At 61.7% G+C, this 56,266-nt stretch carries 53 protein-coding genes and 1 pseudogene (1 of these 54 running past the window's edge); 25 read left to right on the plus strand and 29 right to left on the minus strand.

Annotation, left to right across the window (positions count from 1 at the left end):
- Positions 1 to 478, plus strand: partial view of a beta-galactosidase BglA gene (gene bglA, locus GA0061105_RS04845; protein ID WP_092748468.1) — the 3' end only. 1,268 nt of this gene lie to the left of the window's left edge; 478 of the gene's 1,746 nt are visible here — the last part of the coding sequence; its start codon lies beyond the left edge, outside the window; its stop codon occupies positions 476 to 478.
- Positions 479 to 520: 42 nt separating this feature from the next.
- On the opposite strand, the gene ade is transcribed toward bglA, so the two are convergent.
- The gene (gene ade, locus GA0061105_RS04850) at positions 521 to 2,218 is read right to left on the minus strand and encodes an adenine deaminase (protein ID WP_092748470.1); all 1,698 of its coding nucleotides are present in this window, start codon (positions 2,216 to 2,218) and stop codon (positions 521 to 523) included.
- Positions 2,219 to 2,362: 144 nt separating this feature from the next.
- Here ade and GA0061105_RS04855 point away from each other — a divergent pair, with 144 nt between their 5' ends.
- Positions 2,363 to 2,668, plus strand: a complete 306-nt coding sequence (locus GA0061105_RS04855) for a TonB C-terminal domain-containing protein (RefSeq protein WP_064695806.1) — start codon at positions 2,363 to 2,365, stop codon at positions 2,666 to 2,668.
- Positions 2,669 to 2,728: 60 nt separating this feature from the next.
- Here the strand turns inward: GA0061105_RS04855 and GA0061105_RS04860 are convergent, their stop codons facing one another.
- The gene (locus tag GA0061105_RS04860; protein ID WP_088681869.1) at positions 2,729 to 3,832 is read right to left on the minus strand and encodes a branched-chain amino acid ABC transporter substrate-binding protein; all 1,104 of its coding nucleotides are present in this window, start codon (positions 3,830 to 3,832) and stop codon (positions 2,729 to 2,731) included.
- 456 nt (positions 3,833 to 4,288) lie between these two features.
- Between GA0061105_RS04860 and GA0061105_RS04865 the strand changes: the two genes are divergently transcribed.
- Positions 4,289 to 5,203, plus strand: a complete 915-nt coding sequence (locus tag GA0061105_RS04865; RefSeq protein ID WP_092748472.1) for a cyclic di-GMP phosphodiesterase — start codon at positions 4,289 to 4,291, stop codon at positions 5,201 to 5,203.
- Positions 5,204 to 5,277: 74 nt separating this feature from the next.
- Here GA0061105_RS04865 and aptA read toward each other — a convergent pair whose 3' ends face one another.
- From aptA to GA0061105_RS04895, 6 genes are all read right to left on the minus strand, one after another.
- A complete protein-coding gene (aptA, locus tag GA0061105_RS04870) occupies positions 5,278 to 6,603 on the minus strand; it encodes an omega-aminotransferase AptA (protein ID WP_064695810.1) in 1,326 nt (441 codons plus the stop codon).
- 331 nt (positions 6,604 to 6,934) lie between these two features.
- Entirely contained in the window at positions 6,935 to 7,252 is a 318-nt protein-coding gene (locus GA0061105_RS04875; RefSeq protein ID WP_064695811.1) for an ArsR/SmtB family transcription factor, read from the minus strand.
- Between the two features lie 108 nt (positions 7,253 to 7,360).
- Positions 7,361 to 8,110 (minus strand): HugZ family pyridoxamine 5'-phosphate oxidase, encoded by a 750-nt coding sequence (locus GA0061105_RS04880; protein WP_092749025.1) that lies wholly within the window; start codon positions 8,108 to 8,110, stop codon positions 7,361 to 7,363.
- Between the two features lie 31 nt (positions 8,111 to 8,141).
- Positions 8,142 to 9,194: a choline ABC transporter ATP-binding protein gene (gene choV, locus GA0061105_RS04885; RefSeq protein WP_064695812.1), complete on the minus strand. Its 1,053-nt coding sequence runs from the start codon at positions 9,192 to 9,194 to the stop codon at positions 8,142 to 8,144.
- Positions 9,191 to 10,036, minus strand: coding sequence for a choline ABC transporter permease subunit (gene choW, locus GA0061105_RS04890; RefSeq protein WP_064695813.1), 846 nt, complete (start codon positions 10,034 to 10,036; stop codon positions 9,191 to 9,193). Before choW ends, choV begins: the two co-directional genes overlap by 4 nt.
- Before the next feature lie 72 nt (positions 10,037 to 10,108).
- The gene (locus GA0061105_RS04895; protein WP_064695814.1) at positions 10,109 to 11,065 is read right to left on the minus strand and encodes a choline ABC transporter substrate-binding protein; all 957 of its coding nucleotides are present in this window, start codon (positions 11,063 to 11,065) and stop codon (positions 10,109 to 10,111) included.
- Between the two features lie 236 nt (positions 11,066 to 11,301).
- Here GA0061105_RS04895 and GA0061105_RS04900 point away from each other — a divergent pair, with 236 nt between their 5' ends.
- The 3 genes from GA0061105_RS04900 to GA0061105_RS04910 all read left to right on the plus strand — a co-directional run bounded on the left by GA0061105_RS04900 (position 11,302) and on the right by GA0061105_RS04910 (position 14,318).
- Positions 11,302 to 11,904, plus strand: coding sequence for a thymidine kinase (locus GA0061105_RS04900; protein WP_064695815.1), 603 nt, complete (start codon positions 11,302 to 11,304; stop codon positions 11,902 to 11,904).
- Positions 11,905 to 11,978: 74 nt separating this feature from the next.
- Positions 11,979 to 13,052: a hypothetical protein gene (locus GA0061105_RS04905; RefSeq protein ID WP_092748474.1), complete on the plus strand. Its 1,074-nt coding sequence runs from the start codon at positions 11,979 to 11,981 to the stop codon at positions 13,050 to 13,052.
- A 135-nt stretch (positions 13,053 to 13,187) separates the two neighbouring features.
- Positions 13,188 to 14,318 carry a DUF2333 family protein gene (locus tag GA0061105_RS04910; protein WP_092748475.1) on the plus strand — a complete coding sequence of 377 codons (1,131 nt, stop codon included), beginning with the start codon at positions 13,188 to 13,190 and terminating at the stop codon, positions 14,316 to 14,318.
- A 131-nt stretch (positions 14,319 to 14,449) separates the two neighbouring features.
- Here GA0061105_RS04910 and GA0061105_RS04915 read toward each other — a convergent pair whose 3' ends face one another.
- Positions 14,450 to 15,175 carry a helix-turn-helix transcriptional regulator gene (locus tag GA0061105_RS04915; protein WP_092748477.1) on the minus strand — a complete coding sequence of 242 codons (726 nt, stop codon included), beginning with the start codon at positions 15,173 to 15,175 and terminating at the stop codon, positions 14,450 to 14,452.
- A 329-nt stretch (positions 15,176 to 15,504) separates the two neighbouring features.
- On the opposite strand from GA0061105_RS04915, the gene GA0061105_RS04920 reads away from it, so the two are divergent.
- On the plus strand, positions 15,505 to 17,181 hold the full coding sequence (locus GA0061105_RS04920; protein WP_245304225.1) for a COG3904 family protein: 1,677 nt from the start codon (positions 15,505 to 15,507) through the stop codon (positions 17,179 to 17,181).
- 42 nt (positions 17,182 to 17,223) lie between these two features.
- Here the strand turns inward: GA0061105_RS04920 and GA0061105_RS04925 are convergent, their stop codons facing one another.
- On the minus strand, positions 17,224 to 17,754 hold the full coding sequence (locus tag GA0061105_RS04925; protein WP_082929036.1) for a TIGR00645 family protein: 531 nt from the start codon (positions 17,752 to 17,754) through the stop codon (positions 17,224 to 17,226).
- A gap of 156 nt (positions 17,755 to 17,910) precedes the next feature.
- Between GA0061105_RS04925 and GA0061105_RS04930 the strand changes: the two genes are divergently transcribed.
- A complete protein-coding gene (locus tag GA0061105_RS04930) occupies positions 17,911 to 19,590 on the plus strand; it encodes a formate--tetrahydrofolate ligase (protein ID WP_064695820.1) in 1,680 nt (559 codons plus the stop codon).
- On the opposite strand, the gene GA0061105_RS04935 is transcribed toward GA0061105_RS04930, so the two are convergent.
- Together GA0061105_RS04935 and GA0061105_RS04940 are read right to left on the minus strand one after the other, a co-directional pair.
- A complete protein-coding gene (locus tag GA0061105_RS04935) occupies positions 19,569 to 19,781 on the minus strand; it encodes a hypothetical protein (RefSeq protein WP_425348754.1) in 213 nt (70 codons plus the stop codon). The genes GA0061105_RS04930 and GA0061105_RS04935 overlap by 22 nt on opposite strands.
- Positions 19,782 to 19,870: 89 nt before the next feature.
- On the minus strand, positions 19,871 to 20,881 hold the full coding sequence (locus tag GA0061105_RS04940; protein WP_208601624.1) for an extensin-like domain-containing protein: 1,011 nt from the start codon (positions 20,879 to 20,881) through the stop codon (positions 19,871 to 19,873).
- Positions 20,882 to 21,090: 209 nt separating this feature from the next.
- On the opposite strand from GA0061105_RS04940, the gene GA0061105_RS04945 reads away from it, so the two are divergent.
- The 6 genes from GA0061105_RS04945 (at position 21,091) to queF (ending at position 28,406) form a co-directional block, all read left to right on the plus strand.
- On the plus strand, positions 21,091 to 23,340 hold the full coding sequence (locus GA0061105_RS04945) for a TonB-dependent hemoglobin/transferrin/lactoferrin family receptor (RefSeq protein ID WP_092748483.1): 2,250 nt from the start codon (positions 21,091 to 21,093) through the stop codon (positions 23,338 to 23,340).
- A 267-nt stretch (positions 23,341 to 23,607) separates the two neighbouring features.
- A complete protein-coding gene (locus GA0061105_RS04950; protein ID WP_092748485.1) occupies positions 23,608 to 25,797 on the plus strand; it encodes an anthranilate synthase in 2,190 nt (729 codons plus the stop codon).
- A gap of 99 nt (positions 25,798 to 25,896) precedes the next feature.
- Entirely contained in the window at positions 25,897 to 26,136 is a 240-nt protein-coding gene (locus GA0061105_RS04955; RefSeq protein ID WP_064695947.1) for a hypothetical protein, read from the plus strand.
- Positions 26,137 to 26,147: 11 nt separating this feature from the next.
- On the plus strand, positions 26,148 to 26,828 hold the full coding sequence (locus tag GA0061105_RS04960) for a DUF2161 domain-containing phosphodiesterase (RefSeq protein WP_092748487.1): 681 nt from the start codon (positions 26,148 to 26,150) through the stop codon (positions 26,826 to 26,828).
- A gap of 199 nt (positions 26,829 to 27,027) precedes the next feature.
- Positions 27,028 to 27,942: a CDF family cation efflux transporter EmfA gene (gene emfA, locus GA0061105_RS04965; RefSeq protein WP_064695824.1), complete on the plus strand. Its 915-nt coding sequence runs from the start codon at positions 27,028 to 27,030 to the stop codon at positions 27,940 to 27,942.
- Positions 27,942 to 28,406 (plus strand): preQ(1) synthase, encoded by a 465-nt coding sequence (gene queF / locus GA0061105_RS04970; RefSeq protein ID WP_064695825.1) that lies wholly within the window; start codon positions 27,942 to 27,944, stop codon positions 28,404 to 28,406. The genes emfA and queF overlap by 1 nt, the downstream gene beginning before the upstream one ends.
- Before the next feature lie 126 nt (positions 28,407 to 28,532).
- On the opposite strand, the gene GA0061105_RS04975 is transcribed toward queF, so the two are convergent.
- Positions 28,533 to 29,291, minus strand: coding sequence for a DUF2076 domain-containing protein (locus GA0061105_RS04975; protein WP_092748489.1), 759 nt, complete (start codon positions 29,289 to 29,291; stop codon positions 28,533 to 28,535).
- Between the two features lie 232 nt (positions 29,292 to 29,523).
- On the opposite strand from GA0061105_RS04975, the gene GA0061105_RS04980 reads away from it, so the two are divergent.
- From GA0061105_RS04980 to leuA, 4 genes are all read left to right on the plus strand, one after another.
- Positions 29,524 to 30,108, plus strand: coding sequence for an ATP-dependent Clp protease proteolytic subunit (locus tag GA0061105_RS04980; protein ID WP_012484690.1), 585 nt, complete (start codon positions 29,524 to 29,526; stop codon positions 30,106 to 30,108).
- A 177-nt stretch (positions 30,109 to 30,285) separates the two neighbouring features.
- The gene (locus tag GA0061105_RS04985) at positions 30,286 to 31,485 is read left to right on the plus strand and encodes a benzoate/H(+) symporter BenE family transporter (protein WP_092749029.1); all 1,200 of its coding nucleotides are present in this window, start codon (positions 30,286 to 30,288) and stop codon (positions 31,483 to 31,485) included.
- 61 nt (positions 31,486 to 31,546) lie between these two features.
- Positions 31,547 to 31,672 (plus strand): hypothetical protein, encoded by a 126-nt coding sequence (locus tag GA0061105_RS33735; RefSeq protein WP_280949905.1) that lies wholly within the window; start codon positions 31,547 to 31,549, stop codon positions 31,670 to 31,672.
- 155 nt (positions 31,673 to 31,827) lie between these two features.
- On the plus strand, positions 31,828 to 33,546 hold the full coding sequence (gene leuA / locus GA0061105_RS04995; RefSeq protein ID WP_092748491.1) for a 2-isopropylmalate synthase: 1,719 nt from the start codon (positions 31,828 to 31,830) through the stop codon (positions 33,544 to 33,546).
- A 284-nt stretch (positions 33,547 to 33,830) separates the two neighbouring features.
- On the opposite strand, the gene GA0061105_RS05000 is transcribed toward leuA, so the two are convergent.
- From GA0061105_RS05000 to GA0061105_RS05015, 4 genes are all read right to left on the minus strand, one after another.
- Positions 33,831 to 34,673: an anti-sigma factor family protein gene (locus GA0061105_RS05000; protein ID WP_092748493.1), complete on the minus strand. Its 843-nt coding sequence runs from the start codon at positions 34,671 to 34,673 to the stop codon at positions 33,831 to 33,833.
- Between the two features lies 1 nt (position 34,674).
- The gene (locus tag GA0061105_RS05005; protein ID WP_092748495.1) at positions 34,675 to 35,184 is read right to left on the minus strand and encodes an RNA polymerase sigma factor; all 510 of its coding nucleotides are present in this window, start codon (positions 35,182 to 35,184) and stop codon (positions 34,675 to 34,677) included.
- Positions 35,185 to 35,369: 185 nt separating this feature from the next.
- Entirely contained in the window at positions 35,370 to 35,930 is a 561-nt protein-coding gene (locus GA0061105_RS05010) for a tetratricopeptide repeat protein (protein WP_092748497.1), read from the minus strand.
- Between the two features lie 158 nt (positions 35,931 to 36,088).
- Positions 36,089 to 36,997 carry a metallophosphoesterase family protein gene (locus GA0061105_RS05015; RefSeq protein ID WP_064695831.1) on the minus strand — a complete coding sequence of 303 codons (909 nt, stop codon included), beginning with the start codon at positions 36,995 to 36,997 and terminating at the stop codon, positions 36,089 to 36,091.
- A gap of 70 nt (positions 36,998 to 37,067) precedes the next feature.
- On the opposite strand from GA0061105_RS05015, the gene GA0061105_RS05020 reads away from it, so the two are divergent.
- Complete coding sequence (locus GA0061105_RS05020) at positions 37,068 to 37,547, plus strand: NUDIX domain-containing protein (RefSeq protein ID WP_064695949.1); 480 nt, start codon at positions 37,068 to 37,070, stop codon at positions 37,545 to 37,547.
- A gap of 6 nt (positions 37,548 to 37,553) precedes the next feature.
- Here the strand turns inward: GA0061105_RS05020 and GA0061105_RS05025 are convergent, their stop codons facing one another.
- Positions 37,554 to 38,537 (minus strand): glutathione S-transferase family protein, encoded by a 984-nt coding sequence (locus GA0061105_RS05025; RefSeq protein WP_092748499.1) that lies wholly within the window; start codon positions 38,535 to 38,537, stop codon positions 37,554 to 37,556.
- A 225-nt stretch (positions 38,538 to 38,762) separates the two neighbouring features.
- On the opposite strand from GA0061105_RS05025, the gene GA0061105_RS05030 reads away from it, so the two are divergent.
- Positions 38,763 to 39,335, plus strand: a complete 573-nt coding sequence (locus tag GA0061105_RS05030; protein ID WP_082929042.1) for a GNAT family N-acetyltransferase — start codon at positions 38,763 to 38,765, stop codon at positions 39,333 to 39,335.
- Here the strand turns inward: GA0061105_RS05030 and GA0061105_RS05035 are convergent.
- From GA0061105_RS05035 to GA0061105_RS05055, 5 genes and pseudogenes are all read right to left on the minus strand, one after another.
- Positions 39,332 to 39,748 (minus strand): annotated as a pseudogene (locus GA0061105_RS05035) (GNAT family N-acetyltransferase). The gene GA0061105_RS05030 and the pseudogene GA0061105_RS05035 overlap by 4 nt on opposite strands.
- A gap of 2 nt (positions 39,749 to 39,750) precedes the next feature.
- Positions 39,751 to 41,820 carry a hypothetical protein gene (locus GA0061105_RS05040; RefSeq protein ID WP_092748501.1) on the minus strand — a complete coding sequence of 690 codons (2,070 nt, stop codon included), beginning with the start codon at positions 41,818 to 41,820 and terminating at the stop codon, positions 39,751 to 39,753.
- Position 41,821: 1 nt separating this feature from the next.
- Positions 41,822 to 44,635 (minus strand): DUF4159 domain-containing protein, encoded by a 2,814-nt coding sequence (locus GA0061105_RS05045; RefSeq protein ID WP_092748503.1) that lies wholly within the window; start codon positions 44,633 to 44,635, stop codon positions 41,822 to 41,824.
- On the minus strand, positions 44,632 to 45,552 hold the full coding sequence (locus GA0061105_RS05050) for a DUF58 domain-containing protein (RefSeq protein WP_064695835.1): 921 nt from the start codon (positions 45,550 to 45,552) through the stop codon (positions 44,632 to 44,634). Before GA0061105_RS05050 ends, GA0061105_RS05045 begins: the two co-directional genes overlap by 4 nt.
- 13 nt (positions 45,553 to 45,565) lie before the next feature.
- Positions 45,566 to 46,576: an AAA family ATPase gene (locus tag GA0061105_RS05055; protein ID WP_064695836.1), complete on the minus strand. Its 1,011-nt coding sequence runs from the start codon at positions 46,574 to 46,576 to the stop codon at positions 45,566 to 45,568.
- Between the two features lie 158 nt (positions 46,577 to 46,734).
- Here GA0061105_RS05055 and GA0061105_RS05060 point away from each other — a divergent pair, with 158 nt between their 5' ends.
- The 3 genes from GA0061105_RS05060 to GA0061105_RS05070 are packed head-to-tail and all read left to right on the plus strand — an operon-like array spanning position 46,735 to position 49,255.
- Positions 46,735 to 47,358, plus strand: a complete 624-nt coding sequence (locus GA0061105_RS05060; protein WP_092748505.1) for a DUF1285 domain-containing protein — start codon at positions 46,735 to 46,737, stop codon at positions 47,356 to 47,358.
- On the plus strand, positions 47,355 to 48,005 hold the full coding sequence (locus GA0061105_RS05065) for a CoA pyrophosphatase (protein ID WP_092748507.1): 651 nt from the start codon (positions 47,355 to 47,357) through the stop codon (positions 48,003 to 48,005). The genes GA0061105_RS05060 and GA0061105_RS05065 overlap by 4 nt, the downstream gene beginning before the upstream one ends.
- Entirely contained in the window at positions 48,002 to 49,255 is a 1,254-nt protein-coding gene (locus GA0061105_RS05070) for a CCA tRNA nucleotidyltransferase (RefSeq protein WP_092748509.1), read from the plus strand. The genes GA0061105_RS05065 and GA0061105_RS05070 overlap by 4 nt, the downstream gene beginning before the upstream one ends.
- A gap of 67 nt (positions 49,256 to 49,322) precedes the next feature.
- Here GA0061105_RS05070 and GA0061105_RS05075 read toward each other — a convergent pair whose 3' ends face one another.
- The 3 genes from GA0061105_RS05075 to hemF all read right to left on the minus strand — a co-directional run bounded on the left by GA0061105_RS05075 (position 49,323) and on the right by hemF (position 50,898).
- Entirely contained in the window at positions 49,323 to 49,508 is a 186-nt protein-coding gene (locus GA0061105_RS05075; protein WP_010029983.1) for a DUF1059 domain-containing protein, read from the minus strand.
- A 113-nt stretch (positions 49,509 to 49,621) separates the two neighbouring features.
- Positions 49,622 to 49,885, minus strand: coding sequence for a hypothetical protein (locus GA0061105_RS05080; RefSeq protein WP_064695840.1), 264 nt, complete (start codon positions 49,883 to 49,885; stop codon positions 49,622 to 49,624).
- A 101-nt stretch (positions 49,886 to 49,986) separates the two neighbouring features.
- Positions 49,987 to 50,898, minus strand: a complete 912-nt coding sequence (hemF, locus tag GA0061105_RS05085; RefSeq protein WP_092748511.1) for an oxygen-dependent coproporphyrinogen oxidase — start codon at positions 50,896 to 50,898, stop codon at positions 49,987 to 49,989.
- Positions 50,899 to 51,074: 176 nt separating this feature from the next.
- Between hemF and GA0061105_RS05090 the strand changes: the two genes are divergently transcribed.
- On the plus strand, positions 51,075 to 51,335 hold the full coding sequence (locus GA0061105_RS05090) for a hypothetical protein (RefSeq protein WP_064695842.1): 261 nt from the start codon (positions 51,075 to 51,077) through the stop codon (positions 51,333 to 51,335).
- A gap of 3 nt (positions 51,336 to 51,338) precedes the next feature.
- On the opposite strand, the gene GA0061105_RS05095 is transcribed toward GA0061105_RS05090, so the two are convergent.
- On the minus strand, positions 51,339 to 52,985 hold the full coding sequence (locus tag GA0061105_RS05095) for a Na/Pi cotransporter family protein (protein WP_092748513.1): 1,647 nt from the start codon (positions 52,983 to 52,985) through the stop codon (positions 51,339 to 51,341).
- Between the two features lie 200 nt (positions 52,986 to 53,185).
- Positions 53,186 to 53,647 carry a tRNA (cytidine(34)-2'-O)-methyltransferase gene (locus tag GA0061105_RS05100; protein WP_092748515.1) on the minus strand — a complete coding sequence of 154 codons (462 nt, stop codon included), beginning with the start codon at positions 53,645 to 53,647 and terminating at the stop codon, positions 53,186 to 53,188.
- Positions 53,648 to 54,031: 384 nt separating this feature from the next.
- On the opposite strand from GA0061105_RS05100, the gene GA0061105_RS05105 reads away from it, so the two are divergent.
- Positions 54,032 to 55,888, plus strand: a complete 1,857-nt coding sequence (locus GA0061105_RS05105; RefSeq protein WP_092748517.1) for an ABC transporter ATP-binding protein — start codon at positions 54,032 to 54,034, stop codon at positions 55,886 to 55,888.
- A gap of 97 nt (positions 55,889 to 55,985) precedes the next feature.
- Here GA0061105_RS05105 and GA0061105_RS05110 read toward each other — a convergent pair whose 3' ends face one another.
- Positions 55,986 to 56,216, minus strand: a complete 231-nt coding sequence (locus GA0061105_RS05110) for a CopG family transcriptional regulator (protein ID WP_092748519.1) — start codon at positions 56,214 to 56,216, stop codon at positions 55,986 to 55,988.
- Positions 56,217 to 56,266 lie beyond the last annotated feature (50 nt).

Below are 56,266 nucleotides of genomic sequence, written 5' to 3' on the forward strand. Positions count from 1 at the left end.
GGGCTTCACCTCGGCCGAGAAGAGCTGGCTGCCGGTTCCCTACGAGCAGGCTGCACTTTCCGTCGATACCCAGGAGGGAAGCGACAGTTCGGTGCTCAATCACTACCGCAAGACGCTCGCTTTCCGGAAGAGCCACGCGGCGCTGATCGACGGCGAGATGACCTTCATCGGCACGAACCAGGACCTGCTTGCCTTCACCCGTGAAAGGGGCGGGGAAAGGTTGCTCTTCATTTTCAACCTGACGCGCAAACCGGCCGAATTCCGCCTGCCTGACGGCATGGCGCTCGGGGAGCCGCTTGATATGCCGGGGTCTGAGGCGGTGGCGGGCTCGGGGTCGGTGAAGCTTGCGGCGCTGGATGGGTTCTGTGCGCGAGTTTCGGCAGGCGGCGCGGGCGGGGATGGTCTGTCAAGGCTGCTCGACAGGGTATCCGATGCTGAGCCGGTCGAAGGCGACGTAATGCCGGAAGGCTGGCGATAGAGGTTAAAGCGTTCGACCCGCCAATCGTTCTGCGAGGGCTCGTCACCCGATCAGCGCGAACTTGTCCACATCGACCATGCCGCGGTCTGAAATCTTCAGGTGCGGGATCACGGGCAATGGCAGGAAGGCCAATTGGAGGAAAGGCTCCTCCAGCGTGGCGCCGAGCGCGAAGGCGGCCTTGCGCAGATGGTGCAGCGTGTCGCGGACCGTCTCGTATGGCTCGATGCTCATCAGGCCGGCGACGGGCAGGGCGATTTCGCCGGTGATCTTGCCGTCCTCGACGACGACGAAGCCGCCCTTTATCTCGCCGAGGCGGTTTGCGGCGCGTGCCATGTCGTCCTCGTCGACGCCGACGACGCAGATATTGTGGCTGTCATGGCCGACGGTGGAGGCGATCGCGCCTTTCTTCAGGCCGAAGCCCTGGACGAAGCCGTTGGCGTGGTTGCCGTTCTTGCCGTGGCGCTCGATGACGGCGACCTTGATGATGTCGTTGGCAAGATCGACCGACGTCTCATTGCCTTTGACGGGCAGGCGATAGCGGCGATGCTCGGTGATGATCTTGCCAGGCATGACGCCGATGACCGATGTTTCGCCGTCTTTGGCCGGCACGCCGAAATGGGCGGCGTTGACGGGCCGGGCCTTGACGCTGTCGAGGCCGATCGGGGCGACCTGTCTGCGCGTGGAAAAGAGCGCGTCGGTGACGCGGCGGCCGGCGGAGAAGACCATTTCCGCGCGGCAGCTTTCCAGGCTGTCGAGAACCACGAGATCGGCCCGCCATCCGGGCGCCACCAGGCCACGGTCCCTGAGGCCGAAGGCGCGAGCGGCCGAGATCGAGGCGGCGCGGTAGATCGCCAGAGGCTCCACGCCGTTGGCGATCGCCGTCCGGATCATGTGATCGAGATGGCCCTGTTCGGCGATATCGAGCGGATTGCGGTCGTCGGTGCAGAGCGCGAGGTAAGGGGAAAGCCGCTCGGTGATGATGGGGATCAGCGCGGCGAGATCCTTCGACACCGAGCCTTCGCGCACCAGGATATGCATGCCCTTTCGGATCTTTTCCAGCGCTTCGGCTGCGGTGGTGCATTCATGCTCGGTGCGGATGCCGGCCGAGAGATAGCCGTTGAGATCGTTGCCGGAGAGGAGCGGTGCGTGGCCGTCGATATGGCCGCCCTGGAAAACAGCAAGCTTGGCCATGCAAACGGGATCCTTGTGGATCACCCCGGGGAAATTCATGAATTCGGCAAGGCCGATGACTTTCGGATGATGGCGGAAGGGCAGAAGGCTCTCGATCGGCAGGTCGGCGCCTGATGTTTCGAGATGGGTGGCCGGTACGCAGGAGGAGAGCTGGACGCGGATGTCCATGATCGTTTCCAGCGCGGATTCGAGAAAGAACTCGATGCCTTCGGCGCCCAGCACATTGGCGATCTCGTGCGGGTCGCAGATCGCGGTGGTGACGCCGTAGGGCAGGACGCAGCGGTCGAATTCATGCGGGATCACCAGCGAGGATTCGATGTGCAGATGTGTATCGATGAAACCCGGAACGACTGTTCTGCCCGATATGTCGATCTCGGTCTCACCCTTATAATCGCCGGAAGTCCCGACGATGCGGTCTGCGCCGATGGCGATGTCGGAGCGAACGATTTCGCCGGTGGCGAGATCGAAGAAGCTGCCGCCCTTCAGCACGATATCGGCAGGCACGCGGCCCACGCCCTGGTCGATGAGACGTTCGAGCTTGGTGGTCATGGTCTGGCACCTCTTCGCTGATTTCTGCTGCTGTGATAAGCGCGGAAAAACTCTTTGGTTATATTTTCGGCCGCTTCCGACTTGACCGTGGCAATGCTAGTGAAGCCAGAATACAGATGCTAATTCCCAACTCAAGGTCGTGATATGAAAGCGATTATTTCGGCCGCCTGTGCGGCTGTTCTTTTGTTGAGCGGTTGCGAAACGACGAAGACCGCGCAAAATTCGGTTACCTTCAAGACTGACAAATACGGAAAGGTCACTAGCGTCACCCTCGCAAAGCCGTCTGGTAGCGAGGCTATGGATGCGAGCCTCAAGCGTAGTGTCCTTGCCCAATTCCATACAATCGTTCGAAGACCTCTGCCCGACAGAACCTATGTCCAGCCATTGGTTCTCACTACACCAACCACGCTGGAGGATTACACGCGCGGTGATCTGGAGAAGACAAACTGACGCCCCAAATGCAAATCGGGCGCCGCAAGGCGCCCGATCCTGTCTCACGAGATCCGTGAACTATTCGGCAGCGACGATCTTGCCGCCTTCCCACTTGTAGAGCGAGAAGCTCTGCGACGTCAGGTCGCCGGTTTCGCCATAGGTGACCTTGCCGATGGCGGTCGGGATTTCCTCGCCGGCCTTCAGTGCGGCCGCGACGGCTTCCGCATCCTCGGCGCTGCCGGCCTTCTCGATGCCGGCCTTCAGAACTTCGACGGCGGCATAGGCGTTGAGCGTGAAGGCCTCGGCCGGAATGTTCTTGGCGGCGAGCGCATCGGCAGCCGTCTTGGAGTCGGGGCTCTTGGTGGCATCGGAAGCATTGGTGAACAGCGTGCCTCCCGCCGCATCGGTGCCGATCGCCCAGAATTCAGTGTTGGAGAGGCCGTCGCCGCCGATGATCATCGCGTTGGCGGAGAGGTCATGCAGCTGGCGGGCGAGCAGGCCGCCCTCCGGGTGGTAGCCGCCGAAGTAGACGATGTCGACTTTTTCGGCCTTGATGCGGGTGGTGAGCGCGCTGAAGTCCTTGTCGCCAGGGGTGATCGCATCATTTACGACTTCGGTAATGCCGCCTGCGTTCAGCGTTGCCTTGAAGGCATCGGCGAGGCCTTTGCCGTAAGCGCCCTTGTCGTTGACGATAGCGATACGCTTGTCCTTGAAATTCTTCAGCACGTATTTTGCGGCGACCTCGGCCTGCTGGTCGTCGCGGCCGCAAGTGCGCAGCACGTTGGTGAGGCCGCGCTTGGTGAGGTCGGGGGCCGTGGCGGTCGGGGTGACCATCAGCACGCCATTTTCAGCCAGAACGTCCGAAACCGGGATCGCAACGCCCGATGTTACCGGTCCGACGACGAAGCGGATGCCGTCGCCGACGACCTTGTTGGCGGCGGAAACGCCCTGCTTCGGTTCGCCGGCATCGTCGGCCAGTTCGAGGACGACCTTCTCGCCGAGGATACCGCCCTTCTTGTTGATCTCATCGACGGCGGTCTGGGCGCCGTTCTTCACCTGGTCGCCATAAGCGGCGACGGGGCCGGTCAGCGGCGCGATCAGGCCGATGGTGATATCGGCATGGGCGAGCGGCGCAAAGGCGAGCGACGCGACCAAAGTCGCCGTCAGTGTCTTGAGGGTCATTTGTCTGTCTCCTTGGATGGGGTCATGGACCCGCGATGAGGCGCCGCGCCGGCTTTCCCGATCATTCAACGGCCAACGGGCCGTGCCAAGGACGATCGGTAGCGGCGCGATCAGCGAGCCTGCCGGCCATGTTTGACTCGGACGGGCTCATGGCAAGATTTCTAGAAATTTTGGTGGGATTGCGCAAGTTCATAACAAAATAGAACGGAAACCGGGTCGATCGGTCCGAAATTCGTTGCAGAAGGCCATCTTCTTTCGAGATTTCGTCATTTTTCAAACGAGGCCGCCAAGCCTGCGACTTCGTCAGGACGGAAGCCGAGGGCATCTGGTTTTCTTTAACTTTCCCATTAACAGTTAATTTGGCCGACCTTCGTAGTATCGCTGGATACCGGAATGCCGCAGCAGTGAAAACGAGAAATATAGAAAATTATATAGATATCGGGAATAGAGATCTGGATGCTCAAGCGTATCGACGCCAGCCAGGTGCGCATCGGAATGTTTGTGGAAGCCATCGAGGGCCTTTGGCAGGACCCTCTCCTGTCCCGGCGCAGATTTTCTCTGCGCCGAGAGACCGATGCCGCAAAGATCCGCAGATGCGGCACCGCCAGCGTCGTCATAAACACCAGCAAGGGTCTCGATACGAATGGCCTGTCCGGCCGTGACGCCGGGGTCGATCTCAAGGCCGCGCTTGAGACAGTCCAGAAGTCGGTGCAGGTGCTGGAAGAGGTTTTCGGCAGGCTGCGGAATGGCGAAGGCATCGCCGTCGATCATGTGGAGCCGGTGATTTCCTCCGTCTCCAGGTCAATGGACGAGAACCCTTCGGTTTTCCTGAGCGTCACGCGTCTGAAATCGAAGGACCAGGTGACCTTTCTACATTCCATTTCCGTGAGCGCGCTGATGATCCTCTTCAGCCGCCATCTCGCAATCGACGAGCCGACGGTTCAGATGCTCGGGACCGCCGGATTGCTGCACGATGTCGGCAAGCTCGAAATTCCGCTTGAAGTCCTCAACAAGGAAGGGCCGCTGGAGAAGGAAGAGATCCGCTTGATGCGGGGACACCCGGAAAAAGGGTATGCATTCCTGTCACGACAGGAGGGCATGTCCGAGATTGTTCTCGATGTCTGCCTCAATCATCATGAGCGCATCGACGGCAAAGGCTATCCGCGCGGGCTGCCCGGCCGCGAGGTGAGCCTCCATGCGCGGATCGCGACCATCTGCGACGTCTATGACGCTGTTACCTCCGTGCGGCCATATAAGGCGCCGTGGAGTGCCAACGAAGCACTGAAATGGATGCTCGGCACCGAGGGGCACTTCGATCGCCAGCTTCTGAAAAAATTCGCCCTCTGCCTTTCCACGGCTTCCGTGAGCTAAGGTTTTGCATTCAGACGAAAAGACCCGCACGCATTGTCCATCGCGGGTCTTGAACGGAAACCTCCGGAGTGTCTTCAGATGTTGTTCTGCAGGATGGTCCTGAGTTTGCCGAAGAGCTCGTCGATATGGTGTTTCTCGATGATCAGCGGCGGGGAGAGTGCGATGATGTCGCCGGTGGTGCGGATCAGGAGGCCACTTTCATAAGCCTTGAGGAAGGCGGTGAAGGCGCGCTTGGTGGGCTCACCGGCGATCGGGTCGAGTTCGATCGCGCCGATCAGGCCGGTGTTCCTGATGTCGATGACATTGGGGCAGTCCTTGAGCGAATGCAGCGCATCGGCCCAGTAGTCGGAAAGCTCGGCGGCGCGTGTGAGCAGGCCCTCTTCCCTGTAGGTGTCGAGCGTGGCAAGCGCTGCAGCAGAAGCAATCGGGTTACCGGAATAGGTATAGCCGTGGAAGAATTCGATCATGTGCTCCGGGCCGTTCATGAAGGCGTCATGGATCTCGGAGGTGACGAACACCGCTCCCATCGGGATGACCCCATTAGTCAGCCCTTTGGCGGCGGTGATCATGTCGGGCTTGACGTCGTAATATTGCGCGGCGAAGGGTGCGCCGAGGCGGCCGAAGCCGGTGATGACCTCGTCGAAGATCAGAAGAATGCCGTGCCTGGTGCAGATTTCGCGCAGCTTCTGCAAATAGCCCTTCGGCGGGATCAGGACGCCGGTGGAGCCCGCCACCGGCTCGACGATGACGGCAGCAATGGTGGAGGCGTCATGTAGCGTGACGATGCGCTCGAGTTCGGTGGCGATATCGCCGCCATGCTCGGGCTCGCCGCGAGTGAAGTTGTTCTTGCCGGGCTGGTGGGTATGCGGCATGTGATCGACGCCGGTCAGCAGCGTCCCGAACATCTTGCGGTTGGTGACGATGCCGCCGACCGAGATGCCGCCGAAATTGACGCCGTGATATCCGCGCTCGCGGCCGATCAGGCGGAAGCGGGAACCATTGCCTTTGACGCGGTGGTAGGCGAGCGCCACCTTGAGCGCCGTCTCGACGGATTCGGATCCGGAATTGGTGTAGAGAACGTGGTTCAAGCCTTCGGGGGCAATGTCGACCAGGCGGTTCGCCAGTTCGAAGGCCTTGGGGTGGCCGAGCTGGAAAGCCGGTGCGTAGTCGAGTTCGCCTGCCTGCTCGCGGATCGCCTCGGTGATCTTCGGACGGCAGTGGCCCGCATTGACGCACCAGAGACCGGCCGTGCCGTCCAACACCTGGCGGCCGTCATGGGTGGTATAATGCATATCCTTGGCACCGACGAACAGCCGCGGCTCCTTCTTGAACTGGCGATTTGCCGTAAACGGCATCCAGAAGGCACGAAGATCGTTCGGTGCATTAAGGCGGTTGGACATGCTGTTCTCCCGGCCGCTGACGGCCCGTTTCCGGGGGCTTGTCGCCCGAATTTTTACTGCCCGGTCAAATTATCAGCGCTTCCTCACGCGTCAACGAGAAAAGTCCCGATGCTTCGTGCTGTTCAGCATCCGACCCTGCTCCGGCAAGACGTTGGCAGTTGGACTGATGGCGGGCATCTGACGAAGGCACCAGGAATCCTCAAAAGGACGAGACCGGCAAATCGCAGGATTTGCCGGTCGTGTCTTCAGGTTCAGGTGCTCGATTGTGCCGGGGCCTCCAGGAGCATTCACTTGGGCGCGGCACCGGCCGGCGGCTATGTCAGCGCTATCATCAGGCCGCGGATCTACTTCTGCTCGCAACGAGGTAGATGTCTTCGAGCGTTGCAAGGATCTTCATGACCGGCTCGGAGGTACTCGAATAGTAGATCGTTTGGGCGTCGCGGCGGGTCTTGACCAGCTTCTGCGCTCGCAGTTTCGAAAGGTGCTGTGAAAGAGCCGATTGGCTGAGGCCGACTTGTGTGGCAAGCACGCCGACGGCGACTTCGCCTTTCACCAAGCTGCACAGGATCAGCAATCTTTTGGGGTTGGCCATGGCTGACAATAGCGCTGCCGCCACATTCGTGTGGTCAGCCAAAACAGGGGTTTCCATATTGTTATCTTCCTAATGCGAAACGTACATCATCTATCTGGCACAGCCGTCTGCCGGAGCTGGCGGCCAAAACTAGCAACTGGGCGCGAAGATTGTATATACCTAAATTTAAGGTATCGAGTATGCTATTTTAGATATGTTTGAACAAATGTGATCGGAATCCACAGCGAGGGTTTCGAATTCGTACCGCACCAAAAAATCACCGGAAACGATCTCGAAACCCGCCGGATCGACACCGCAGATGCGCCAGGAAGCGGATTTCGGGGCTTTTAAGCGCACCGCAAGCATTTTTGCCACATCGGGATGGCGTTCTACTAAATCTCGCACTGTTTCGGCAGCTTTGGCGGCGATCTCTTCGTTTGCGGTTGAGTGGATGATGAGATCTCGTCCGCCGAGGTGGTAGGCGCGGCCGAAGCCGCCGTTGAGGCTCGCCTGCTCCGGATTGAGACGGAAGAAGAGGAAGTCAGGAAAATCGATATAGAGATTTGCCTTGGGATGGCGATCAAGAAATCGCGTGCGAATGCGCGCGTGGAAGCGATGACCACGCTCGATAGTCTCCGCCGTGCATTGGGTCGTCAGCCGGCCATAAGCGAGGGGGTCGCCCTTGCCCGGCTCGCCGGTAAGCAACGAGGCACGTGGGTCTCTTACGAGCGCCTTGGTATGAGCCGAAAGCTTCGAAACGAGGATGACGGGGGCGCCGTCGATATCGGTGGCGAGGAGGACGCGGCTGGCGAAGGGAAAACCGGTCTCGGGATCGAGAACGGCAAGCGCCGCGTGCCGCGCGGAGCGCAGCAGCACGCGGGCGAGCTTGCGAGCCTCGTCGTCGGTTTCGCGTATTGGCGAGGGCTGATCTTTCATATCCGCTTTGTGGCAAAGCGGATGGAAAACATCAAGCGTCCTGCTTGCGGCGATGGCGGGTGAGGCCGGCGACGACATCCTGGGCCGTGATGGTGCCGATAACCGAGCCGTTTTCGACGATGCCGATGCTACCCGGCTGGCGGGCGAGCACGTCGAGGATATCGACGAGCGGGGTCGCTGCGCGGGCCGTGGCGCTGACGCTCATGCCGGCGGCCGTCAGGCCGAGGCCGGGCTGCATGACGTCGGCGGCAGTCAGCATGTTGATCGGATTGAGGTTCTGCACGAAGTCGGCGACATATTGGTCGGCGGGATTTTTGACAATATCGTGCGGGGTTCCGCATTGGATGATCCGGCCGCCCTCCATGATGGCGATGCGGTTGCCGATGCGGAAGGCCTCGTCGAGATCGTGGCTGACGAAGAGGATGGTCTTCTTAAGCCGCCGCTGGAATTCCAGGAGCTCGTCCTGCAGGCGGGTGCGGATCAGCGGGTCGAGCGCCGAGAAGGGTTCGTCCATCAAGAGGATCGGAGCGCCGGTGGCAAAGGCGCGGGCAAGGCCGACACGCTGCTGCATGCCGCCGGAAAGCTCGTTGACCTTGCGGCCCGCCCATTTCGTCAGGTTGACGAGTTCGAGCTGCTCGCCGACGCGGGCCTTGCGTTCTGCCTCCGGTATGCCCGCGAGTTCGAGGCCGAAGCCGACATTGTCGGCGACGGTGCGCCACGGCAGGAGCGCGAACTGTTGGAACACCATGGAAACTGTGTGGGTGCGCAACTCGCGCAGGGCCTTACCATTGCATCTGTAGGGATTGACGGAACCGGTGGGCGTGGAGACTGCGACATCGCCGCGCACCACCGGCGCGAGCCCGTTGACGGCCCGCAGCAGCGTCGATTTGCCGGAACCGGAAAGACCCATCAGCACCAGGATCTCGCCTTCCTCGATCGTCAGCGACGCATTGGCGACGCCGAGCACTAGGCCGGTTGCGGCGCCGATCTCGTCGCGCGTCTTGCCCTGGTCGGCCATGGCAAGGGCGGCTTCCGGGCGGTCGCCGAAGATGATGCTGACGTCCTTGAAACTTACCGCGGTCATGCGCCGTCTCCTTCACCCGCCGTGCGGAACATGCGGTCGAGAATGATCGCCAGGATGACGATGCACAGACCAGCTTCGAAGCCCTTGGCGACATTGACGGTGTTCAGCGCGCGCACCACAGGCACGCCGAGACCGTCGGCGCCGACGAGGGCCGCAATAACCACCATTGAAAGCGACAGCATGATGGTCTGGGTGAGGCCTGCCATGATTTGCGGCGCGGCGAAGGGAAGCTCGACCTTGCGCAGCACCTGCATCGGTCGCGCGCCGAAGGCGACGGCCGCTTCGACGAGGGACGGCGGCGTCGAAATGATGCCGAGGCGCGTCAGCCGGATGGGGGCGGGGATCGCGAAGATGACGGTCGCGATCAGGCCGGGCACCATGCCGAGGCCGAACAGGATGAGCGCCGGAATCAGATAGACGAATGTCGGGATGGTCTGCATCAGATCGAGCGCGGGGCGCATGGCGGCATAGATCCAGGCGCGGCGTGCAGCTGCTATGCCGAGCGGGATGCCGATTACCATGCTGACGAAGGTGGAGGCAAGCACGAGGGCGAGCGTCTCCGTCGTTTCCTTCCAGTACCCCTGGTTCATGATGAGCAGCAGGCCAAGACAGGTGAAGAGAGTGACCGCGATCGACCGGCGCAGCCAGAAGGCGATAGCGGCGATGATGGCAATTACAATCAACGGGTGAGGCGTCTGCAGCACGAAGAGCAGCCCGTCAATGACGTGCGACAGCAGGGAGGCGAGCTGGTCGAAGAACCACGCGCCATTCGACGTCAGCCAATCCACGAAGGATTTTGCCCAGGGGCCGATGGGAATCTTAAAGTCGGTGATCCAGTTCAAGGGCGCGCCTATCCAATAAAAATCAACAATGGACAAAATGAAACGGGGCGGCTCGCCGCCCCGCTCATAGCATCAAAGGCCGAGGCCGGTCTTGGCGGCCGCCAGCGCATCGCCCTTGCCGTCACGGGTCTTGACGCCGGCGAGCCAGGGCTCAAGCGCGGAGGGGTTGGCCTTAAGCCATTCGGAAGCTGCTGCCTCCGGCTCCTTGCCGTCGTTGAGGATTTTGCCCATGATCTGGTTCTCCATGTCGAGGGAGAAGATCAGGTTCTTCAGCATCGCGCCGACATTCGGGCATTCGTCGAGATAGCCGGCGCGAACATTTGTGTAGACCTTTGCGCCGCCGAAATCAGGGCCGAAGACGTCGTCGCCACCTGTGAGATAGGTCAGCTTGAAGTTGGTGTTCATCGGATGGGGCTCCCAACCGAGGAAGACCACCGGCTTGCCGGCTTTCTCTGCACGCGCGACCTGGGCTAGCATCCCCTGTTCGGAGGATTCGACAACTTCCATATCCTTCAGGCCGAAGGTGTCCTTTTCGATCAGGTCCATGACGAGCCGGTTGCCGTCATTGCCCGGCTCGATGCCATAGATCTTGCCGTCGAGATCGTCCTTGTGAGCGGCGATGTCCTTGAAGTCCTTGATGCCGAGCTCGGCGCCCTTGGCGTTGGTGGCGAGCGTGTACTTGGCGCCGACGAGGTTGGGGCCAAAGGATTCGACGGACTTGTCGTCGATATAAGGGCGAACGTCCTTTTCCTGTGTCGGCATCCAGTTGCCGAGAAAGACGTCGATGTCCTTGTTCTTCAGCGAGGTGTAAGTGACCGGCACCGAGAGGACCTTGACGTCGGTCTGATAACCGATGCTCTTCAGGACGACGGAGGCGGTGGCCGTGGTGGCGGTGATGTCAGTCCAGCCGACATCCGAGAAGCGGACGGTGGAGCAGCTTTCGGGATCGGCGGCGAACGTCGCGGTCGCAACGGAGAGGGCGGCGACGGCAGTTGCAGTGACGAGTTTGAATGCGCTTGTTGTTTTCATTTTAGACTCCCAGTCTTTAAGTCCCCAAGCCAATCACCAATAGCCCAGTTTGACAAGCGACCTCAGTGCGTTTGCGTCGTATCGACGGGTGCGATTGCGACGCCGGCAGATTTTTCACAGCGGCCGGTTCTCGAGCGTTTCGGCGGTTTTTCGACGCCGATTCCTGTGATTATTGCCCTTGCGGGGCTTTTCTTTGCCGGTCCGAGCTTCCAATACACCGATCAAGGAGAAATCGGATGGCAAAGCTCTACTTCAACTACTCGACGATGAATGCCGGCAAGTCGACGATGCTGTTGCAAGCCTCCTATAATTATCAGGAGCGCGGCATGCGCACGGTGCAACTGATCGCCGCCTTCGACGAGCGTGCCGGCCGCGGCGTCATCGGCTCGCGGATCGGGCTGGAGGCGAGCGCCATTCCCTTCGAGCCGGATGAGGATCTGTTCCGGCTGGTCAGGACGCTGAGCGGCGAAGGGGCGCCGATCTCCTGCGTCTTCGTGGATGAGGCGCATTTCATGACGCCTCTCCATGTCTGGCAACTTGCCCGCGTCGTTGACCGGCTCGGCATCCCCGTCATGGTCTATGGGCTGAGGACCGATTTTCAGGGCAAGCTGTTTCCTGCCTCGCAGGAACTCCTGGCGATCGCCGACGAAATGCGCGAGGTGCGCACGATCTGCCATTGCGGGCGCAAGGCCACGATGGTGGTGCGGCTGGACGCGCAGGGAAAGGTGCTGCATGAGGGCGCGCAGATCGATGTCGGCGGCAACGAGAAATATGTCTCGCTCTGCCGCAGACACTGGGACGACGAAATGAACGGGGCCTGGATCGCCGAGCCGGTATGAGGCTGACGGCGCGACTGGTTTTCTTCGGCGCCGCAAGCGGCTAGCTTGAGCAGGAGATTCTGCGGAGAGATCAGGTGCGCAAAGCCCCGCCATTCGACAACCAATACGAAGCCGCAGGCGGCCTTGCCGAAAAGATTGCGGCCGAGGGAGCCTATTGCGAAACCTGCGTCCGCGCCTTTGACAGCGATGAAAAACATTCGGCCGACGAGGTCTTCCTCGAACAGAATGCCCGCTTCCAGTCCCATATCGCCGATGGCGCGGCTCTCGATGTGCTGCTCGCCGAGCTGGTCTTTACGTTGGACAGGATGACGGCTGAGGTTTCGGCCGACCTCGACAGCTTCCGCGGATTGACGCTGCGCGAGAAGATGGCCGGCTGGACGTCGCGCCAGCGGATGTGGCGCATGTATACCGAACGGGTGCGCGAGGCGCCCGTCATCGAGCGGCTGCTCGACCTCCTGGCGAAATCCGACGCGCTCGCCAGGCTGATCGGAAGCCAGCGCGCGTCGATCATCGAACGCCACAAGACGGCCGAGCGCGGCCTTGTCGACATCGTCGAGCAACGGCGCCGGCTGGTCGATTCGATCGATATCGCCCGCCTCAAGATGAAGGAGCTCAACGCCAAGGCGCTGACGACCCAGGGCCGTATCGGTGTCTATGGCAACAGGGCGCACTGGGAGCAGATGGAGGCGGAGCGGCGGGCGCTGAAGGCGGAGGCGGAGCGCATTTCCGCCGAGGAGCATGAGATGCGGGACGACAGCCAACGGCGCGAGCGCTTCATCGGCCTGTTCCAGGCCTTCGTCGATTCGCTGAATGGCCGGATCGGTAACTGCAACGTCTTGCTTCGCAAGCTGATGATCGATGTCGAGGAGCGGCTGATCATCTATCAGGCGCAGGTCGATACCGAACGGCCGGGCATGAAGGTCAGGATCAAGCCGGACATCTTTCCCGATATTGCGGCGCCGGTCCGGCTGTTCGAGAAGGGCATGCTGGTCGCCCAGGATCTGGAGCGGCGAAAAAGCCGGGCCGACCTCGACGTCGCCGGAAAATTTCCGGCCTATGCCGCGCCGGCGCCGGGAACACCGGGAGCGCCGCTCATCGATACCGCGCGCAGGTCTTTCCGCCTCAGGCTGCCGTTCCTGCGTTCCTGATCTGCGCGGCGCGGTTTGCGCTGCTTTCATCCCGAAAATCGAGGAGCTCGTGTTGTGCTCGGGCTGGCGAGCGCATATGTGGATGCAACGGGGCGGCGATGTCCCGGTGTTCGCCTCACCTGACAGGAGACGACGATGCTTGACCGGATAGCCGGTTTTTTCAGGCTGATCGGCCAGACGATCGGTCGCTGGGCCCGCCTGTTTTTCGCCTGGGCCTTCTGGCCCTTCCTCGCCGCGCATGGCTGGTATCAGCGCCGGAGCTGGATGATCCGGCTGCCGATCATTGCATTCGTAGCGCTCTTCGTCGTGCTTTACGGCTATTTCTTCTGGCAGACGCAGGTCTGGACGAATTTCAACACCGCATTCGTCGGCCAGTACCGGCTCTCCGAACGCAAGGTTCCCGCCGGGCAGGAGCTGCCTGCGGCCGAGGGAGCCGTCACGGCGGCCGCCAAGACCTGCCAGCGGTCGGCCATCGTCGACGTTACCGCCGACCTGACCGATTTCAATGTCAACCAAAACGCATGGATATCCTCCATGCTGCTCTACAAGGCGGGCTTCTTCGGCATCGACTGGGATCACACGCCCTTCCTCGACAACAAGGCATCGTTCCAGCGCGGCATCAACCAGGCGGTTCGTCGAACTTCGGCCGAACTCGTCGATACGCTTGGGCGCGTGCGCGGCACGTCGGGCATCAACAACGATTTGCAGCGCGCCCGCGGCAATCTGCAATTTGACGAACATAGCTGGTATTTCGGACTCAATCCCTTCGGACCGAAGACGCCGACGCCTTCCTTCTATCGCACGGCAATCGGAGACCTGCGCAAGTTCAACACCGACCTCGCCGCCTGCAACGCCATTTTCGACGGCCGCGCCGACAATCTCATGCAGTTCATCGACCGCATCGCCAACGATCTCGGCAGTACCTCCGACATGCTCGCCGAACGGTCGGAACATCACAATCGCGGCTGGTTCGACACGCGTGCCGACGACCGGTTCTGGTTCGCCTACGGCCAGCTCTATGCCTATTACGCCATCCTGACCGCCGCGCAGGCCGATTTCTCGCAGGTGGTGCAAGAGCGCAATCTCGGCGCGATCTGGGGCGGCACGACGCGGCAGTTCCAGGCAGCACTGCGCATCCGGCCAGCGATCATCTCGAACGGGCGCGAGGACGGCTGGATTATGCCGAGCCATCTCGCCACCATGGGCTTCTACATTCTGAGGGTGCGCTCGAATCTCGTCGAGGTCCGGTCGGTGCTCGATCGTTAGGCGTGCATCTCAGCTGCATCTGTGATGCCGAAATGGGCGCGGGACTGTTCAATATTGTCGACGACTGTTCGAAGCGAAGAGACACGCTCCCCCTAAGTCATGGGACGACGTGCTGACTCTCCGCTGATTCCTCAGTTGATCAGCTTCAATCGAATTGCTTTTGCTACCAACTGGGTGCGATTGACGCAATCAAGCTTTTTGATCGCATTCGTCATATAGGCGTTCACTGTATGGTCGGAGAGCGTCAGGATCTGGCCGATCTCGATCGATGTCTTTCCCTGGGCCGTCCAGCGCACGACTTCGAGTTCACGGGCCGATAGCGCATTGTGTGCATTTTCCTCGTTGCGTCTGACGGCATTGTATGCGTCGAGGGCGTGGAGGATGATGATCGCCAGCTCGTTGATCTCGCTCTGGCCGAGCGCGGCGCGCTCGCCGCAGAACCAGAAGACGAGGCGCCGGCCATCGACTGAAATAGTCGGCATGGCAATGCCCGCCGGTATCGCATGGCGCAGCATGAGCGTGCGCAGTTCGATCGGAAAAGCCTGTCCACTGACGGCATCGTTGAGGTGCCAGGCTTGCGGCACGGCCGACTCCCTCAGCCGCAAGCCGAAAGGGCAACCTCGCATCATGTTGGCGCGATCGAAATCTTTGATATAGGCTGCGGGAAGCGAGCTTTCGATCAGTAGCGGTTTCAGGAGGAGGTCTTCCGGCGAGGGGGCGTTCATCAACGTCGCATAGGACAGTCCGAAGGCTGCGGACACTCTGCCGAGCCCCTGTGCAAACAGACCGCGTGTTCCTGCAGCAGCTAATTCCGCCGAAAGCAACGACTGTCTTTCAGAGGTGGTCATGTAAGACATTTCTACGCCTCCGGCAGCCTCAGTGTTAACGCTATCAGATACACAAACACCGCTGGATGCTAGTCCCAATTGGCTTGTCTCAGACCGATTTAGTCGAATCATGAAGAAATAGTCACGACTGCGCGCGCCTCGGTTGAGCTCGGCTTGTACGAGTAGCGTTGTGGTATCTTCGGCTTCTCCTGCGGCGGGATCACTGCGGATCTCGCCTGCTCCGGCGGGGAGAGAATCGGCCGGGGGAGCCCCAGCGGCGGGAGGCACCCAAATCTGGCTTGCTGCGGCACGATGCAATTGCTAAGCGTATTATCATGTATAACCGAGGCGTTTTAATCGTGCGCTTTTCATTCGGCCTGCGTCTGAAGCATCTATTTTCTCTGACATTACTTGTATTTCTCCTTTTGAGCTTGCCGATTGGTGCCGCGACGTCGCAGGCTGCCGGGCAGAAGAAGCCAGCGGGTCAACCGCCGATGCGCTTCATCCTCGTGCACCATCTCCTCTGCATGGAAGACTGTCCGGAATGGATATCGGCAGAGGGACGCATAACCTCCGATACGCCCGGGCAACTCCGAAAAATTCTTAAGAAAATCGGCGACCGAAAGCTGCCGATCGTCTTCCGTTCGGAGGGCGGTGATGTCGATGCCGCCTATGCGATGGGCAGGATGATCCGCAAAGCAGGTCTGGAAACGGCGGTAGGCGGCACGAGGCTGAAGGATTGCCCGGCTGACGATCTGCGTTGCGATGCGGCTATTGCGAAGGACGGGACCGCGCTCGGCAACACCTATTCGGCCGGGGCATATTGTTTTTCCGCCTGTCCGCTGGCGTTCGCAGGCGGTACGTCGCGTGTCGCGTCGCAATGGGCTTTCATCGGTGTCCACCAGATCACGACGGTCTACAACAAGGTGCGCGTCTCCTACCGCATCGAATACAAAATCGTGAACGGCAAGAAGAAGGAAATCTCGCGCAGGGAAGTCGGTCGCAAGTCAGCAGGGCAGAGCAGCTCCACCAAGCTCGGCAAGAAGGCCACCATCGCCCTGGCAAGTTATTTAAGGGAGATGGGGGTCGATAACGATCTGGTGGATCATATGATGAGCGCCACGCCGGACAGCATCAAGATAGTGCCGCCCGCCGAGGCAATTCGAATAGGCCTTATGACCGACATGCTGTCCTACAATGAATGGCCGGGCATGCCGCTTTGCGCACCGGATGCAGCCGCCCAGGCCGTCTGCCACGGCCATCGGGCAGTCGAGCCGCCTGTGGCTGAGGCGCCGGTATCTAAGGCCCCGGCGCAGAAAGCTTCCGCAGCCACAAGCGAGGGACTGCCGAAAACCCACCCGATGGACTTTCTGCTGATGCGCAACGGCAATTGCCAGGAAGAGTGCACGGAGTGGATTTCCGCTGATGGCGACATCACGCCGGATACACCTGCTCGGCTGAAGGCGATTTTGGAGATACTCGGCGGAAGGAAGCTGCCGGTCGTCTTTCAGTCGCATGGCGGGGACATGGATGCTGCTTTTGCAATGGGGCGGATGATCCGCGCGGCAGGTCTGGAAACCTCGGTTGGCAGGACGCAGTCGCCGAATTGTCCGAAGCCGGACCCTCGTTGCAAAGCCAGCATCTCCAAAAGCGGACCGACTGAGGGTGAAGTCTTTGCCGGCCGCGCGGACTGCCTTTCGACTTGTACTCTTGTCTTGATGAGCGGGACGCCGCGGATTGTCGGATATTCCAATATCGGTCTCGTCAGACCCACGGCGTTTGAATATAGGAAATTCTTCGCGTATTTCGACGAGATGGGCGTGACTGCCGAGGCCTACGAGGCGATGATGCTCGCGACATCAATCGAGCGAAAGATTTTACTTCGTTCTCAGGCGCTCGAGCTAGGCATCATCAATGGTATCATCCCTTATGGTGACGAGCCCGGCTTGCATGTCTGCGGACCAGAGGCGAAGGAAAGTCTCCGGTGCCCCCGAAATCAGAAGCCTGAAATTGCGCCTGTGGCCTTGGCAAACTGATGTCGGCGAAAGGGCAGACCGGAACGTGTCTTCCTGCCCTCGTCAATCCCTATCCTTCAGATCGTTTTTCGATGTGACGCTCATCAGCTTCTCCAGAAAGCCGAGCATTACGGCGGAGGCGACGAAGGCGAGGTGCATAAGCGTCAGCCACATGATCTTGCCGTCGGCGTATTTGTCGGCGTTGAGGAAGACCTGCAGCAGGTGGATGGAGGAGATGGCGACGATCGACGAGGCGACCTTGATCTTCAGGCTGCCTGAGTCAAGCTTGCCGAGGAAGGAGACCTCGTTGTCGGCCTCGTCGACCTCATCGAACCGGCTGACGAAATTCTCGTAGCCGGAGATCATCACCATGACGATCAGGCTCGCGACGAGTGCCGCATCGATCAGGCCGAGCATGGCAAGGATCATATCCGCCTCGTCAAGCACGAAGACGCCGGCGGCGATCTTCAACAGTTTGTAGCCGAAGGAAACGGCATAGGCGGCGAGCGCCAGCACCAGACCTATATAGAAGGCGACGAGGAGCCAGCGGCTCGACAGGATGATACGCTCGACGAGGAGTTCCAGTGCTTTCATCTCTTCACCTTAAGAAGCCGCGATTGTTGAGCGGCACATAACCATCCGGCGTGGCGGCGGCAAGGCGAGCGCTATTCACACCTTTCCGATATTTCGATATCCCAATGGTAAGGACAAACGCCTTCGCGCCTGCGCAGGCCGGGACGGGGAACATCCATGCCATCAATCAAATCCGATATCGAAATTGCGCGCGCCGCGGCCAAGAGGCCGATCTTCGAGATTGGGGCGAATCTCGGTATCGCGGCCGAGCAACTCGTCCCCTATGGCCACGACAAGGCAAAGGTCAGCGCCGAGTTCATCGGGGCGCAGGCGGGCAAGAAGGACGGCAAGCTGATCCTCGTCACCGCGATCAATCCGACCCCTGCGGGCGAAGGCAAGACGACGACGACCGTCGGCCTCGGCGACGGGCTGAACCGGATCGGCAAGAAAGCCATCGTCTGTATCCGTGAAGCTTCGCTCGGCCCCTGCTTCGGGGTCAAGGGCGGGGCGGCCGGCGGCGGATATGCGCAGGTCGTGCCGATGGAAGACATCAACCTGCACTTTACCGGCGATTTCCACGCGATCACCTCGGCGCACAATCTGCTGGCGGCATTGATCGACAACCACATCTATTGGGGCAACGAGGAGAATATCGACATCCGCCGCATCACCTGGCGGCGGGTCATGGACATGAACGATCGGGCGCTCCGGAGCATGGTTTCCTCGCTCGGCGGCGTCGCCAACGGTTTTCCGCGCCAGGGCGGCTTCGACATCACCGTCGCATCGGAGGTGATGGCGATCCTCTGCCTCGCCACTGATCTCAAGGATCTGGAGCGGCGGCTCGGCGACATCATCGTCGGCTATCGCTTCGACAGGACGCCGGTCCATGCGCGCGACCTGAAAGCCGACGGCGCGATGGCCGTGCTCTTGAAGGATGCGATGCAGCCGAACCTCGTGCAGACGCTGGAGAACAATCCTGCCTTCGTGCATGGCGGCCCCTTCGCCAATATCGCCCACGGCTGCAATTCGGTGACGGCGACAAAGACGGCGCTGAAGCTTGCCGATTACGTGGTGACCGAAGCAGGTTTCGGCGCCGATCTCGGCGCCGAGAAATTTTTCAACATCAAATGCCGCAAGGCTGGGCTGAAGCCGGATGCGGCCGTCATCGTCGCGACCGTCAGGGCGCTGAAGATGAATGGCGGTGTGAAGAAGGAGGATCTCGGAAACGAGGATGTGGCGGCGCTGAAGAAAGGCTGCGCCAATCTCGGCCGCCACGTCGCCAATGTGCGCCGTTTCGGCGTGCCTGTTGTCGTGGCGATCAATCATTTCGTCACGGATAGCGATGCCGAGATCGCGGCGGTGAAGGAATTCGTCTCGCGGCTCGGGGCCGAAGCGATCCTCTGCCAGCACTGGGCCAAGGGTTCGGCCGGCATCGAGGAGCTGGCGCACAAGGTGGTGGAACTGGCCGAATCGGGCCAGGCGAAATTCCAGCCGCTCTACGGGGACGACATCTCACTGTTCGAAAAGATCGAGATCGTCGCGTCGAAGATCTACCACGCCGGCGAGGTGACGGCCGACAAGGCGGTGCGCGACCAGCTGCAGACATGGGAGGAGCAGGGCTACGGCAAGCTGCCGGTCTGCATGGCGAAGACGCAATATTCCTTCTCCACCGACCCGAACCTGCGCGGTGCGCCGGAAGGTCACATCGTCTCCGTGCGCGAGGTGCGGCTTTCGGCCGGGGCGGGCTTCGTCGTCGCCATCACCGGCGAAATCATGACGATGCCGGGCCTGCCGAAATCGCCCTCGGCGGAACGGATTTTCCTGAACGACCAAGGTTACATCGAGGGGTTGTTCTGATGCGGTGATGGCTTGCCGAAGCGCTCAACCAGATGCTTTTCAAAGTCTGGATCGATGAACAGCCATATGAAAAGGCGTTGCAGCGTGCCGAGCAACAGCGCTCCGATGGCAAAGAGCCGATGCAATTCACCGGTAAAGATGAAGCCGACAACGACGATCAGGAGAGCCGCGATGACGTTCGCTATGATCATCACTTGCCGCTGACTCCTCCAACCATTTTGCAGCTTCCATATGGTTGTGTCCCCGCGCGATTCAAGCGAGGATCGCAGCCACTGAAAGATCAATGGCAGTAGCGATAACCGCCCTTCCTCTCCATCACGTCGAGGTGGAAATGGGTCTCATGGGCGGAGTCGCTTTCGGGGTCGAGGACGGTGGTGAAATAGAGGCAGCCGGCGGCGCTGACCGTGCGCTGGAAGGCTCCGCTCAGTGTCGAATCCTCGCGGCGGGAGCGCACAGCGACGTCCTCGCCCTTTTCGAAATGGAAGCTCGCAATATCGATGGCGTTGCCGCGGGCATGTTCGGAGATCTTGCCTGTGTCGGCGCCGTTGCGAAGGCGGCACATATAGGCCGTAGCCTGGTTGACGGCTGTGATGCGGCCTTGCTCCGGCAGGGCGGCGGAGGCTGCGGGGATGACGCTTTCCTTCATCCAGCGGGCAAGGGCAAGTGCCGCCGGACAGCGTATTGTCGCCTCCGGCTTCAACGTGATGCCGGGCAGGGCTTCGGAGACGATGATCGGCTTGTCGATCCCACAGCCGTTGCCGTCGTCGATGCGCTGGGCCTCCTTGAAGACGACGCCCAAGGCCTTGAGCGCGGCCGTGCATTTCGCATGGTCGGCATCGCTTTCGGGCTCGATCGTCAGATGCTGTTCTTCAAGCGTCTGCTCGCCGGGCCGTTTGTCTTCCGGCGGCATCTGCGGGTTTTCGAGCTTGCCCGGCGGCAACGGCGGACCTTGCATGGGTTCCGCAGGCTCGGGCTTTACCGGTTCGACCGTCGGGGCAGATGGCTGGTCAGGTGGGGATGTCTCCGGCTCCTTAACATCAGGTTTCGGCTGAGGAGCAGGTACCTCTTGAGGCGCGGGCGGTTCAGCCTTTTCCGAGGACGGGGCGGCGGGGCTGGTCACGGGGGCGGCATCGGGCCTCGGTTGAGGCAATGGACCTTGCGGTGGCAGGCGGGCGCCGGCAAGAAAGACAGTAGCGGCGAGAAGGATCGCCAATGGCAAAAATTTTCTCAAGGCACCCGCTTCCCAGTATCCGTGGCTAGAAACAACGCATGAGAGCGCTTTTCGTTGCAATTGTGCAACGTCCTTGAAGATCGCTAAAACTTGATCAAAATATTCAACATAACTGGGCAGCTTATGTTGACAATCGCCGTCATGTTTTTTATGCGGCGAAAAGAAGGCGGAAGTCTGCTTCGTCTTTATCCGCAAAAGCCCAGCCAGCCCATCGAGCGTTCGACGCGCCACGACCAGCCAGCCCGGTAATTCATCATTAGGGGTAGGTTATGATCGTCCGGCATTGGCGCTCGGTTCTATTGGTCTGCACGGCAGCCGCAGTTGTTCTTCCTGTTTCGCAGTCTTACGCGCAAAGCGCTGCCACGCCGCAAGCGACGACCGATGACGGCACCGTGCTGCAGAAGATCGTCGTCAAGGGCAAACGCGTCGCGCCGGGCAGCGTTGCCGACACGCCGCTCGCGAACGAGGTTACCAAGAAGCAGCTGGAAGAGAAGCAGGTTACCAATTTCGACGATATCGGCCGCAGCGTCGATGCAGGCGTCAACTATTCGCGCGCTGACGCGGGTTTCAACCTGCGCGGCCTTTCCGGATCTCGCATCCTGACCACGATCGACGGCATTCCTATTCCCTATATTTCGAACAGCGCGCGCCAGGGGGCCTTTGCGCCGGCCAATGCCAATGGCGGTGGCGATACCTTCGATTTCGACTCGCTGTCTTCGCTCGATATCGTGCGCGGCGCGGATTCGAGCAAGGGCGGTTCGGGCATGCTCGGCGGCGCCATCGTTCTCAATACGCTGGAGCCGGAAGATCTCATTCCGGAAGGCCGAGATTGGGGTGCGCTCGTCAAGTCGACCTATGACAGCGAAGACCGCAGCCTTTCCGGGTCGGCCGCCGCTGCCAAGAAGATCGGCGCCACCTCGATCCTGTTCCAGGGCGGCTACCGCAAAGGCCATGAACGCGACAATATGGGCGATAACGACAGCTACGGTCGTTTCCGCACCGAGGCGAATCCGGCTGACTTCGATCAGAACAATCTGCTCTTCAAACTGCGCCAGGAGCTGGAAGGCGGTCATCGCATCGGCTTGACAGCGGAACGGTTCCGCTGGGATCTAAAAACCGACCTGCGGCAACTTCAGGGGGGCGCCAGCCCTCGCAACTTCATGGTCGACAATTATGACGGTCGCGAGCTGCGTGACCGCGATCGCGTCTCGCTCGATTATGATTATGAAGCGCAGTCCTCCGATGCGTTCTTCAGCAGTGCGCGGGCCACGCTTTATTGGCTGGATTTGAAGAAGGAGGCCGGCAGCAGGGGGCGCACGACCGCCAATGTTCCCTATGGCCGTAACAACGAGATCGAAAACGAGACATGGGGCTTCAGCGGCACCGCGACAAAGGATTTCGAATATTCCGGCCTCAGCCACTCCGTTCGCGTCGGCCTCGACCTCGGCGTTTCCAGCTGGAGGCAATATAGCTGGGCTCTTTGCCCGACGTCGACGACTTGCCCGTCGCTGAACAATCAGGCGGAAGTGCCTGATGTCGCCAGTCAGAACCTTGGGCTTGTTGTCGAGGACAAGATCGAGATCGGCAATACCGGCTTCACGCTGACACCCGGCTTCCGCTTCGACTGGTTCAACTACGATCCCTCGACCGACGGCGGTTTTGCCAATAATACCGGCCTTACCCGTTTCGGCGATCTTCGCGATCGAACGGAAGCCGCCCTGTCGCCGAAGATCCTGGCGACCTACGACCTGACGCCTGATGTAGAGCTCTACATGCAGTTGGCGGTCGGCTTCCGCGCGCCAACCGTCGACGAACTCTACAGCCGGTTCTACAACCCCACTGGCCGGTACGCCCAGCTTGGCAATCCTGATCTGGAGCCGGAAATCGGCCGCGGCATCGAAGTCGGTGCCAATTTTGACACGGGCGATGTCACCGGAAGGGTCGCGCTTTTCCACACACGCTATCAGAACTTTATCGAGACGGTGACGAGCGTCGACTCGACCGGCTTCACGACGTTCAATTACACCAACGTGGCAGCGGCGACGATCTCGGGTATTGAGGCCAGCGCCGTCAAGACGTTCAACAACGGCATCAATCTGCATGCTTCACTTGCCTATGCCTATGGCAGGAATGAAGAGACCACGCAGCGCCTGCGCTCGGTGGCGCCGTTCAAGGCGATCGTCGGCGGCGGATGGAGCAATGAGACCTTCGGCTTCGACCTTTCCTCGACGCTTTCGGCTGGCATGCTGACCGACCACCTCAATACCGTCGGCACGACCGCCGATACGACCTTCGATGCGCCTGGTTATGCGATCGTCGATTTGACCGGCTGGTGGACGCCGGAACAGCTGCCGGGCCTGCGCGTTCAAGCTGGTGTCTACAACATCTTCGACCAGGAGTATTTCAACGCGCTCGCCGTGCGCGATGTCAATCTCAGCTCTGCGACGGCATCGCAGCCGCGTGACTGGTATTCCGAGCCTGGCCGTACCTTCAAGGTCTCGCTCAGCAAAACCTTCTGAGCCGGTTTTACCTTTAAGGCTGGGGGAGGGGCGGCTTTCGAGCCGCCCTTTTCATTCGTGCGATCGCCTCTTGCGCGGCGGCGGATCTCAGGCTAACAATTTTTCTATGATCAAGTCTGTGAACATCGCTGTTTGGTGGTGGGCTCGCTGAGGCGGCCTCGACCAATCGTGTTCAAAGACGACGACGAGTGAGCCGCCCGAAACTTCGAGGCGGCTTTTTTGTTTTATCGCCGCCTGTCGTCCGGGCCCCGATAACGGAGTGGAACTATGGTAACGATCCTGCGGGATGATGGTGCGGAAATCTACGAGACCAAGGGCGGGATATCAGTCACGCGGCAGCGGCGGGCAATCCCCTATGGCGATGCGGTCTCTTCCTATATCGACAAGCTCGACGAACGCCGCGGCGCGGTGTTCTCGTCGAACTACGAATATCCCGGCCGTTATACGCGCTGGGACACCGCCGTCGTCGACCCGCCGCTCGGCATTTCCTCCTTCGGGCGCGACGTCTGGATTGAAGCCTATAATGAGCGCGGCGAGGTGCTCCTCGGCTTCGTGACGGAGCGGCTGAAGACGGTGTCGGAGCTCGAGCTTGGCGCCGCCTCGGCACGCCGCCTCGATCTCTCCGTCAAGGCACCCGACCGGGTGTTCACCGAGGAAGAGCGCTCGAAGATGCCAACGGTCTTCACAGTGCTGCGCGCCGTCACCGACCTCTTCCACTCACAGGCGGATGCAAGCCTCGGTCTCTACGGCGCCTTCGGCTACGACATCGCCTTCCAATTCGATGCGATTGACCTGAAGCTGACGCGGCCCTCCGATCAGCGCGACATGGTCCTCTATCTGCCGGACGAGATCCTCGTCGTAGACAACTACGCCGCCAAGGCCTGGATCGACCGTTATGATTTCGAGAAAGACGGCGTGACGACCGAAGGCAGGGCCGAAGCTATCGCGCCGGAGCCCTTCAAGCAGACGGATGCCATTCCGCCGAAGAGCGACCACCGGCCGGGTGAATATGCCGAACTCGTCACCAAGGCCAAGGAAAGCTTCCGCAAGGGCGATCTGTTCGAAGTCGTGCCTGGGCAGAAATTCATGGAGCGCTGCGAAAGCAAGCCCTCCGACATTTCCAAGCGGCTGAAGGCGATCAATCCGTCGCCCTATTCCTTCTTCATCAATCTCGGCGATCAGGAATATCTGGTCGGCGCATCGCCCGAAATGTTCGTGCGTGTGTCCGGCCGTCGCATCGAGACCTGCCCGATCTCGGGCACCATCAAGCGCGGCGAAGATCCGATCGCCGACAGCGAGCAGATCCTGAAGCTCCTGAATTCCAAGAAGGACGAGTCCGAGCTCACCATGTGTTCGGACGTCGACCGCAACGACAAGAGCCGCGTCTGCGAACCGGGCTCCGTCAAGGTAATCGGCCGCCGGCAGATCGAGATGTATTCGCGCCTCATCCACACGGTCGACCATATCGAAGGGCGGCTGCGCGACGACATGGACGCCTTCGACGGCTTCCTGAGCCATGCCTGGGCCGTTACGGTCACCGGCGCGCCGAAGCTCTGGGCGATGCGCTTCATCGAGAGCCATGAAAAGAGCCCGCGCGCATGGTATGGTGGGGCAATCGGCATGGTCGGTTTCAACGGCGACATGAATACCGGCCTGACGCTGCGCACCGTGCGCATCAAGGACGGTATCGCCGAGGTGCGCGCCGGAGCGACGCTGCTGAACGATTCCATTCCAGAGGAAGAAGAAGCCGAAACCGAACTGAAGGCCTCCGCCATGCTTTCCGCCATCCGAGACGCCAAGATAGGCAATTCCGGTAAAGTCCAGCGCGATGTCGCAAGCGTCGGCAAGGGCGTCAGCATCCTGCTCGTCGATCATGAGGACAGCTTCGTCCACACGCTCGCCAATTATTTTCGCCAGACGGGCGCGACGGTTTCGACCGTGCGCACCCCGGTGCCGGAGGAGATCTTCGACCGGCTGAATCCCGATCTCGTCGTGCTGTCGCCCGGCCCCGGCACGCCGAAGGATTTCGACTGCAAGGCGACGATCAAGAAGGCGCGGGCGCGCAACCTGCCGATCTTCGGCGTCTGCCTCGGCCTGCAGGCGCTCGCCGAAGCCTATGGCGGGGAACTGCGCCATCTGGCGCTGCCGATGCACGGCAAGCCATCGCGCATCCGCGTGCTGGAGCCGGGCATCGTCTTCTCCGGCCTTTCGAAGGAGGTGACGGTCGGCCGCTATCACTCGATCTTCGCCGATCCCTCGACGCTGCCGCCTGAGTTCATCATCACGGCGGAGAGCGACGATGGCACGATCATGGGCATCGAGCATGCCAAGGAGCCGATTGCAGCGGTGCAGTTCCATCCGGAATCGATCATGACGCTCGGCGGCGATGCCGGCATGCGGATGATTGAGAATGTCGTGGCGCATCTGGCGCGTAAGGTGAAGACCAAGGCGGCTTGACGCAGCTCCATCTCGCCCCTTTTCCTGCGCGGATAGGCGAGGGTTGACTCTGTCAGGCAAATCAGAACATTTCCAGAACGATCAACCGGGAATTATCGCGTGGCCAATGCCGAAAAGTTCATCGTCCTTCCTTATCGCAAGAACCGCGGCAATCTCGTGCCCGGCGAAATGCGCCAGGCCTCGAACGCCGTCAGTGCGGAGAAGATCGCCTCGGCGATGGCCGAGCGGTTCGTCGGCGTCGCCGCCTATGCCGTCATCGTCGATGAGGAAACCGGTGACATGAGCTCGCCGCGACTGCTTGCGCGATATGGCGAGATTGCCGACCTCAACGCCGCCTGAGACGCGGCTTTATGGAGACGTCGCTCTACCTGCCGGTCAAAGCCTTTCTGGAGGCGGCCGGTTATGTCGTCAAGGGTGAGGTCGCAGGATGCGATCTGGTCGGCTTGAGCGACGGTGAGCCGCCGGTCGTGGTGGTCTGCGAACTCAAGCTTTCCTTCAATCTCGAACTGCTTCTTCAGGCGGTCGACCGGGCTGCAATGAGTGATGAAGTCTGGATCGCGGCGCGCGTTTCGGCCAAGGGGCGCGGGCGGGAGGCTGACAAACGTTATCGAGATCTTTGCCGGCGGCTCGGCATCGGCATGCTCGGTGTCTCAGACGGCGGCGAGGTCAGCGTCATCGTCAGTTCGGTCTCGCCGATGCCGCGGACCAACCCGAAGCGGCGCACGCGCCTCGTCAAGGAGCACCAGCGGCGTCGCGGCGATCCCGCCGTCGGCGGCGGATCACGGGCGCCGATCATGACCGCCTATCGCCAGCAGGCGTTGCTTTGTGCTTCGGCTCTCGATCGGGGAATAGTAAGGCCACGAGATATGAAGGCGCTGACGCCAAAGGCCGGTCCGATCCTGCGCGACAACGTCTATGGATGGTTCGAGCGTCAGGAAAAGGGCGTCTACGCCCTGACGCCGGCCGGGCAGGCCGCTCTTCTGCGGTGGCCGCAATCCGTCCAGTCCGATCCCGCTCCTTCGACGCCGTAGCGGGAACGCCCATCGTCCGCCCGTGCTGCTGTTCTGTCGGGGCGGCCACAGCTGTGAAGGATGCGGCATTCTCCTTTGACAAATCCTCAATCATCGCCCATATCACCCTCAACTGGGCCGCCTGCGCGACATCGCGTGGGCGGTTTTGCATTTCAATGGCCTGGATCCTGCTATTCACTCGCAACCGCAGGAGGACGACATGAGCGACAACGGCGATCTTACGGTTCGGAAGCTGGCGATGTGGGGCATCCCGCTGTCGCTCGGCGTCATGGGGCTGAAGATGGTGGCCTGGTGGGTGACCGGCTCGGTGGCGCTGCTATCGGACGGGCTCGAATCGATGGTCAACGTCGTTGCCGCCTTCATCGCCTTCTTCGTCATCCGTTATGCGCAGAAGCCGGCCGATCATGACCATCCCTTCGGCCATCACAAGGCGGAATACCTGTCCGCCGTCACCGAAGGTGTGCTGATCGTCGTCGCCGCGCTGCTGATCGTCAAGGAGTCCATCGGCTATCTGGCCGAGCCGCGCATGCTCGATGCGCCGGTGCTTGGCCTTGCGATCAACTTTGCGGCAGGCCTCATCAACGCGGTCTGGGCGCGGCTCTTGATCCAGACCGGACGCAAACATCGCTCGGCGGCGCTTGCGGCGGATGGGCAGCACATCATGTCGGATGTGGTGACCTCCGTCGGCGTGCTCATCGGTCTGCTGCTGGCGCTGGCGACCGGTTATGCGATCTTCGACCCGGTGCTTGCCATCCTTGTTGCCGTCAACATCCTCTATCAGGGGTGGAAGGTGATATCGCAATCGATCGGCGGGCTGATGGACCAAGCGGTGGAGCCGCAGGAGGAAGAGGCGATCAAGCAGGCGATCGCCACCCACGCGGTGGGCTCGATCGGCGTGCATGATCTGAAAACCAGGCGGGCAGGCACCGTCACCTTCATCGATTTTCACATGGTGGTGCCCGGCTCTATGTCCGTTCGGCAGGCGCATGATATATGCGACCGCCTTGAGGATGCCATCAGTGCGGTGCATGAGGGCGCCAAAATAGCCATTCATGTGGAGCCGGAGGGTGAAAAGGCCCATGGTATCCGCGTCAAAGTCGTCAAGGAGGCATGATGCCGAATACAGATGTTTCCAGCCTGTCGATGCTGGGCCAGCAGACCGAAACCGCGAAATCGCCGGAGGACGCGGTGCTGGAAAAAGTGCCGTCCAATCATGCTGGCACCGATTACGTGGTGCGCTTCACCGCGCCTGAATTCACCTCGCTCTGCCCGATGACCGGGCAGCCCGATTTTGCCCATATCGTCATCGACTATATTCCGGGCGAATGGCTGGTGGAATCGAAGTCGCTGAAGCTCTTCCTGCATTCCTTCCGCAATCATGGCGCTTTCCATGAGGATTGCTCGATCTACATCGCCAAGCGCATCGTCGAGCTGCTCGATCCCAAGTGGCTTCGGATCGGCGCCTATTGGTATCCGCGCGGCGGCATTCCGATCGACGTCTTCTGGCAGACGGGCAAGCCGCCGGAAGACGTGTGGCTGCCTGAGCAGGGCGTCGCCACCTATCGTGGACGTGGGTGAGCCGCGGTGTCGCCAAAGGCGGCAGCAATCGATCCAGTGAATCGATTGCAGCGGCGAACGCCCTGAGCCATCGCGAAGGGCCGGGCAACGCTGCGGCGACCGCTGCCCGTCTTCACCCGTTAAACGTCAAACATCCGTAACGTCGGCGGACGAGTCGTCGCTGTAATCGTCGCCGTCGTCATAATCGGCTTGCTGCACATTGTCGTCATTGTCATTGCCGGCATTGTCCGATGCCTGGCGGGTGTCGTCGTTGCCGAAATAATTGTTGATGACGGTCTCTTCGGTGGGGGCGCTGGCATTGCCGAAGGGGTTGGCGCCGAAGGGCGAGCCCCAGCCGAGTGAGGACATGTGGTTGCTGAAGATGCCGCTCAGCGAATTGGCAAGCAGCATGCCGCCGGCCACACCGGCCGCCGTGCCGAGCGCGCCGCGCAGGAAGCTGCCGCCGGCAGACGGCGCGGAGGCCTGCTGGCTCCACGGGCCGCTCGGCTGCTGCGGCGTCTGGCGATCGTAGCCGCGCGGCTCGTCGTAGGCGCGGGACGGCTGACCCCAAGGGCCCGGGTTGGAGGGGACAGGCGCGGGCTGCTGCGTCTGGGTATTGCCGAAGATTGAGCTCAGGAAACCGCCGCCCTGTTCGGCCTGGCGGTGCTCGCTGGCTCCGGCTTCAAACTGCCGGACGCGCTCCTCGAGTTCCTTGATGTGGTTGGCGGCTGCTTCCAGCCCCTTTTCCTGCACGATGACGGCCTGGGCGAGATAATAAGTGGCGGACGGCTGCTCGCGCGTCGCCTGGTCGATCAGGGCTTCGGCCTCGTGGTCGCGCGGCTGGGCTTGCGCGGTGCGCACGCGGTCGAAGAGGGCGGTCAGCAATTGGCGTTCTTCCGGTGACATGTCCGGTCTCCTGTTGATTTCATTTGGCGGTTGCCACGTGAGAGGTGAGGTAGGAACCGATTCCGGCTTTTCAAAGCCTTCCAACCGTTACATTTCAGTAAGGCTTGCGGAACGGCGCGCGGCTTCTTAAGGATATCTCCAGCGCTTCGCTGCCTTGTGTTTTTCCCGCATTGTTTTAGGCATTGAGTCGCACTATGTGCGAGGAACCCGAATTCATCTCCGAGAGGTTCGAATGAACGACGAAGAACAGGACGACAAGACGAAGGAACTGCCGCTCGGCAAGGAAACGGAGGCGAATCTTTTCAAGTCGCGTTCGATCTTCATCTATGGACCAATCAATCAGGAACTGGCGCAGAAGGTCTGCTCGCAGCTCGTCGCACTTGCTGCGGCTAGCGACGAAGACATTCGCATCTATGTCAATTCGCCCGGCGGCCACGTCGAATCCGGCGATTCCATCCATGACATGGTCAAGTTCATCAAGCCGAAGGTCTGGATGATCGGCACGGGCTGGGTCGCCTCCGCTGGCGCGCTGATCTATGTAGCGGCTCCGAAGGAGCAGCGCCTGTGCCTGCCGAATACGCGCTTTCTGCTGCACCAACCGTCGGGCGGCACGCGCGGCATGGCATCCGACATCGAGATCCAGGCGCGCGAGATCATCAAGATGAACGAGCGCCTGAACAAGATCATGGCTGCGGCCACCGGCCAGCCGCTCGACAAGATCGCCAAGGATACGGACCGCGACTATTGGCTCTCGGCCGAAGAGGCGAAGGACTACGGCCTCGTCTCGCGGATCGTGACGTCGCAGGCCGACATCTGAGCTTTCTGAGCAGGAGCAGTTAAAAACCGCCCTTGCCTGCCGACCGCAGGCGAGGGCGGTTTGTTTTTTGGACTGGTGCTTGCCCACAGGTGGGCTGGACGAAAAGAGCCGAATTCGGACTTGCGCGCGCCGCAGCCCTCATGCTCCATGCGCATTCCCGCAGCCCGCGAGTCCGTCATGCTCAAAGATTTTTCCGTCCAGGCTCTGTTCATGGGTCTGCTGACCGCTTTCGTCGGTTCCGCCAGCTCTTTTGCCGTCGTGCTGCACGGGCTGCGGGCGGTCGGCGCCACTGAGGCGCAGGCGGCTTCGGGGCTGATGGCATTGTCGATCTCGATGGGGATCTGCGCGATCATGCTCAGCGCCGTGACCCGCTTGCCGATCAGCATCGCCTGGTCGACGCCGGGCGCGGCACTGCTGGCAAGCACCGGTGCGATCGAGGGCGGCTTCAATGCGGCGGTCGGAGCGTTTCTCATCTGCGCTGCGTTGATCGTCATTGCCGGGCTGTTCAAGCCGCTCGGGCGCGCGGTTGCCGCCATCCCCGCGCCACTCGCCAATGCGATGCTCGCCGGCGTGCTGATCGGCCTCTGCTTCGCGCCGGTGAAGGCAATCGGCTTCAATCCGCTGCTCGGGCTGCCGATCGTTATTTCCTGGATCGTGGTCGGCGCCTTCAAGCGGCTCTGGGCGGTGCCGGCCGCTCTCGCAGCCTTCGTGCTGGTGCTTGCCTTCGGCGTCGATATTCCCGACGGCGCCTTCGCTTCGCTCGAGCGATCGCTGGTGCCGACGGTGGAAATCGTCCGGCCGGCGTTCAACCTCGGCGCTTTCATCTCGATCGCGCTGCCGCTGTTCATCGTCACCATGGCCTCGCAGAACATTCCGGGCATCGCGGTGCTGAAGGTCAATTTATACGACCCAAAGCCTGGTCCGCTCTTTGCCGTCACCGGTTTCTTCTCGCTGCTCTCTGCGCCGTTCGGCGGCCACGCCGTCAATCTGGCGGCGATCACGGCCGCTATGTGCGCGGGCCACGATGCCCATGCCGATCCGAAGCGGCGCTATTGGGCCTCGCTGATCGCCGGCGTCGGTTATGTCATCCTCGGACTGCTTGCCGGCGCGGTGACGGCCTTCGTGGCGCTCGCGCCTCCCGTGCTGATCGAGGCGGTGGCGGGGCTGGCGCTGGTCGGCGCCTTTTCGTCCTCGGCGATGTCGGCTTTCCAGGCGCCGGAATCACGCGAGGCGGCGGCGATCACCTTCCTTGTCACCGCATCCGGCGTGTCCTTCGGCGGTATCTCAGGCGCCTTCTGGGGATTGATCGCCGGCGGGCTGATGCTGGGGCTGTTGCGCCTGGTGAAGATGTCGAAAGATCGCGCGCAGCCGAAGTAACGAAAGACGAGCGGACCGCGAGGGCTTGTCAGTTCTGCCGCCCGAGGTTATAAGCGCGGGCATGAAGACCACAGGCGCCAGAATTTCCGACACGATTGCACGCGGCCGCATCGCCCTGCGTGACAACTCGCGCGCCCTGACCTCGCTTCTTCTTCTCGGCCTTACGCGCGGTTGCCGGGTCCTGTGAGGAGCGCCCGGCGGCCGAAAGCCCGCCCGGCCATCGCTCCTCGCGACTCATTCCAAAATTGACCTAACGACCGACGAAGGTCCGCATTTGTTTATCGCCAAGCCCGATGCGATCGGCTAAGAGGCGGGGCAAATGCCGGACGAGGAGACAAGATAATGGACAACACCACCAGCCGATCCTCCGCCAAGGGCATGCCCGATGCCGCGGTGAAATACCGGCCCTATCCGCAAGTCAACATTGCCGACCGGACATGGCCGACGAAGACCATCACCAAGGCGCCGGTCTGGTGCTCGGTCGACCTGCGCGACGGCAACCAGGCGCTGGTCGACCCGATGGGCCATGACCGCAAGGCGCGCATGTTCCATCTGCTGCTGGAGATGGGCTTCAAGGAAATCGAGATCGGTTTCCCCTCGGCTTCACAGACGGATTTCGACTTCGCCCGCTGGTGCGTGGAAGAGGGCAGCGTGCCCGACGACGTCTCCCTGCAGGTGCTGGTGCAGTGCCGCCCGGAGTTGATCACCCGCACATTTGAGGCATTGGAAGGGGCAAACCGGCCGATCGTACATTTCTACAATTCGACCAGCGAGCTGCAGCGCCGCGTCGTTTTCGCCAAGGATGTGCAGGGCATCAAGCAGATCGCGGTCGATGCCGCCAAGATGATCACCGACATGGCGGCCAAAGCCGGTGGCGGCTATCGCTTCGAATATTCGCCCGAAAGCTTCACCGGCACCGAGCTGGAGGTGGCGCTGGAAATCTGCAACGCCGTCATCGAGGTGGTGAAGCCGACGCCCGACAACAAGCTCATCATCAACCTGCCTTCCACGGTCGAGATGGCGACTCCGAACGTCTATGCCGACCAAATCGAATGGATGTGCCGTAATCTCGACAACCGCGAGAATCTGATCGTCTCGCTGCATCCGCATAATGATCGGGGTACAGGCATCGCCGCCGCCGAATTGGCCTTGCTGGCCGGCGCCGACCGCGTCGAAGGCACGCTGTTCGGCAATGGCGAGCGCACCGGCAATGTCGACGTCGTCACCATGGCGCTCAATATGTTCACGCAAGGCGTCGATCCCGGGATCGACTGCTCGAACATCGAGCGCATCAAGGAAGTGTTCGAATATTCGAACCAGATGGCGATCGCCGAGCGTCATCCCTATGTCGGCGAGCTGGTCTATACCGCCTTCTCCGGTTCGCATCAGGATGCGATCAACAAGGGCATGAAGGCTGCGCAGGTTGCCAACGATCCGGTGTGGGAAGTGCCGTACTTGCCGATCGATCCGCGCGATGTCGGCCGTTCCTACGAGGCGATCATCCGCATCAACTCGCAGTCCGGCAAGGGCGGCATCGCCTATATCCTGCAGCAGGATTACGGGCTCAACCTGCCGCGCAACCTGCAGGTCGAGTTTCGCGAGGACATCCAGCGCATCACCGACGTAGAGGGCAAGGAGCTTCCCTCGAAGCGCATCTACGATCGTTTCATCGAGCGTTACGTGACGCAGCCGGAGGCGCGCCTGAAATTCGTCGACCACCACACCTATCCCGACACTGAGCGCAAGGGCCAGCGGATCGTCGCTGCCGAGATCACCGACAATGGCGAGATCAGGCGCATCGAAGGGCGCGGCAACGGCCCGATCGACGGCTTCATCAACGCGCTGTCGCACTATCTCGGTATCGAGATGTCGGTCGAGGACTATTCCGAGCATTCGCTGCAGCACGGCTCGAACGCGGCGGCAATCTCCTATGTCGAAACCTCCTATCCCGGCGGCAAGCTCTTCGGCGCCGGCATCAATACCAACATCGTCGCGGCATCGCTTGAGGCGATCGTTTCGGCGGCCAACCGGGTGCTCGAAGTGAGGGCCGGCAGGGCCTGATCGAATAGGTTCAGGCCGCGATCGTTTTGCTACGACGCGGCCTCACGATTAGGTTCGCTTCGTTTGGTCTGTAATGAAAGGCGTGCCGTGTGGCCCCCTCATCCGACCCTGCGGGCCACCTTCTCCCGCTGGGGAGAAGAGGGGGCGAGCGTGCGCCCACCGTCCTTTCGGCGCCCTTTTGCTGATGAGAGGAATCGAGACGCTGCGGCATTTCCTCTTCTCCCCAGCGGGGAGAAGGTGCGCCGGCAGGCGGATGACGGGGCCGCTGGCGCTGACAGATCACGTCAAATCGCGGTGGCGATCTCCATGGCGAGCTGGCCGAGGGTTGCCTCGGCGGAGGGGCCGGCGAGGACATAGGATGTGCCGGCATTGTGCCAGGTCACCAAGCCGATCTCGTCCTTGATCGTTTCCTTGAAGTCGTCGGTCTCAGGCGGCTGGGCGTCCTTGCGGAAGCAGATCGAGATGATGTCGCCATCATTGTTGGAATAGACGAGCTGCCCGACGGGGCGGCTGTCGCCGAGAATGACGCGGGCTCCCTGGAAAGTCCAGGATTCGCCGCTGAGATCGGGAACACGGAAGGGCACGCCGATCGCGGTCGTCAGCCAGCTGGAGATTTCTTCGGCCTGTGAGGCCGGCACTTCGACAAGGTGACGCGGCTGGCGGATCAGCAGGCGCTGATAGGCGGTGACGTCGCTCAGCCAGTCACTGGTATTGGCCGGCGCCGTGGCGGAGGTCGTGGTGGCAATTTGATCTGCATCCGGGGCGGCTCCGGCAAAGTAGCCAATGCCGCAACCGACGACGAAGAGGATAAGAGCGGCTGCCAGCGCCTGTGGGCCGCTCGGGGCCAGTTTCACCTGCGGACGCGTGGCGCGCTGGGCGACCGGCGTCTTTGGCGGCTGCGTGCTCTTGATCGAGCGGACAAGGGCGAGGGGCACCGGCTCCTTCAGCACATCGTCGAGCCGGCGGCGGCCGAAATCGGCGCCGTGGCGCAGCTTTTCGTAGAGCCGGCGCGCATTCTCGTCGCTTGCCAGGCGCTGCTCCAGTTCGTGGCGCTGTTCGGGCGAGACCTCGCCATCGAGAAGCGCGGTGAGCTGAGCTTCGAGCGGCAATTTCCTAAGATCGAGCAATTTAGTACCTGTGGATCGGGTGGGTGCCGGCAAGTCCGGCGAAATGCAACCTTGCCGTGGCAAGTTGGGAGACGACGCTTGCCGCGGAAATGCCCATAATGTCGGCTGCCTGCTGATAGCTGTGCCCCTCGACATCGACGAGCAGGAAAATCGAGGAAACGCCGTCCGGCATTTCGGCGATCATGCGGTGGATGGCGTCGGGATCGACCGAAGCCGAGCGTTCGCGCGCAGCCTCTCTGATATCGGTGACGTTGCCGCGGGCCGACGCTTTCGGCTTGCGCTTGCGGCTGTCCTCGGCCCACTGCTGGCGCGCAAGCATGTAGATCCAGCTTTCCAGCCGGCCTTCGCCGTTCCATTGATGCCCCTTGGCAATGGCACGCAGACAGACAGCCTGGACAAGTTCGTCGGCCACGCCAGCTTCGCCCGCGAGCGTGATCGCGAAGCGGCGAAGGTGGGGCAGGAGGCCGACGAGATCACGCCGGAGGTCGATGGTTGTTGCGGGCTGACGCATTGTCTATCCAAGAAGCATTCACAATGGTTTCGCGGACGATGGGATCGCCATCAGACGCGAAACCGGCTTGATCGGCACCGAAGATGCATGTGCTTTATGAAGCAAATCTACTGCACTTCGCAAGCATTCGGTCATCTTATCCCCTTTCCCAAGGGGTTTTCGTAATCTAGCCCGCAAAACTTGCGTCAATATGTCCTGTAGCCGTTCAAGCTTTGCAGCAGGGCGCGATAGGCCCAGCTCTCTTCGCCGCCGCGGTCGCGAATTTCGACGAGCTGAACACGAGCCCCCTGGATGTCTCCCTGTTCCACCAGCGCCATGCCCATATAGGAGCGGGCGAGGATATAATTCTCATCTGCCTGAATCGCCTTGCGGTAATAGGACATGCCGAGCTCCATGCGGCCCGCCTTGCGATTGGCATAACCGAGATAGTTCAGGATGCGCGGGTCGTTCTGATTGCGCGCAAGGTCGAGCACGGTGATGGCATTCTCATACTGACCGGCATAGGCGAATTCGCGGGCGAACTTATAGAGATCGTCATCGTTGAAGCTGCTCTTCTTCGGGGTGACGCATTCCTTCTTGGCCTTGTCCCAGACCTTGCCGCCGGTGCAGGTCTTGGTGGTCTCGGTCTTCGGCGGCGGATTGGTGTCATCGTTGCCGCCGCCGACCGCGAAAGCGGCCGTCGCAATGCCGAACGCAAACCCGGCGGCAAGTGTCGCTCTGCAGAGGCGATGAAAGGGGGAGGTCATTGGCGGCTCCGTTCTGATGCGATGCAGTTGCGCGGATTGTACGCTTACCGGTAAAAATACCAAGAGGGTAAGCCGCCTCCACGACAAATGTTGCGGCGGTGGTGGGGCGCTTTTCGAGATTGCTTCAAGTGGTGCACAGAAAGAGTCCGAAATCTGAGCTAAGGCGCGAAAATGTCGACGCTTTCCGGCATCACCGCGTCACCCGTCCTATTCAGGCTGAAGCGCTCGCCAGTGAGTTCCCAGGCGCCCGGAGCACCATCGATGAAGAAGAGATTGTAGGCAGCCGGCGGCTTGACGCTGCCCGGTCCCTGTGAGGCCGAGGCGATGCCCACGACCGGAACCGGCTGCACCTGTCCGCGCAGCCAGTGCAGCGTATTCAGATGCGTGTGGCCGTGCAGCACGAGCTCGGCGCCGCCGGTCGAAATCACGGCCGCGAAGCGGCGGATGCCGATCATGCGCTTGTGGAAGGCGGTGGCGCCGCGGATCGGCGGATGATGGATCATGACGACGCGGAAGAGGCCGGCTTCGCCGGCCGCGCGTAGCATGTTCACTGTTTCGCGGGCCTGCCTGGCGCTGAAAAATCCCGAGGCGGCGAAGGGTGGCGTGGCGACTGCCGTGGAGCAGCCAACGATCGCAACTTTGTCGCGGACGCGCAGATAGGGAAAGATGCGGCGGTCTTCCTGCCATTGCGGCGGGGCGAGGTCGCCGCGGACATAGTCGTACCAGGCGCGCATCGACTTCTCGTAGGCGCCCGGCACATAGGCGTCGTGATTGCCGGGGACGACCGAGGTGTCGGCGGGATCGCCGAGCGCGCGTAGCCAGGCGGCGGCGGCGCGGATCTCGATGCCGCTCGCCAAGTTGACGAGATCGCCGGTGACGGCCAGGTGATCGGCCTGACGAGCGCGGATGTCGTCGAGCAGCAGATCCAGCGTGCTGCCGAAAAGGTGCTTGCGTCGATTTCGATGCCAGTTCACAAAGCCGGTTATGCGTTTTGAAAACAGCTCTTGAATGGAAAGACGGGGCAGCGGTCCGAGGTGGACGTCGGAAATATGCGCGAGCTTGAACATGCTACGAGACATAGACCAGCTTATTGACAAATCAAACACATCCGGCGCGACGAAGAGCCGAAACGGAACGATCGTGGATAAAGAGAAGCGGCCCCCTCACATCAGGTTCGCCTTGCGCCTCCTGCATGTCTATTTCTCCTTCGCTCGCGGCATGACGATGGGTGTCAGGGCCGCCTGCTTCGACAAGGAGGGCCGGATTTTCCTCGTACGCCACAGCTATATTGGTGGCTGGCATATGCCTGGCGGCGGGCTGGAGCGCAATGAAACGGCAGAAGAAGCGCTGGTCAAGGAATTGCGCGAGGAGGGCAACCTCAGGATCATCGGCAAGCCGCAGCTGATCCAGGTCTATTACAACACCAGCACCACAAGACGCGATCACGTCGTGTTCTACCGGGTGACCGTCGAGCAGACCGCGCCGCGGCCGCCGGACTGGGAGATTTCCGACAGCGGGTTCTTTTCGCTCGACAGCCTGCCCGAAGGCACGACCGAGGCGACGTATCGCCGCCTCGCAGAACTTCGTGGCGAGCAGGAGCCCGATCACCGCTGGTGAGAAGCTTCAGGCATTCAGCTTGGCGCGGCCATGCGGGCTGTCGAGATCGAGCCCCGGGCCGACGGGCACGATGCCGGTCGGGTTGATCGTCTTGTGGCTGCGGTAATAATGCTGCTTGATGTGCGTCAGGTTGACCGTCTCGGCAACGCCTTCGGTCTGATAGAGGTCCCTGAGATAGCCGGGCAGGTTGCGGTAATCGGCGATGCGGCGAATGTTGCACTTGAAGTGACCGACATAAACGGGGTCGAAGCGCACCAGCGTCGTGAAGAGGCGCCAGTCGGCCTCGGTCAATCTGTCGCCGAAGAGGTAGCGGCACTTGCCCAGGCGTTCGTCGAGAATAGCGAGCGTTTCGAACAGCTTGCCGACATTTTCCTCGTAAGCTTCTTGAGTTGTGGCGAAGCCCGCCTTGTAGACGCCGTTATTGACAGTGTCGTAGACAGTGGCGTTCAGCGCGTCGATTTCGGCACGCAGATCCTCCGGATAATAATCGGCCTTCGAGCCCGTTAGTGCGTCGAAGGCGCTGTTGAACATGCGGATGATCTCGGCCGATTCATTGTTGACGATCGTGCCGGTCTTCTTGTCCCAGAGGACGGGAACGGTGACGCGGCCGGAATATTGCGGATCGGCCTTGACGTAGATCTGCCAGAGGGTGGCGGCGCCGAACAGGTGATCGCCGGTGGCGCCGTCACCGACCGTGAACTCCCAGCCGTTTTCGAGCATCAGCGGGTCGACGACGGAGACGGATATCAGGTCCTCAAGCTTCTTCAGCCGGCGGAAGATCAGGGTGCGGTGCGCCCAGGGGCAGGCGAGCGAGACATAGAGGTGATAGCGCCCGGGCTCGGTCTTGAAGCCGCCGCTGCCTGAAGGTCCTGCGGCGCCGTCTGCCGTCACCCAGTTGCGGAACTGCGAGGGCTGCCGTTTGAACTGGCCCTTGCTCGCCTTCGTGTCGTACCCGACGTCATGCCAGACGCCATCAACCAGCATTCCCATTATCCTCATTCCCCAATTCGCGTGTCGAGATCGAAGTTAGCTGAGATAGTGGGGCTTTGCAGGCGGTAAAGATTGAACAGTGCGTCACGCCGTTCATGCGCGGCATGATCCGCAGTGCTGCGGGTGCATTTTGCGTTGGACGACGGAAATTTTTCCTGCTATCGGCCTTTTCACGATTTGAGAGACCTGCCTGATGTTCATTTCCAGAAACCCGCGACGACGCTGATGCTCCCGAACGCCCAGGGCGTGTTCGAGACCCATCAATCTGTCCATCCGGTTTCTGTCATCATGTACAAGCACGATCTCGTCTATTTCACCGAAGACGCGTCTCATGACGCCGCCATTGAACACATTAACGAAGAAGCCTTCGGTCCGGGCCGGTTCACGCGTGCCGCCGCGCGCATCCGCGAGCAGGGGCCGCATGATCCTTCCCTTTCCTTCATCTGCGCCGATGATGGCGAGACGATCGCCTCCGTGCGCATGACGCCGGTGCTGGCAGGCACGGTGAAGGGGCATCTTCTCGGCCCGCTTGCAGTCCGACCCTCGCACAAAAATATAGGCATCGGTCGGGAACTGGTTCGGATCGCGGTGGAAGCTGCACGGCGCAAGGGTTCGGAAGCAGTCATCCTCGTCGGCGATCCACCCTATTACGGCCCGCTGGGTTTCGAGAAAGTGGCCTATAACGCGCTTGCCTTTCCCGGCCCCGTCGATCCCGGCCGGGTACTCGTCGTTCCGATTGCCGAGGGCGTGCACGAGCGGCTGAAGGGCATCATTGCTTGGCGTGATAAGTCTTTTTAGAGGCTTTTCCGAAGGAAACTGCGCGTTGGCCTTGCGGGAAATCCTCGAGTTCACCGAAGACTTCATAGCCCTGCCGCATATAGGCGTGGAGAGCCTGCGGGTTGAACGGATCGATCCAGGCGCCGCGGCACCCCCGAGCTTTCGCCTCTTCTTCCGCCTTTGCGAGTATTCTGCCAGCAAGAACGGTGCCGCGCAGCGTATCGGGGATATGGAGCATCTGGGTGAAGAGCCAGCCCCAGGCGGTATAGCCCGAAAGGCCGCCGGTCACCTTGCCGTCTGTATCGCGGATGAGGATGGCGAGCGGACGGCGATCTGAAGGGCCAACATCGCTATCGTTGAAAGCCGAGAGCGCGTCGGTGATCACCGCGAGTTCCTCGGGGGATGGCGAAGGCGGTGAGTTCGACGTCCGGCATAACTACCGGCCCTCGCGCCACCACATGGCGCCGAAGGCGAAGAGCAGGATGCCGACGCCGGCGAAGCCGGCAAAGAGCGGCAGAGTGTTGATGCCCTTCAGGACGGTCTCATTGGTCATGCGGATCATCATGCGATCCTGGTCGGAGACGCGGACTTGGCCCCGCACCGGCAGGATCGGCGGGACGCTGACCGCGCCACTTTCACTGACGACGCGGGTAACGAGGCCCTTGCTTCTATCGGTAACCGGCCTCAGCACATCCGTCGTCGAGATCATCGCCTTGAATTCCGGCGCATCGACGGCACCGATGTGAACGAGCGTCGAAAGCGGGCCGTTGCGGATTTCGAAGAGGCCGATCTCGTCCATCCGCTTCTCCGCCTTGTAGAGCCCGGGCTCAGTCTGGGTGAGCGGCAGGGTTTCGGTCTTGCCGGAGGGATAGCGCACCGTGGCGTTGCCTGGATTGTCGCCAATCGTCTGGCGGGTAACTTCAAGAGTGCGGCCGGAGGCGCGCGCAGTCAGGGCTTCTTCCTCCAGCGCCGGTTCCTTCATCAGCCAATGGGCGACGCGGCGATAGAGCGAGACATTGGGGCCGCCGCCTTCGAAGCCGCGCGCCCAGAGCCAGCCCTGATCGGAGAGCAGCATGGCGACGCGGCCTTGGCCGGAGCGGTTCAGCACCAGAAGCGGGTGGTTGTCGGCACCGAGCATGATCGTCTCGCCTTCAGGCTTCTCGACGTCGACGCTGCGGAACCAGCGGCCCCAATGCGGCGGATCCTCGCCCGAACCGTCCAGGCCACGCGTGACGGGGTGTTTGCGACCTTCCTCGGAAAGGCGGGGATAGAAGGCTTTCTCGATCATCTGGCCGGTCGGCATTGCCGGCAGCACCGCGGAAAGCGGCGTCACCGCGATGGAATCGGGGCCGGCATGTTCGGGACCGGCGGCGACCAGCAGCGCGCCACCGTTTTCGACATATTGCGCGATGTTGTCGTAATAGAGCAGCGGCAGCACACCACGATGCTGGTAGCGATCGAAGATGATCAGGTCGAAATCCTTGATCTTGTCGACGAAGAGCTCGCGCGTTGGGAAGGCGATCAGGGAGAGCTCGTTGATCGGCGTGCCGTCCTGCTTCTCCGGCGGGCGCAGAATGGTGAAGTGGACGAGATCGACAGAGGCGTCGGATTTCAACAGGTTGCGCCAGGCGCGCTCGCCGGCATGCGGCTCGCCGGACACGAGCAGGACGCGCAGATTCTGCCGGATGCCGTCGATGACGTGGACGGCCCGGTTGTTGGCGGCGGTGACTTCGCCCGGAAGCTCCGCGACGGAAAATTCGAGGACGTTGCTGCCGCCGCCCGGCACCTTGAAGGAGAAAGGTGTGTCCTGGCCGGGTGTCGCCCGCAGGGTGGCAATCTCGTTGCCGTTCAGCTTCACTGTGACATCGGCGGTGCCGCCGGGGCTCGGGCCGTCATCGAAGACGCGCAGAATGACCTGCTGCTCCTCGTTGACAATGCCGAAACGCGGGCCCTTGATGACTTCGATGCGGCGATCGAATTCGTTTGCCTTGCCGGTCACGAGGCCGTGGATCGGCGCGTCGAAAGCGAGTGCTTGATTGGCGGCAGGAACGTCATGGATTTCCCCGTCAGTCAACATGATGGCGCCGCCGACGCGGGCAGGCGGGACATCGGCGATGTTCGCCGACAACGCGTCGAACAGACGGGTGGCAGGCACGTCGGAGTTGACGTCGCCTTCGACATCGACGAAGCGGGGTTCTATCTGGGGAAAGCGGGCAAGCTGTCCCTTCAAGGCCGCAAGCGCCTCGTCGGTCATCGCTATGCGGTCGGGCGTCTGCTGGCTCTGGCTGCGGTCGACGATGACGGGGACGATCGTCGACAGTTGATCGCGGTCTTCCTGCAGCAGCACGGGATTGGCAAGAGCGGTCAGCAGCGCCGCCGCTGCCAGCGTTCTGATCCAGGCGCCGCGGATACCGCGCCAGATCGCAAAAGCGGCGATGAGGGCGCTGACGGCGGCAAGTGCGGCCAGAATCGGCCAGGGCAGGAAGGGCGAAAAATCGAAGGTCATCTCATTGCCCTAACCGTTCGAGCAGGTCGGGAACATGAACCTGGTCGGTCTTGTAGTTGCCGGTCAGCATGTACATCATGATGTTGACGCCGGCGCGGTAGGCATATTCACGTTGCGCTTCATCGGATGGAACGGTCGGCAGCATCGGCACCCCGTTGTCATCGACTGCCCAGGCGCCGGCGAAATCATTTCCGGTGATGAGGATCGGCGAAACGCCGTCGGCCGTTGCTGCCGATTTTTCGCTTGGCTCGCGACCGCCCTGCCGGGCCTCGATCCAGAGGGCACTGCCGGCATAGCGACCGGGAAAGCTCGACAGGAGATAGAAGGATTTCGTCAGCACGTGATCTGATGGCACCGGCTCGAGCGGCGGAATGTCGAGATTGGCCAGGATTGCCTGCAGCCTCTCGCCGTTGGCACTGACATTCCCGCCATTGTCCAGGGCGCTGATCTGGTCACGCGTGTCGAAAAGCACCGTGCCGCCATTGCGCATATAGGCGTCGATGCGGCTGATCGCCGCCGACGACGGCATCGGCGCCGTTGCCGACACCGGCCAATAGATGATCGGATAGAAGGAGAGCTCGTCCTTGGTAAGATCGAGACCCACGGGCGGCGCCGGTTCTAACGTGGTGCGGAAGGTCAGGAACTGGGTCAGACCTTCAAGGCCGCGATCCGATATATTGTCGACTTCCTGCTCGCCCGTGACGACGTAGGCAAGATGCGTGTTATCAAGTCGCTGCAGGATGAGATCATCGCCAGGCCGGGAGTCGTCGGCATGAAGCGTGCCGGGCTGTGCGAGAAGGCCTGCCGCAACGGCGATCGCGATCATCGCCGCCGTGCGACCAGCCGGGCGCAACCTCGAGAAGGCGCCGTTCATGAAAAGCACGATCAGGCTATCGGCCAGCAGCAGCAGAAAGGCCGCGAGAAAAAGCGCAGGTTTTGCCGACCAGCTTTCGCCGCCGATCAGGCCTTCACGCACTGCATTTATCCCCGTCGCGTCGAGCGGCTTCAATTCGGCATTCTCCGGCAGCACGTTCAAGGAGGTGAAACCATCCTCGGAGCCGTAGAGCCCCGGCGGGTTGTCGAAATTCGCCGTCGGCTCGACTCCGGCTTTCGGAATGAGCGGCCGCGCCGAACCCGTCTCGGAGACGAGCGTGCCCTTGGCCGTCAGCATGCGGAAGGGCGGCAGGGTTTCGGAGACACGTGCATTGCCGCGCGTTTCCGAAGTCACGCCGCCCGAGCGTGATATCTGCAGAAGGTGGCGCAGCATATCGACGAAAGTGCCCGAAATCGGCAGATCGGACCAGGTCGCTTCCGCGGTAACATGGAAGAGGACGATCTGGCCGGATGCGAGCTGTTTCATCGTGACCAGCGGCGTGCCGTCGGCGAGGCTTGCCCAGGTGCGTTCGGCAAGGTCGGGTGTCGGCTCGGCGAGCACCTGCCGTTTGATGACGACATCAGCGGGTCGCGGTATGCCCGCGAATGGCCCGGTGCTCGGAAATTCGGCAAGCGACTGTGGCTCGCTCCAGGACAGGGTGCCGCCCAGCGCCCGTTCTCCCTGGCGCAGGATGACCGGAATGAGCGGATCGTCGGCAGGGGCCGCCGCCATGCGCGGACCGGCGAAACGCAGGAGCATGCCGCCGTTCGATATCCAGCGCGTCAGAGGTTCGTAGGTCTCCTCCGGCAGGCGGCCGATATCGGCCATGATGATGATCGAAGGGTTGCTGACGAGAAGTTTCGGTATCGCGACGGCCAGATCTGAATCTGTAGGCTGGATGAGATCAGCATAGGGCTGCAGCGCCCGCTGGATGTAGTAGAGCGGCGAGAGCAGCGGTTGGAATTCATCGGCTCCGGTACCTGACAGCAGGACGACGCGTCGGCGCTTGAATGCGTCGTCGAGCAGGTGGACCGCGCCGGCCGTCGCGCCGCTGTCGACGCTGATGCGGGCGAAATCGTTACGCATCTCGAAGGGAGCGGTGATCGAACTCGTGGCGACGCTCTGGCCGGGGCGGAAATCTGCCCTGCCGTTGGCGATCGAGCGGCCCTGGGCATCGACCGCGTTCAACGCCACGGATGCGGGGCGCGAACTGTCGAGCCGCGTGACCTTGACTGTCATGGCGTCGGCCGCATTGTTGGCCCCGGTGACGGCAACTGTTCTCGTGGCATCGCCTGCGATCAGGCGCAGATCGGCGGGCTGGAGCTCGGCAAGCCTGCGCACCGTCGGGTCATCGGTCGTGGCGGCGGCACCATCGGTGAGGAAGGCGAGAGTGCCGGGCTTGACGCCGTTCAGAGCCGCGCGCAGCGCCTGAAAAGCGCGCTCGCGGTCCGGGACCAGCGGCCGCGGTTCCGCCGCGCGCAACTTGTCACGGGCGCTCGCTGCCGTGCCCGGCACGGCGTCGTTTGTGGGATCGGCGGTGAAAGTGATCGACACGGGCATACCTGCGGATTCCGCATCGTCTACCAGCGCGTCGGCGGTCTGGATGCGACGCTCCCAATCGGGCGCCGCCGCCCAGCTGTTGTCGACGAAGAGCACGAGCGGGCCGCCCGATGCGAGCGAATTGGTGCGCGGATTGAAGACGGGATCAGCGATCGCAAGGATGATCACGGCGGCGAGCAGCATGCGCAGCAGCGTCAACCACCAGGGGCTTTGCGCCGGCGTTTCCTCGCGCTTCAGCACCGACGCAAGGATCTTCAGCGGCGGAAAGACCTCCGTTTTCGGACGCGGTGGCGTCAGCCGCAACAGCCACCAGATGACCGGCAAGGCTATGAGAGCGCCGAGAATGGCGGGATAGGCGAAAGCGAAGGGAAGGGCGTTCACAGCTGCCCTCCATGTGTTGCCTTGGCCGGCATGCCGGAGAGATACATATGCACCGCGACCAGCGCTTCGGAGGCAAGATGATCGGTGCGGTGGGTCGTGAAGGTCCAGCCGAGGTGGCGTAGCGACTGGCCGAGGCTCTCCCTTCGGGCGAGGTAGGCGTTGCGATAGGCCTCGCGGATGTGTTCGGCGCGGCCGGAGATGAGCTTGGTCCCCGTCTCCGGATCGGCGAATTCGGTGCGGCCGCTATAGGGAAATATCTCTTCGGCCGGGTCTGATATCTCGACGACGTGGCCGTGCAGGCCGCGGCGGGCAAGCGGGCCGAGCCGCTCCATGATTGCAGGCGCGTCGTCGAGGAAGTCGCCGATGAGCACGAGATCGCTCCAGCCGCGGATCATCCCAGTTTCCGGCAGACCGCCCGCCAGCGGCGCGTGCACGAGTGCGGCTGCGAGGCGTTCGGCGGCATTGCGGGTGGAGGCAGGCTCCATGATGCCAGGGCAGCCGATGCGCTCGCCGGAGCGGGCGAGGATTTCGGCAAGCGCCAGCATGACGACCAGCGCCCGGCTTTCCTTGGAGACGGTGCCATAGCTCGATTTGTACATCATCGAGGGCGACATGTCGCACCATAGCCAGATGGTGTGCGCCGCCTCCCATTCGCGCTCGCGCACATAGGTATGGTCGTCGCGGGCGGAGCGGCGCCAATCGATGCGCGACAGGCTCTCGCCCTCGGCATAGGGCCGGAACTGCCAGAAATTCTCGCCGATGCCGCGCTTGCGGCGGCCATGCCAGCCGGCGATCACAGTGTTGGCGATGCGCTTGGCTTCCACCAGGCAGTCCGGCATCAGGGCCGCCCGCTGCCTGGCGCGGGAAAGGGCATCGCTGCCTGACGTCGGATTGACGATCTGTCCGATAGATGCCACGCGTCCGGCTTCCTTATCCCTTTGCCTGCCTGACCAGCCCGGCGATGACGTCGCGCACCGACATGCCTTCGGCGCGGGCGGCGAAAGTCAGCGCCATGCGGTGCTGGAGAATGGGTTCGGCGAGCGCGAAGACATCGTCGAGGGACGGGGCGAGACGGCCTTCATAGAGCGCGCGGGCGCGCGCGCAGAGCATCATTGCCTGGCCAGCACGCGGGCCTGGACCCCAGGCGACGTTCTTGTCGGTCGAGGCATTGCCCTGGCCGGGACGGGCGGAGCGCACCAGTGAAAGGATGGCGTCGACCACCGTCTCGCTCACCGGCATCTGGCGGACCAGGGCCTGGATCTCGATCAGCCGCTGCGCATCGATGACGGCTTCCGGTCGGGTTTCGCTGAGGCCTGTCGTCTCAAGAAGGATCTGGCGCTCGGCCGCGAGCTCGGGATAGTTGACGTCGACCTGCAGAAGAAAACGGTCCAGCTGAGCTTCGGGGAGGGGATAGGTGCCTTCCTGCTCCAGCGGGTTCTGGGTGGCGAGCACATGGAAGGGGGCCGGCAGGTCATAGCGCTGGCCTGCGATGGTAATGTGATATTCCTGCATTGCTTGCAGAAGCGCCGATTGCGTGCGCGGCGAGGCGCGGTTGATCTCGTCGGCCATCAGGAGCTGGGCGAAGACCGGGCCTTTGACGAAACGGAAGGAACGGCGGCCGCTGTCGTCTTGATCCATCACCTCGGAGCCCAGAATATCGGAAGGCATCAGGTCTGGCGTGAACTGGATGCGGTTGGCGGCAAGGCCGAGCACTTCGCCGAGCGTCGTCACCAGCCTGGTCTTGGCAAGGCCGGGGACGCCGACGAGCAGGGCATGGCCGCCGGAGAGCACGGCGAGAATGGTGTTCTCGACGACGCTTTCCTGACCGAAGATCACCTTCGAGACTTCTCCGCGGATGGCGGCGATATCGGAGAGCGCCTTCTCGGCGGCGGCGACGATCGCCTTTTCATCGAGGCTGGCTTCGGTCTTCATCATACCCATGGGCATCTCCAACGGCTGAAATCATTCGGCAGCGAATCGGCGGACTTATACATCTGCCTCATACTCGATAGAGTTATGGAGATGCGACGGGCTGACAAGTTCGCTTCAAATGACTATCTCGTGACTTCACTTCGTTAAGGACAAACCGGGACGGAAGAATGGCAGCCGAGGAAATCAGCGGAAAGGCGGATGCGGCGGGGCTTGCGGCGCTGATTTCCCGCGCGTCTGCCGAAAATAGCGGTAAAAAACGTGGCCTTCCGCCGGTCGAGCGATGGAATCCGCCTTTCTGCGGCGATATCGACATGGAGATCAGGGCTGACGGCACCTGGTTCTACATGGGTACGCCGATCGGCCGGCCGGCGCTGGTGCGGCTGTTTTCGACGGTGTTGCGCAAGGACGAGGATGAAAAGACCTATCTCGTAACTCCTGTGGAAAAGGTCGGGATCAGGGTCACCGACGCCCCTTTCATCGCCGTGGAAATGAGCGTGACGGAACGGGAGGGTCGTCAGGTGCTGACATTCCGCACCAATGTCGGCGATGTCGTGGAGGCGGGAGGAGAGCATCGGCTGCGCTTTGCCATTGCCGGCGGCAATGCTGAACTGAAACCCTATCTGCATGTGCGCGGGCGGCTGGAGGCGCTGGTGTCACGCGCGGTGATGTATGAACTGGCGGCACTCGGCGAGACGCTCGAGGTGGAGGGGCGGGCGATGTTCGCGGTCCGCTCCGCCGGCGAGGTCTTTCCCGTCATGCCGGCCGACGAACTGGATGTGCTTTCCCGATGAACGATGCGATCACCCAACGTTATCCGCTGTTTTCAGCAGCTGAATTCCGCCGCCGCGCGCTCAACCAGAATGGCGGGCCGATCGACCACGCCTGGCGCGATCATGGCGACCATGTCCTCAATCCGGATATTGTGGCTGAAGTGGCGACCTTCAAGCTGCGAGATGCAGCCGTACTCGTGCCCGTCGTCGACGACGGCGAGGAAGCGCGCGTGATCTTTACCAAGCGGACGGCGACGCTGCGCAAACATTCAGGCCAGATCGCCTTTCCCGGCGGTTCGATCGATCCGGCCGATATCTCGCCCGAAATGGCGGCGATCCGCGAGACAGAGGAGGAAATCGGCCTGCCCGGCTCCTTCGTCGAAACGGTCGGCAGGCTGCCGAATTATCTCGCCTCGACCGGTTTTCGCATCACGCCCGTGCTCGGCGTCGTCAAGCGGGGTTTTGCGCTGACGCTGAACCCCACCGAGGTGGACGATGTATTCGAGGTGCCGCTTTCTTTCCTGATGAACCCGGCCAATCACAGCCGCGACAGGCGCGTCATAGACGGCATAGACCGGCATTTCTACCGCATGCCCTATCAAACCAGGATGATCTGGGGCATCACCGCCGGCATCGTCCGCACGCTCTACGAAAGGCTTTATGCATGACCGGCATTGCCGACCAAGCATGGTTTCGCGATCCGGCGCTGGCCCGGGTTCTTGCGCTTCTCAATGCCGATGACGGGGAAGGGCGGGTGGTGGGCGGCGCGGTGCGCAACAGCCTGATGGGCCTGCCGGTCAGCGATATCGACATCGCCACGACGCTGACGCCCGAAATCGTCATGGAGCGGGCGGCGGCGGCCGGCATCAAGGCAGTGCCGACAGGACTGCAGCACGGCACGGTGACGCTCGTCATCGAAGGCAAGCCCTTCGAAGTGACGACGCTGCGCACCGATGTCGAGACGGATGGGCGCCGTGCCAAGGTCGCCTTCAGCACCGACTGGAAGGCCGATGCCGAACGCCGCGACCTGACGATCAACGCGCTTTATGCTGACGCCAGGGGCGAGGTCGTGGATCTCGTCGGCGGACTTGCCGATATCGAAACGCGCAACATCCGCTTCATCGGCGATGCGGCAAGGCGTATCGCCGAGGACCATCTGCGTATCCTGCGCTTCTTCCGCTTCTTTGCGTATTACGGTTCCGGACGGCCGGATGCCGAGGGTCTGAGGGCCTGTGCGGCGGCACGTTCGAAACTGAAGTCTCTGTCGGCGGAACGCGTCTGGTCGGAGCTTCGAAAGCTGCTTGGTGCGGCCGATCCCGGCCGGGCGCTCCTCTGGATGCGGCAGGTGGCGGTGCTGACGGAAATCCTGCCGGAATCGGAGCGGTGGGGGATCGATGCGATCCCTTCGCTGGTCGCCACCGAAAAGGCGCTCGGCTGGGCGCCCGATCCGCTGCTGCGCCTTGCGGCGATCGTACCGCCCGATGCGGTGCGGCTCACGGCGCTTGCGGCGCGGCTGAAGCTCTCGAATGTGGAAGCGGCCACTCTGAAAGCCTGGGCCATGGCGCCATCGGTCAACGACGAGATCTCGCCGGCTGCCTTCGAACGGCTGCTCTACCGCAGCGGCGCCGACGGCATCTCGACGCGGCTGAAGCTGGCGCTTGGCGTTGCGCGTGGCAAGGCCGAGGGCGATCTTGGCGAAATGGCGCGCTCGGCGCGGCTCGGCAGGCTCATGGATCGGGCCGCGAACTGGAAGAAGCCGCAGTTTCCCGTGAACGGCGGCGACGTGATCGCAGCCGGCATCGCGTCCGGCCCTCGCGTTGGCGAACTGCTAGCGGTGCTGGAGAATCAGTGGGTGGAGGAGAATTTCGCTGCTGATCGGAAGGTGCTGCTGGCCCGGCTGCAGAAGCTCGTTCAATAGGCAATCTGGCGCGCATCCGCTGGATGCGACGCTATGGTCGTTGTTGCCAGGGCTTAGGCACCGGCCGTCAGGCGGCGGTGGCCTCGTCGCGGATGCGTGCCTTGATATTATCAACCATGTTTTCACGTATGGTCGTTTCGCCGTGAGCAGTCTTCAGATGCTCGACGGCGCGGCGGACCACTTCTGCGTCATTATCCGCCCGGGTGTGCCAGGCGCAGCCGGGAACGAGCGTGCCGCATTCGAAAAGTCGCATGGTTTTCTCCTCTGTCTGGAACGCAACGGCCATCGCGCTTTCACGCGATTGATGAAATGTACGTGCGAAGAGAAGGTTCCGGCCGACAGGAGGTGACGACCGGAGAAGGTGGTTCAGTCGGGCATCGCCCAGGCTTTGTAGGTCTCCGAGAGATGGCCGCGCGTGTTGCTGTTGGCTGCGTCGTTTTGCAGATCCTCCGGCGACTTTCCACCAGCCAGCTGCAGTTTGACTTGCTCGATGAAGCAGGAGAGCGGCAGATCAGAGCCACTCTTGGCCCGCAGTTTCTCGGCGATGCGGACAAGGAACTCGGGTGTGTCGATGGCACGAGGTGTTTCCTGCACATCCGTAGACGCAGGCGAGCCGCTTTGTGTCGTCATGACAATCCTCCTCCGATTGTTACGCACGTACATATAAAGTTAGGACTCACTGAATTTTTATGAAGGTCCCTCAGCTCGAATAATCGATGAGATTTTACAGTTCACGGCCAGCGCACGACAGGCGGCAGCGAGGAAAGAATCGATTCGACGTTGCCGCCGGTCTTCAGGCCGAAGATCGTGCCGCGATCATACAGCAGGTTGAATTCGACGTAGCGGCCCCGGCGGATCAATTGTTCGTCGCGGTCGGCTTCCGTCCACTGCTTGTTGAAGTTGGAGCGAACAATCTTCGGATAGACCATGGCGAAAGCCCGGCCGACATCGCGCGTGAAGGCAAAGTCCGCGTCCCAGCCGCCAGCTCCTTCACTCGAATGTAGCCAGTCGTAGAAGATGCCGCCGATGCCACGGGCCTCGTTGCGGTGCTTCAGGAAGAAATATTCGTCGCACCAGGCTTTGTAGGCGTCGTAATCGGCAACGGCATGAGCGCGGCAGGCGATCTCCATTGCCTTGTGGAAGAGCTGGCTGTCCTCGTCCTCCTGCGTGCGACGGCGCGACAGCACCGGCGTCAGGTCGGCGCCGCCGCCGAACCAGCGGCTTGAGGTGACCACCATGCGGGTGTTCATGTGCACAGCCGGAACATTTGGGTTCACTGGATGGGCGATCAGCGAAATGCCCGACGCCCAGAAACGCGGATCGTCCTTGGCGCCGGGTATCTGGGCGCGAAAGTCCTCAGAGAATTCGCCGTGGACGGTGGAGGTGTGGACGCCGACCTTCTCGAACACTCGGCCTTCCATCATCGACATGCGGCCACCGCCGCCGGCACCGTTTTCACGCGACCAGTCCTTGGCCACGAAGCGGCCGGGCTCCTGGTCGGAAAGCGCGCCTTGCAATTCGTCTTCGAGAGCCTCGAAGGAGGCGCAGATCGTATCGCGCAGCCCTTCGAACCACTTGCGGGCGGCCTGCTTCTTTTCCTCGATATCGTCAGGCAAGCCGATCGGCAGTTCCGGTCTTTCCATGTCACGCCTCCGCGGCCGGCATCCTCTGTGGACACGACTCGCTCATTCCTCGTTGTCCGCCACATCTAACAGGTGGCGACGCCCCTCGCCAAGCCGAGGCGGGCCGGCCAGCACATTCAAGATTCGACTCGCAAATCGAGTATTTCGATACTACCTTTTCTGAAGAGGTAGGTTTGATGGCAAAAATCCCAGGACCTCCGTCCTTCGACGGCCTGAAGCGCAGAATGGCGAGACACCGGGCGGAAAATCCTCCCCGCAGGAAAGACCATTTTGTGCGCGAGACATATTGCCTCGCCCTTCTCGACGCCCGCGCCAAGGCGCGCGAATGGTTCGACGAATATCCGAAAGCCGCCTATTGGACCGAGGTGGAAAGCTGGCGCCAGCTCGAAGGTGACCGGATCGAATTCACCATGCGCCGCCTGCCTTCGGCCGACTGACGATCACTCCGCGACCGTCCGCACGCGGCTTTCGATGAGTAAGCCATTTTCATCCATGATGGGGTGCGCCACAGAGACGATGTGGGCGTTGATCCGCTTCAGGTCGCGCAGCATATCGAGATGCAGCGAGCTTGTCTGAAGGCTGTCGGCACGTCCGTCGCGCAGGCGCTCCAGATGGTGTTCGGCCGACTGTTTCTCCATGCGCCGCACCTCGACCTTCACCTCCATCATCTGACGGGCGAGATTGAAATCGCGGGTGACAAAGATCGTCTGGGCGACGCGCAGATTGTCGATCGTCAGGTCGAACAGCTTCCGCAATTCCTGATGACCGTCGTCAGAAAACCTGAGTCCGAGCGAGATCTTCTTTGATACCTGCTCCAGCAGGCCTTTTTCGATGATATCGCCCATATGTTCGAGATTGATTGCATAGTCTATGACCACGATCGAGCGCCGGGCGTTTTCGTCGCTGAGACCCTCGCGGCCGAGCTTCGAGAGATAGACCTTAACCGCCTGCTGCAACCTGTCGACGCGCTCTTCGAGGTTCGCGATCTCGGAGAGTTTGGATGGATCATTGCGTTCGAAGGCCTCGGAGACCCGGATCAGCATGCGCTCGATAATGTCCCCGATACCGAGCACCTCGCGGGTGGCGCTGGTCAGAGCGATGACGGGCGTCGAAAGCTCATGGGGATCCAGATATTTCGGAGCGTTGTCCGGCTCGGCCTGATCCGGCACCAGCCGGGTCATCAGTGTGGCGAGCGGTCTCGAGAAGGGCCAGGCGAGTGCGGCGAGCAGAAGGTTGAAGAGCAGATGCGCATCGACCGGGAGGTTTGAAGGCCCGAAGGGCAGCATCTGGATGAATTCCGCGCCGTAGCCTGCCAGTGGCAGGGCGATGACGCAGCCGAGCGCACGGACGGCGAGGTTGCCGAACGTGACGCGTCGTGCCGAGACCGGGCCGGACATCGTCGCGACGACTGGGGGTATCGCGCCTCCGAGATTGGCGCCAAGCACGAGCACGATGACGAGTTCGGCCGAAATCAGACCGGCCGAGGCGAGCGATAGAATGAGCACCACCACCGCCAGGCTCGATGATGAGACGAAGGCGAGCGCTGCCGAGAAAACCAGCGCCACGGGCAGGGCGCCGCCCAGCAGGCCGATGAAAGCGGCGAGAGCGGGAGATGCGCGCATCGGCTCGGTCGCAAGACCCAGGAGATGCAGCGACAACAGCATCAGGCCTATGCCGATCAGTGCTGCTCCGCCGCCCTGGCGGGTGCTGGAGCGGCCGCGATAAAGTACGATGCCGGCAAAAATCAGGAGGGGCGAGAGCCATTCGATCCCGGTCGCGACGATCCAGGCGGTAATCGCGGTGCCGACATTGGCGCCGAGCAGGACGATCTGGGCCATGCGCGGTTTTATCAGGTCACGTTCGACGAAAGAGGCTGTCATCAGTGCCGTCGCCGTGGAACTCTGCAACGCGATGGTCGCCAAGAGCCCGGACAGGAATGAGCGAAGGCCGCCGCGCGTGCCGGTCGCCAAACCTGTCCTCAGCCGGGCGCCGAAGGCCCTGGATACGCCGTCCTTCACCTGTGCGAGGCCGAACAGCAGCAATGCTACAGCGCCGAACAAGTTGATCATGATGATCGTGGAATCCATTTTCTTGTTTTTGTTCTGCTTTCGTCAGTTTAGAGTGGTGTTCGCCTGAGGCCGATCTTCCCAAGCTATTGAAAATGTGAAGATCGTGGAGATGTTTTTGATTGCCCGGCTAATAAATATACGCCGGTTTAGCGGATTGACAATGTCGATTTCCGACACTTAAGCAATATATCAGGCAATGCCGTCCGAGCAGGCGCCGGTCAGGCCCAGACTGTTTGGCGCATCGCCTCGCCGACGATCATCGCCGCGGAGACTGCGACATTGATCGAGCGCTGGCCTTCGATCATCGGAATGATGATACGGGCGTCGGCTCTCTCATGCACCTGGTCCGGCACGCCGGCGCTTTCCCGCCCGAAAAGCAGGATGTCATCAGGGCGGAAGGCGAAGTCGGTATAGCGATCCGCAGCCTTGGTGGAGGCGAGGATCAGGCGGCGGCCACTCGTGGCGCGCCAGGTCTCGAAGCGGTCCCAGCTGACGTGGCGGGTCAGCGCGGCAGCGGCGATATAATCCATGCCCGATCGTTTCAGGTTGCGGTCGGAGGCATCGAAGCCAGCGGGCTCGATGAGGTCGACGGCGAAACCGAGGCAGGCGGCAAGGCGCAGGATCGTGCCTGTATTGCCGGGAATGTCCGGCTGGTAAAGTGCCAGTCTGAGGTCCGTCATTCAGGCGCCGCCTGTTTGTTTCGATGCGGGAGGCCTAATACAACTGTGATTTCGGCGCAACAGGGCGCGGTTTGGCCCGGAAACGTTCAACATAGGCCAGTAGAGGGCTGGAAATTTCGCAATTTTCGCGTTATGCATGCACCTCTTTGAACGCCAGCAGGGAGGGCCACATGAATATTTTGCTCATTATGCGCTTTCCCGCCGTGATGCCGATCAAGGCGACATGGCGCCGCTAGAGCGGGCTTCTTTCTAAAACTTCCCTTTTGATCCATCGCGCGGCTAATTGAGCCTCGCCCCTTGAACGTTCGGTTCCCATATCTGCTTGCATGGCGCTGAGATGGCGCGAAGCCGGGAGCTGGAACGCTGGTGTTTCGGAGCAATTTCATGTTTGGCTGGTTCGAACAGCGACTCAATCCCTTTCCGAGCGCGGAGCCCGTGGCTCCGCCGAAAGGCCTTTTTGCCTTCTGCTGGCATTACAGCAAGCCGGCGGCGCCCTGGCTCGGCCTGATGGCCGTGCTGACTTCACTGATCGCCATCGGCGAAGTGGCGCTCTTCCAGTTTCTCGGCGATATCGTCGACTGGCTGACCAATGCCGATCGCGCCACCTTCCTGCAGACGGAAGGCCATAAGCTGTTCTGGATGGCGGCGCTGGTACTCGTCGGCTTGCCGCTGGCGGCCGGGCTCGATTCGCTGATCATGCACCAGATGCTGCTCGGCAACTATCCGATGATGGCGCGCTGGCAGATGCACCGCTTCCTGCTGCGCCACAGCATGACGTTCTTCGCCAACGAATTTGCCGGGCGCGTGGCAACCAAGGTGATGCAGACCTCGCTTGCCGTACGCGAAACGGTGATGAAGATTCTCGACGTCTTCGTCTACGTCGTCAGCTATTTCCTGACGATGATCATCGTCATTGCGGCGGCCGACTGGCGGCTGATGATCCCGATCCTCGTCTGGCTCGCCGTCTATGTCGGCATCGTCTCTTATTTCGTGCCGCGGCTTCGCAAGATCGCGGCGACACAGGCGGATGCGCGCTCGATGATGACCGGTCGGGTGGTCGACAGCTATACCAACATCGCCACCGTCAAGCTGTTTTCGCATGCGGGCCGCGAGGAAGTCTACGCCAAGGAGGGCATGGACGAGTTCCTGCAGACCGTGCACAAGCAGATGCGCAAGGTGACGCTCTTCCACATCAGCGTCTACCTGAACAACTGTGTCGCGCTCTTCGTCGTCTCGGGCATGTCGATCTGGTTCTGGCTGAACGGTGCGATCTCGGTCGGCGCGATCGCCATCGCCATCGGTCTTGCCATGCGCGTCAACGGCATGTCGCAGTGGATCATGTGGGAAGTCTCGGCGCTGTTCGAGAATATCGGCACGGTCTATGACGGCATGGAGATGATGAGCAAGCAGCACGACATCGTCGACAAGCCGAATGCGCCCGCGATGACGGCGAAGAAGGGCGCGATCCATTACGATCGCATCCGCTTCCACTATGGCAAGGGCAAGGGTGTCATCGACAATCTCTCGCTCGATATCAAGGCCGGCGAGAAAGTCGGCCTGGTCGGTCGCTCCGGCGCCGGCAAGACGACGCTGATGAACCTGCTGCTGCGCTTCTACGATCTGGAGGCGGGCCGCATCACGATCGACGGGCAGGATATATCAGGCGTCTCGCAGGAGAGCCTGCGTTCGCTGATCGGCGTGGTGACGCAGGACACCTCGCTGCTGCACCGCTCGATCCGCGACAACATCGCCTATGGCCGGCCGGAGGCGAGCGACGCCGAAGTGATCGAGGCCGCCAAGCGCGCCAATGCCTGGGAGTTCATCGAAGGCCTCGTCGACATGCAGGGCCGCCAGGGCCTCGACGCGCAGGTCGGCGAACGCGGCGTCAAGCTCTCCGGCGGCCAGCGCCAGCGTATCGCGATCGCCCGCGTCTTCCTGAAGGACGCGCCGATCCTGGTGCTCGACGAGGCGACCTCGGCGCTCGATTCAGAAGTCGAAGCGGCGATCCAGGAAAACCTCTTCGCTCTGATGGAAGGCAAGACGGTGATCGCGATCGCCCACCGGCTTTCGACGCTGACGGAGATGGACCGGCTGATCGTGCTCGACAAGGGCCGGATCATCGAGGCCGGTTCGCACGCCGAACTGATAGAAAGCGGCGGCATCTACGCCGACCTCTGGAACCGCCAGTCGGGCGGCTTCCTCTCCGATCACGCCGAAGAGGCGGAAGAGGCGGCGGAATAAATGAATGAGGCCCTCCCTGCGGAAGCGGGGAGGGCCCTCGGTGTGTTTTTCGTGCTTCCCTAGTGGCTGCGAGACTGGGTTGTCCGTCTCGGTTTATTCAAAGACTATCGGCCCAGTCGATCACGCGGTCATGTTCGACGATGACGATCGTGTTGGCGGCGGCGATCGTGCGCAGCGCCACGATGCGGCGGCGTTCCTCGCTATCGAGCCAGGCGGCGATGGCTTCGGTGACGATCACGTCGCGCGGCAGCGCCAGGTCGAGCGCCAGGGCATCCAACCTTTCTGCAAGCGGAAGCGGAATATGCGCATCGAGCATTTTCGTTTCCATGAGCCTTCTCTCCGGTGAGGCGCGATCTTATCGTCAGATTGTGACGGGTT

The organism is Rhizobium aethiopicum, from assembly GCF_900094625.1.
GTDB classification, from domain to species: domain Bacteria; phylum Pseudomonadota; class Alphaproteobacteria; order Rhizobiales; family Rhizobiaceae; genus Rhizobium; species Rhizobium aethiopicum.

Bases quoted from the DNA above. Each gene is read 5' to 3' on its own strand.
- GA0061105_RS05025 (WP_092748499.1), bottom strand. From the start codon at position 38,537: ATGGGAATGCTGGTTGATGGCGTCTGGCATGACGTCGGGTACGACACG.
- GA0061105_RS05075 (WP_010029983.1), bottom strand. From the start codon at position 49,508: ATGCGACTTTTCGAATGCGGCACGCTCGTTCCCGGCTGCGCCTGGCAC.
- GA0061105_RS05010 (WP_092748497.1), bottom strand. From the start codon at position 35,930: ATGACCTCCCCCTTTCATCGCCTCTGCAGAGCGACACTTGCCGCCGGG.
- GA0061105_RS04980 (WP_012484690.1), top strand. From the start codon at position 29,524: ATGAACGACGAAGAACAGGACGACAAGACGAAGGAACTGCCGCTCGGC.
- GA0061105_RS05080 (WP_064695840.1), bottom strand. From the start codon at position 49,885: ATGACGACACAAAGCGGCTCGCCTGCGTCTACGGATGTGCAGGAAACA.
- GA0061105_RS04930 (WP_064695820.1), top strand. From the start codon at position 17,911: ATGCCATCAATCAAATCCGATATCGAAATTGCGCGCGCCGCGGCCAAG.
- GA0061105_RS04945 (WP_092748483.1), top strand. From the start codon at position 21,091: ATGATCGTCCGGCATTGGCGCTCGGTTCTATTGGTCTGCACGGCAGCC.
- GA0061105_RS05060 (WP_092748505.1), top strand. From the start codon at position 46,735: ATGGCAGCCGAGGAAATCAGCGGAAAGGCGGATGCGGCGGGGCTTGCG.
- emfA (WP_064695824.1), top strand. From the start codon at position 27,028: ATGAGCGACAACGGCGATCTTACGGTTCGGAAGCTGGCGATGTGGGGC.
- GA0061105_RS05065 (WP_092748507.1), top strand. From the start codon at position 47,355: ATGAACGATGCGATCACCCAACGTTATCCGCTGTTTTCAGCAGCTGAA.
- ade (WP_092748470.1), bottom strand. From the start codon at position 2,218: ATGACCACCAAGCTCGAACGTCTCATCGACCAGGGCGTGGGCCGCGTG.
- GA0061105_RS05005 (WP_092748495.1), bottom strand. From the start codon at position 35,184: ATGCGTCAGCCCGCAACAACCATCGACCTCCGGCGTGATCTCGTCGGC.
- queF (WP_064695825.1), top strand. From the start codon at position 27,942: ATGCCGAATACAGATGTTTCCAGCCTGTCGATGCTGGGCCAGCAGACC.
- GA0061105_RS05090 (WP_064695842.1), top strand. From the start codon at position 51,075: ATGGCAAAAATCCCAGGACCTCCGTCCTTCGACGGCCTGAAGCGCAGA.
- choV (WP_064695812.1), bottom strand. From the start codon at position 9,194: ATGACCGCGGTAAGTTTCAAGGACGTCAGCATCATCTTCGGCGACCGC.
- GA0061105_RS04935 (WP_425348754.1), bottom strand. From the start codon at position 19,781: ATGATCATAGCGAACGTCATCGCGGCTCTCCTGATCGTCGTTGTCGGC.
- GA0061105_RS04925 (WP_082929036.1), bottom strand. From the start codon at position 17,754: ATGAAAGCACTGGAACTCCTCGTCGAGCGTATCATCCTGTCGAGCCGC.
- GA0061105_RS05110 (WP_092748519.1), bottom strand. From the start codon at position 56,216: ATGGAAACGAAAATGCTCGATGCGCATATTCCGCTTCCGCTTGCAGAA.
- GA0061105_RS04960 (WP_092748487.1), top strand. From the start codon at position 26,148: ATGGAGACGTCGCTCTACCTGCCGGTCAAAGCCTTTCTGGAGGCGGCC.
- GA0061105_RS04880 (WP_092749025.1), bottom strand. From the start codon at position 8,110: ATGAAAGATCAGCCCTCGCCAATACGCGAAACCGACGACGAGGCTCGC.
- GA0061105_RS05040 (WP_092748501.1), bottom strand. From the start codon at position 41,820: ATGACCTTCGATTTTTCGCCCTTCCTGCCCTGGCCGATTCTGGCCGCA.
- hemF (WP_092748511.1), bottom strand. From the start codon at position 50,898: ATGGAAAGACCGGAACTGCCGATCGGCTTGCCTGACGATATCGAGGAA.
- GA0061105_RS04910 (WP_092748475.1), top strand. From the start codon at position 13,188: ATGCTTGACCGGATAGCCGGTTTTTTCAGGCTGATCGGCCAGACGATC.
- GA0061105_RS04900 (WP_064695815.1), top strand. From the start codon at position 11,302: ATGGCAAAGCTCTACTTCAACTACTCGACGATGAATGCCGGCAAGTCG.
- GA0061105_RS05070 (WP_092748509.1), top strand. From the start codon at position 48,002: ATGACCGGCATTGCCGACCAAGCATGGTTTCGCGATCCGGCGCTGGCC.
- GA0061105_RS05015 (WP_064695831.1), bottom strand. From the start codon at position 36,997: ATGTTCAAGCTCGCGCATATTTCCGACGTCCACCTCGGACCGCTGCCC.
- GA0061105_RS05055 (WP_064695836.1), bottom strand. From the start codon at position 46,576: ATGGGTATGATGAAGACCGAAGCCAGCCTCGATGAAAAGGCGATCGTC.
- GA0061105_RS04975 (WP_092748489.1), bottom strand. From the start codon at position 29,291: ATGTCACCGGAAGAACGCCAATTGCTGACCGCCCTCTTCGACCGCGTG.
- GA0061105_RS04950 (WP_092748485.1), top strand. From the start codon at position 23,608: ATGGTAACGATCCTGCGGGATGATGGTGCGGAAATCTACGAGACCAAG.
- aptA (WP_064695810.1), bottom strand. From the start codon at position 6,603: ATGTCCAACCGCCTTAATGCACCGAACGATCTTCGTGCCTTCTGGATG.
- GA0061105_RS04865 (WP_092748472.1), top strand. From the start codon at position 4,289: ATGCTCAAGCGTATCGACGCCAGCCAGGTGCGCATCGGAATGTTTGTG.
- GA0061105_RS04855 (WP_064695806.1), top strand. From the start codon at position 2,363: ATGAAAGCGATTATTTCGGCCGCCTGTGCGGCTGTTCTTTTGTTGAGC.
- GA0061105_RS04860 (WP_088681869.1), bottom strand. From the start codon at position 3,832: ATGACCCTCAAGACACTGACGGCGACTTTGGTCGCGTCGCTCGCCTTT.
- GA0061105_RS04915 (WP_092748477.1), bottom strand. From the start codon at position 15,175: ATGTCTTACATGACCACCTCTGAAAGACAGTCGTTGCTTTCGGCGGAA.
- leuA (WP_092748491.1), top strand. From the start codon at position 31,828: ATGGACAACACCACCAGCCGATCCTCCGCCAAGGGCATGCCCGATGCC.
- GA0061105_RS05030 (WP_082929042.1), top strand. From the start codon at position 38,763: ATGCTCCCGAACGCCCAGGGCGTGTTCGAGACCCATCAATCTGTCCAT.
- GA0061105_RS04895 (WP_064695814.1), bottom strand. From the start codon at position 11,065: ATGAAAACAACAAGCGCATTCAAACTCGTCACTGCAACTGCCGTCGCC.
- GA0061105_RS05105 (WP_092748517.1), top strand. From the start codon at position 54,032: ATGTTTGGCTGGTTCGAACAGCGACTCAATCCCTTTCCGAGCGCGGAG.
- GA0061105_RS04985 (WP_092749029.1), top strand. From the start codon at position 30,286: ATGCTCAAAGATTTTTCCGTCCAGGCTCTGTTCATGGGTCTGCTGACC.
- GA0061105_RS04875 (WP_064695811.1), bottom strand. From the start codon at position 7,252: ATGGAAACCCCTGTTTTGGCTGACCACACGAATGTGGCGGCAGCGCTA.
- GA0061105_RS05095 (WP_092748513.1), bottom strand. From the start codon at position 52,985: ATGGATTCCACGATCATCATGATCAACTTGTTCGGCGCTGTAGCATTG.
- GA0061105_RS33735 (WP_280949905.1), top strand. From the start codon at position 31,547: ATGAAGACCACAGGCGCCAGAATTTCCGACACGATTGCACGCGGCCGC.
- GA0061105_RS05100 (WP_092748515.1), bottom strand. From the start codon at position 53,647: ATGACGGACCTCAGACTGGCACTTTACCAGCCGGACATTCCCGGCAAT.